Raw genomic sequence first — 56,576 nt, 5'->3', positions numbered from 1 at the left:
GACCGTCCACGTGAGGCGGTGCGTCGAGGACACCAGGGCGTTCGAGAAGGGCATGAACAACGAGACCGACGCCGCCGGGATGGGCGCCGTCATGGAAGCCGTCGTCCGGACGCCGAAGCTCTCGGCGGCCGCGAAGGCGAAGGCCTGGGAGATCCTGATCGGCCAGACGTTCAACGAGGAGATCCCGGCCGGCCTGCACCCGCAGTCGGGCGCCGTCGTCGCGCATAAGACGGGCTCGATCTCGTCCGTGCAGCACGACGCCGCCGTCGTCCGCTTGCCGGACGGGAGGGAGTACGTCCTCGTCCTCCTCGCGAACGACTTCGGCGCGAACGAGGCGGGCCGCGAGCGCGTGACTGCCGCCGCGAAGAAGATGTCGCGCGCCGTCTGGGAGGCGATGATCGCCCCGTGAAACGCGGCGTCGTCCCCGCGCTTCTCGTCATCTACGTCGTCTGGGGCTCGACGTACCTCGCGATCCGCTGGGGGCTCGAGACGATCCCGCCGTTCACGATGGCGGCGGCGAGGTACCTCGTGGCCGGCAGCCTTCTCCTGGCGTGGGTCAAATACCGGGGCGCGCCGCGCGTCGCCCTCCGCGACCTCGGCCCGGCCTTTCTCACCGGCGGGCTCATGCTTCTCTGCGGCAACGGCGGCGTCGTCTGGGCCGAGTTGCGGATCGCGTCCGGGCTCGCGGCGCTTCTCGTGGCCGTCGAGCCGCTCTTCATCGTCCTCCTGCAGGCGACGCTTCCCCAGGAGCGCCGCCGCCCCTCGCCCCAGGCCCTCGTCGGCGTCGCGCTCGGGATCGCGGGCGTCGTCCTCCTCGTGGGGCCGGTCGGCCTCGGGGGCGCGCGCGTGGACCTCGCGGGCGCCGCGGCCGTCCTGTTCGCGGCTTTCGCGTGGGCGCTGGGCTCATTGCTCTCGCGCCACTTCAAGCCGCCCGCGTCGCCGCTCCAGACGACCGCCCTCCAGATGCTCGCGGGAGGCGTGCTCCTCGGCGGCGCCTCGGGGTTGGCGGGCGAATGGGCCCGCTTCTCGCCGGGCCTCGTCTCGGGCAAGTCCGTCGCGGCGGTCGCCTACCTCGTCGTCTTCGGCTCGCTCGTCGCGTTCACGGCCTACGTCTGGCTGCTGCGCGCCGCGTCGCCGGCGCTCGTCTCGACGTACGCGTTCGTGAACCCGGTCGTGGCCGTCTTTCTCGGCTGGCTTCTCGCCTCCGAGCCCGTCTCGGCGCGCACTCTGGCCGCGGCCGCGGTGATCGTCGCGGCCGTCGTCCTGATCACGCTCGGCGAATCGCGCCGCTGACCGACTGAGATAAGCTCCGCACCAAACGGAGGGAAAAGAGGAGAATTCCATGAAGAAGACCTTCGTGGCGTGTGTCCTCGTGTGTGTCGCTTTCACGGCCGGTGCCGCCCTCGCGGCGGACGCGGCGCCCAAGCACGGGCTGATGACCGTGGACAGCGCGTGGGCGAAGGCCATGCTCGCCAACGACGCGGCCGCGTGCGCCGCGCTCTACGCCGACGACGCGGTCCTCGTGCTTCCGGGCATGGGTGCGATCAAGGGCAAGAAGGCGATCGCGGACGCCTACGCCGGCTGGCTCAAAGAGGTCAAGGTGACCGAAGCCGCCGTGATGGACACCCACTACCGGTCGTCCGGCCACGTCTCGGCGGGCTGGGGCGCCTTCAAGGTCGTGACCGTGCCGAAGGCCGGCGGCGCGCCGACGACGGAGACCGGGACGTGGTGCGCCGTCGCCGCCCAGCAGAAGGACGGCTCCTGGAAGTACGTCGCCGACCACGCGTCGGACGACCCGGCGCCGGCCAAGAAGTAACGGCCCGGAACGAACGGCTACTCGATCGACTCGCCGCTCCGCGCCTTCGCGAGGTGCGGGGCGGCGCCGTCGGGCCAGCTGAGCGAGCCGCGCGCCTGAGACGCGAGCTTGCCGTCGGCCGCGAAGAACATCGTCTCGTTCGGGCGCTTCGAGTTGAGCTTCGTCGTCGTGTCGCCCGAGGGATCGAGGACGAGCGTCCCGGGGAACGGCGGCACGAGGTTTTTCTCCTCCAGCCACGCATCCAGTTCGGAAAAGTTCTGGGCGTGCGCGATGAGGACGAACTCGACGTCCTTGTCGTTCTTCAGCGCTTCCTGCTGGAGGAAGATTCCCGCGAGCTCGTCGGAGGCGCCGGGCGCCGCCGTCGAGAAGAAGTGCAGGACGAGCGCATGGCCGGGCTTGCCGACGAGGTTGCGGCTCTTCCCGTCGCGCATCTCGACGACGAGGCGTCCGCCGGCGTCGAGGTTCAGGATCCCGTGGTCGTGGTCGGGGTGCGTGGCCGGCGTGAGCGACCACCAGTAGGCGTAGCCCATGGCGACGGCGACGAACGCGCCGGCGGCGAGGAGAACGGTGCGGCGGCGGGAAGGGGTCATGGTTTGCTCCCGGCGTCCGCCTCCGGGCGGACGTCCGTTTCGGTTTCGACGTTGAAACGTCTCAGGTTCGTGAACGTCGCCCGGAACGACGTGTCGAGACGGAAGAAGAGCGCGGTCTTCCCGGTCACGCGGAAGTCCACGGCGCACGGGAACCAGAGGCCGCCCCCGGCGGGCTGGCCCGTGTAGAAAATGTCCGCGTCCTTCACGTTCGCGGCGAGGCCTCCCGCGACCTTCACGGAGCGGGTCAGGCGCGCCTCGACGGACCGGACCTGGAACGTGGACGCGTCGATCACGGCGCGGCCCTCGAGGGCGTTCAGCGCGCGGTCGCCAAGCCCCTTCGGAGCCGGGGCGGTGGGGCTCGGAGAGAAGTCGAGAACGTAGGCGGGCCGCCCTTCGATGACCTCTTCGCCCACGAGCCGGATCGTATATCGGCCGATGAGCTCCGAAAGGCGGCGCGAGCCGACGAGCGGGTCGTCCTCGTCGCCGGCGACGCGCGGCGGGGCCTTCGCCGCCGCCTCGGCCTTCTCCTCGACGCGGCGCCTCCTGCCCTTTTCGTCACGCTCGGCCGCCTTTCTCTTTTCGTCTTCCGTCGCCGGGCGGTCGTCGACTTCGACGAGCTCCCGCGAGCTTTCCGCGCCGTTCTCGCCGGCAAAGACGTAGAAGAGGCGCGATTCGACCTTTTCGGGGCGGCCCTTCGCGCCCCACGTGATCTGGACCTCGCGCTGGTCGAATGTCGAGCCCTCGAAGGCGGCCTCGACCCGCCGCTGGCTCTTCACGACCCGCCGGATCAGCTCGACCGGATCCACGTCGGACGCGCCCGCGGGCCCTCTGGCCAGCGCAAGGGCGAATCCGGCGGCGGCGGCGTGGCGGACGACTCTCATCCCCGGAAGGATACGGCGCTCGCGGCCCGTCCGATTTCGGTACGATCGGGGGACAAGGAGAGCGGATGCGCGTCATCGTCACCGGCGGAACCGGCTTCATCGGGCCGAAGCTGTGCGAGCGGCTCGTCGCGAGGGGTCACGACGTGATCGCCCTCACACGCGACGCGTCGCGATCGCGCGACCACGTGCACCCGAAGGTGCGCGTCGTCTCGTGGGCCGAGGGCGCCGCGTGGGAAGGGTTCGTGGACGGCGCCGGCGCCGTCGTGAACCTCGCCGGCGAGACCATCGCCCAGCGCTGGACGGCCTCCGCGAAGGAGCGCATCGCGCAGAGCCGCCTGAACGCCGCCGCGCGCCTGAAGGCGGCCGCCGAAAAGGCCGCGCAGAAGCCCGGCGTCCTCGTGAACGCGTCGGCGGTCGGCTTCTACGGCCCGCGCGGCGACGAGATTCTCGACGAGAGCGCGCCCCCCGGCGAGGACTTCCTCGCGCGGCTGTGCGTCGAGTGGGAGGCGGCCGCGCGCGCTTTCGAGCCGCTCGGCACGAGGGTCGCGATGCTGCGGACAGGCGTCGTCCTCGGCGCGGACGGCGGCGCCCTCGCGAAGATGCTTCCTCCGTTCAAGGCGTTCGCGGGCGGCCCGCTCGGCAGCGGCAAGCAGTGGATGTCGTGGATCCACGAGGCCGATCTCGTCGAGATGTACGTCTGGGCCGCCGAGAATCCCGCCGTCGCCGGGCCCGTCAACGCGACGGCGCCGAACCCCGCCACGATGCGCGACTTCGCGACCGCGCTCGGCCGCGCGCTCCACCGCCCCAGCTTCGCAAAGGCCCCGGCCGCCGTGATCCGGCTCGCGCTCGGCGAGATGGCCACGGTCGTCCTCGACGGCCAGCGCGTCGTGCCGAAGAAGGCTCTCGACCTCGGGTTCACGTTCCGCTTCCCGGACGTCCTCCCCGCGCTGAAGGACGTCGTCGGAGACTGATGGCGCTCGTCGGCCGCAGCGTCCCCCGCCCGGACGGACCCGCGAAGGTCACGGGGCGGGCGCGCTACGTCGACGACGTCACGCGCCCCGGCACGCTCGTGGGCGCCACCCTGCGCTCGACGGTCGCGCGCGGCCGCCTGCGCGGCATCGTGAGGGATCCCTCCTTCGACTGGACCGGGCTCACGGTCGTCACGGCCGAGAACGTCCCGGCGAACGTCGTCGCGCTCATCGAAGAGGACCAGCCCGTCCTCGCATCGGACGACGTCCGCCACGCGGGCGAGCCGCTGGCCCTCGTCGCGGGCGAGGACGCGCTGAGGGTCCAGCGCGCGCTTCAGCACCTCCGGGCCGACATCGAGCCGCTTCCTCCGGTCCTCACCGTGGCGGACGCCCTCTCGCGCACCGCGCAGATCTACGGCTCCGACAACGTCTTTCGGACCGTCCACATCGCGAAGGGCGACGCGGCCGCCGCGATCGCGGCCTGCCCCGTCCAGCTCTCGGGGACGTACACCACGCCCTGGCAGGAGCACATCTACCTCGAGCCGCAGGGCGTCCTCGCGTTCTGGGACGAGGGCGGCGGCGCTCACGTCCTGTCCTCGTGCCAGTGCCCGTATTACATCCACAAGGGGATCAAGCGCACGTTCGGGCTCACGGACGAGCGCGTCGACGTGACGCAGGCCGTCACGGGCGGCGGCTTCGGCGGCAAGGAGGAGTACCCGACGATCCTCGCGCTCCACGCCCTTCTCCTCGCGAAGGCGAGCGGCCGGCCCGTGAAGATGATCTACGACCGCAAGGAGGACATCGAGGCGACGACGAAGCGCCACCCGTCCTCCGTCTCGATCACGTCGGGCTGCGACCGCGACGGGACGCTGCGCGCCGTCTCGATCCGCATCGTCTTCGACGGCGGCGCGTACGTGACGCTCTCGCCCGTCGTCCTCTCGCGAGGCGCGCTCCACGCCGCGGGCGCGTACCGGTGGGAGCACGTCGCGATCGAAGCGCAGGCGGTCGCCACGAACACGCCGCCGAACGGCGCCTTCCGGGGGTTCGGCGCGCCCCAGACGATCTGGGCCATGGAGCGGCACATGGACCGGATCGCGCGCACGCTGCGCCTCGACCCGCTTCTCCTGCGCGAGAGGAACCTCCTGCGCGTCGGGGACACGACGCCGACCGGCCAGTTCCTGAAGGAATCCGTCGGCGTCGCCCGCTGCGTCGAGGAAGCGAAGAAGGCGAGCCGATGGGAAGAAAGGCGCGCGTCCCCGGCGCCGGCGGCCTCCGGCATGTTCCGCCTTCCGCCGCCGGGCGCCGTGGCGGCGCGCAAGGCCCGCGGCATCGGCGCGAGCGTCTACCTGCACGGCGCAGGCTTCACCGGCTCGGGCGAGCTCGCACACCGCGCGCGCATCGCGGTCGACCTCCTCGCGGACCCGAAGACGGGCCGGGCTCGCTTCCGCGTCCGCGGCGGCTCGACGGACATCGGACAGGGCACGGAGACGGTCTTCCGGCAGATCGCGGCCGAGGCCCTGTGGGTCTCGATGGACCGCGTCGAGTTCGCGACGCCCTCGACGGCGGCCGTGCCCGACTCCGGCCCGACGGTCGCGTCGCGCACCGTGATGGTCGTGGGCGGCGTCCTCGAGGCGGCCGCCCGGTCGCTCTTCGCCCAGATCGAGGGAGAACGCCAGCAGAAGGGCGGCTCGTTCGAGGACGCGGCCCGACGCCTCCTCGCGGCCCACGGGACGGTCACCGTCGAGCGGGAGTACGAGCCGCCGCCCGGCCTCGCGTGGGACGACGCCACGTATCGCGGCGACGCGTATCCCGTGTACGGCTGGGGCTGCGCGATCGCGGAGGTCGAGGTGGACCTCGACACGTTCGAGACGAGCGTGCTCGGCCTCTGGAGCGCGCACGACGTCGGCAAGGCGATCCACCCGACCAACTGCAAGGGCCAGATCGAGGGTGGCCTCCTGCAGGCGATCGGCTGGGCGCTCCAGGAGAACCTCGTGATGCGCGAGGGCCGCGTCGTGAACGCCCGCCTGACGGACTACGTGATCCCGACGATCCTCGACGCTCCGCGTTTCACGACGCTCCTCGTCGAGGATCCGTTCTCGAGAGGTCCCGGCGGGGGCGCGAAGGGCCTCGGCGAGATCCCGATGGACGGCGGCGCGCCCGCGGTCGCCGCGGCCGTCGAGCACGCGACGGGAATCGTCTGCGACGACCTCCCGCTCCTGCCCGAAAGGCTCTTCGCACTCTCGAAGGAGACCCGCCGGTGAACGTGCGCTTCGTGCTCAACGGGAAACCCGCGGCGGTCGACGCGCCGCCCGCCGCGCGGCTCCTCGACGTCCTGCGCGGAGCGCTCGGCCTGACGGGCACGAAGGAGGGCTGCGGCGAGGGCGAGTGCGGATCCTGCACCGTCCTCCTCGACGGCGCCCCCGTGAACGCGTGTCTCGTCCTCTTCGGGCAGGTCGAGGGCCGCGCCGTCACGACCGTCGAGGGCCTCGGCGACCCCGCGCAACTCTCGCCCCTCCAGGAAGCGTTCGTGAAGGAGGGCGGCGCTCAGTGCGGAATCTGCACGCCCGGCTTCCTCGTCTCGGCCGAGGCGCTCCTCGCGGCCATCCCCCAGCCCGGCGAGACGGACATCCGCGAGGCGCTCGCGGGCAACCTCTGCCGCTGCACCGGCTACCAGCGCATCGTCGAGGCCGTGCGAGCCGCCGCGAAGGAGAGGACGTCGCGTGAGCCTGGCTGAGCTGCCCCTCCACGGCTTCGAGCGGCCCGCGTCCCTCGCCGACGCCTGCGCGACGCTCTCGCGCCGCGCCGGAAAGGGGGAGGAGACGGTCCTCGTCGCGGGCGGCACGGACTGGGTCGTGTCCCAGCGGCTCGCGCCGCTCTCGCTCGGCGGCGAGCTGCCGCTCGTCCTCGACATCTCGCGCATCCCCGAGCTCCTCGGCGTGAAGATCGCGGGCGAGCGCGCCGCGATCGGCGCCGCGGCGACCTACTTCGAGATCCGCCACCATTCGGCCCTTTCGCGCCGCGTTCCGATGCTCACGGCGATGGCGCGCGACGTGGGCGCCCTGCAGATCCAGGCGCGCGGGACGCTCGGCGGCAACCTCGCAACTGCCTCGCCAGCCGCCGACGGGAGCGCGGCTCTCATGGCGCTCGACGCGGACGTCGTCGTCGCGAGCGTCCACGGCGAAAGGCGGATTCCGATCGCGCAGTGGTTCACGGGTTACCGGCGCACGGCGCGCGCCGCCGACGAGATCATCGCGAGGATCGAGTTCACCCTGCCGAGGACGGGCGCGCACCAGGTGTGGCGCAAGGTCGGCACGCGCGCGGCACAGTCGATCTCGAAGGTCGCCCTCGCGGCCGTCGGCGAGTACGAGCGCGGCCGCTGCGTCCGCGTCGGGCTCGGGATGGGCTCCGTGGCGCCCGTGACGGCCGCCCTCCCCACGGTGCGCGCCCTCGCCGTCTCGCCGGGCCCTCTCGCCGTGCCCGACGACCAGCTCGACGCCGCCGTGCGGCGCGACATCGCGCCGATCGACGACGTGCGGTCGACCGCGGCCTACCGGGCGCACGTCGCGTCCGCGCTCGTCCGCGGCTTCTTCCGGACGCTGCGCCCCGTCTCGAACGCCGGCTGAACGTCCGCCCTAGAGGTAGGTCGTCCAGACCGCCCGCGAGCGGGCCTTGAACGCGCCGTAGCGGACGCACGGGACGTAGAGCGCGAGGACGACGGCGATCCAGAGCGCGTACACGCCGGGCAGGGAGAGCCCGTAGCCGGGCGGGGGCGGCACGACGAACGACGGCGACTGGAACGCGGCCCAGCGCACGAACGGTCCCGAGACGCCGCCCGCCTGCACGGCCGCGACGGCGACGGCAAGGACGTGAATGAGGGGCAGGTGCGCGACGTAGAAGAACATCGGGACCTTGCCGTACGCGGAGAGAAACCGCCCGACCGCGCCGGGCGGGCGGTCGACGAGCGCGAACGTGATCAGGAGCGGCCCGAGCGTCATGAGAAGAAAGCACAGGGAAGGCGGGTACTTCTCGCAGTTCAGGAACGCCGCGAACGTCATCACGGCGGTTTTCTGCGGGGCCCAGGCTCGCGGATCGCCGTAGGCGTTCGCGAGGCGGAGGACCACGAACGCCGTCGTCGCGGCGAAGCCGAGGGCGAACGTGAGGCGCCGGCGCTCCGCCCGTGGCCGCGCGAGGAGCGCGCCGAACCCGTACCCGAGCGCCATGACGCCCGGCCACGGAATCGCCGGGTAGCCGATCTCGAGAGTGAAAAGGCCCGGCAGCGGGAAGCCGGGCGGCGGCGTCCCGAAGGGAATCATCCCGCCCGCGTGGACGACCTTCCACGCGGCGCCGGCGAGGCCCGTGAGCGGGAGCTTGTCGACGAAGTCGAACGCGTTGTGGCCGGCGACGAGGACCGCGCCGATTCCCGCGATCGCCCACGGGCCAAGGCGCAGTTTCACGAGCAGCGCGAGAACGAGCATCGCAACGCCCAGCGACCAGAGCGTCGCGAGAACGCCGAGCGGCCAGAGATTGAACAGCCAGACGAACCTCAGGACGAAGAACTCGAGCGCGATGAGGAAGAGGCCGCGCGACGCGAGGAACCGCGCGAGGCTCTCCGGCGTCTTGCCGCGCGAAAGCGACAGGAACGCGGCGGTTCCCGCGAAGAAGCTGAAGCCGGGCGCGCAGAAGTGCGTGAACCAGCGCGTGAAGAAGAGAGCGGGATACGTCTTCGACATGTCGACCGGGTCGAACGGGATGCTCGACACGTAGTCCCGCACGTGGTCGAGCGCCATCACGACGATGATCGCGCCGCGCAGGACGTCGAGCGCGTCGACGCGCGATATCGGCGAACGAGACTCTGTGTCGGCCACTTCAGGAAGATTCTAGGCGAGGGGGCGCCCCGCGCCCCCGTTCAACCCCCGATCTTGCGGTACTTGATCCGGTGCGGGCGGTCGGCCTCGGCGCCGAGGCGCTTGTGGCGGTCGGCCTCGTAGTCCTGGTAGTTGCCCTCGTACCAGACCGTCTTGCTGTCGCTCTCGAACGCGAGCATGTGCGTCGCGACGCGGTCGAGGAACCAGCGGTCGTGGCTGATCACGACGGCGCACCCGCCGAAGGACAGGAGCGCTTCCTCGAGCGCGCGCAGCGTGTCGACGTCGAGGTCGTTCGTGGGCTCGTCGAGGAGGAGGAGGTTGCCGCCCCTCTTGAGCGTCCGCGCGAGGTGCAGGCGGTTCATCTCGCCGCCCGAGAGGTTCGCGACGAGCTTCTGCTGGTCGGCGCCCTTGAAGTTGTACATCGCGCAGAAGGCGCGGCTCGGCATCTCGCGCTTGCCGAGCATCACGAGGTCGTTGCCCTCCGAGAGCTCGTCGTGGACGGTCTTTTTCGCGTCGGGCTTCTCGCGATTCTGGTCCACGTAGCTCGCGACGACGGTCTCGCCGACCTGCAGCTTCCCGCCGTCCGGCTTCTCGAGGCCCATGATCATCTTGAAGAGCGTCGTCTTGCCGGCGCCGTTCGGCCCGATGATCCCCACGATGCCGCCCTTCGGCAGGTCGAAGCTCAGGTCGTCGAAGAGGAGCTTGTCGCCGAAGGACTTCTTCACGCCCTCGGCCCGCACGACGACGTCGCCGAGGCGCGGGCCCGGGGGAATGTAGATCTCGTTCGTCTCGCCGCGCGCCTCGATGCCGCTCTCGGAGACGAGCTGCTCGTACGCCTGCAGGCGCGCCTTGCTCTTGGCCTGCCGCGCGCGCGGGGCCATGCGCACCCACTCGAGCTCGCGCTTGAGCGACCGCTGGCGGGCGCTCTCGGTCTTCTCCTCGATCTCGAGCCGGGCTTCCTTCTGCTCGAGCCACGAGGAGTAGTTGCCCTTCCACGGGATGCCGGCGCCGCGGTCCAGCTCGAGGATCCAGCCCGCGACGTTGTCGAGGAAGTAGCGGTCGTGCGTGACGGCGACGACGGTGCCCGGAAACTCCTTGAGGAACTGCTCGAGCCACGCGACGGACTCGGCGTCGAGATGGTTCGTGGGCTCGTCGAGAAGGAGCATGTCGTTCTTCTGAAGGAGGAGACGGCAGAGCGCGACTCGCCGCCGCTCGCCGCCCGAGATCTTCGTGACGTCCGCGTCGGGGGGCGGGCAGCGAAGCGCGTCCATCGCGGCCTCGAGCGTGCGGTCCAGGTCCCAGCCGTTCGCGGCCTCGATTGCGTCCTGCACCTTCCCGTACTCGGCCATGACCTTTTCCATCTCGGCGTCGGGCAGGCTCTCGCCCATCTTCTCGCCCAGCTCGTCGAACCGCGCGAGCAGCTTTTTGACCGTCGCGACGCCTTCCTCGACGTTCTCGAGAACGGTCTTCTTCGGGTCGAGCTGCGGGTCCTGCGACAGGAAGCCGATCCGCGTCCCCTCGGCCGGGAACGCCTCGCCCGTGAACTCCGTGTCGATGCCCGCCATGATGCGCAGGACGGTCGACTTGCCGGCGCCGTTCAGCCCGAGGATGCCGATCTTGGCGCCCGGGAAGAACGAGAGGTAAATGCCGCGGAGGATCTCGCGCTGGGGCGGAACCACCTTCCGCAGGTTCTGCATCGTGAAGATGTACTGTTCGGCCATTGGGTTCCTGTCTGCCCTGTCGGGGGCGGGAATGTAGCATCCAGCGACTTGACATTCTTTAGACTTAGTCTAAATTAGAGATCGGAGGACACCCCCTTGGCCAAGAAAGACAAGAAAAACAAGAAGAAGGGCCACCCCGCCGCCGTCGTCACGACGCTTCAGCGCCAGCAGGCGAACGCCCTCGTCGCGTACCTCAACTACAAGAAGTATCACTGGCTCAGCTACGGGCCGCTGTTCCGCGACATCCACCTGCTTCTCGACGAGCAGGCGACCCAGACGTACGCCTCGATCGACGAGCTCGCCGAGCGCGCGATCATGATCGGCGGCGCGCCGATCGGCGATCCGGCCGACTACCTGCCCGCGGCGACCGTGAAGGGCTCGAAGGGCCTGCTCTCGATGGAGAAGATGCTGGCCGAGGCCCGCGCGACGCTCGACGTCGTCATCGAGGAGATGCACGCGGACGCCGAGACCGCGACCGACGCCGGAGACATCGGCACGGCCGACCTCTACACGCGCCTCGTCCAGGTGCACCAGAAGAACCGCTGGTTCCTCGACGAGATCCTCAAGAAGCGCGACGGCCTGACGAGCTGAGGCGGGCCGGACGGGGCGCGGACCGATAGACTCGGCGCATGCCGAAACGGTCCGCTCCTCTTGCCCTTGCCCTCCTCTTTCTCCTCTCCCCCCTCGCCCGCGCAGCCGACACCGGTCGCGCGTTCACGCTCGAGGACCTCTACCGGACGAAGGGCGTAGGCGAGCCCGCGATCTCGCCGGACGGGAAGACGATCGTCTACTCCGTCGCGACGAACGACTGGGCCGCGAAGAAGAAGACCGTCGCGCTCTGGCGCGTCGGCGCGGACGGCTCGAATGCCCGTCCGATCACCGCCGGCGACGCGCGCGACGAGCATCCCTTCTTCTCCCCCGACGGGAAGACGCTCGCATTCGTCTCGACGCGCACGGGCGAGCCGCAGGTCTTCTTCCTGCCGCTCGCGGGCGGCGAGGCCGAGCAGAAGACGCGGTTCCCCGGCGGAGTCGACGGACCCGCCTTCTCGAGGGACGGCCGCTTTCTCATCTTCGCGGCCGACGTGACGCCTTCCTGCGGCGCCGACGCGGCCTGCAACAAGAAAGCTTCGGACGCGCGCGACGCGAACAAGATCAAGGCCCATCTCGCCGACTCCCTCCTCTACCGCCACTGGACGGACTGGAAGGACGGCAAGCGCACTCACGTCTTCCTTCTCGACCTCGCCGAGGCGGACGCTGGCAAGGCCGTCCGCGACCTCACACCCGGCGACTTCGACTCTCCGGTCTTCTCGGTCGGCGGCGGGCGGGACTTCGACCTCTCGCCGGACGGGAAGGAACTGGCCTTCTCGTCCAACCGCGACGCGGACGCGGCGTACTCGACGAACGCGGACGTCTGGACCGTGCCCGCCGCCGGAGACGCGGCGGCACTCTCCGCACCGAAAAACCTCACCGCGGCGAACAAGGGCTTCGACGGCTCGCCCCGCTACTCGCCGGACGGAAGGTTCCTCGCGTTCAAGCGACAGCTCACCCCGCGCTACGAGGCCGACCGGTTCCGGATCGTCCTCCGCGACCGCGCGACCGGCGCCGAGCGCGATCTCACCGCGACGTTCGACGACAACGTTCGCGACTTCGACTTCTCGCGAGACGGCAGCCGGATCTTCTTCACGGCCGAGGTGAAGGGGCGGACGCCCCTCTACGAGATCGTTCTCGCAACCGGCGCGCTCCGCGCGGTGTCGTCCGTGGGCGCGATCGACGCGTGGACGCTCGCGCCCGACGCCTCGTTCGCCGTGGCAGCGCGCCGCAGGATCGGGAGCCCGCTCGAGCTGTGGCGCCTCGCCGTGCAGGGCGGAGGGGACGGGACCGGCGCGCGACTCACGACGCACAACGCGGCCTTCGAGAACGAGGTCGACGTCCGCCCCGCCGAGGAGATCACCGTGCCCGGGGCCGGCGGCAAGCCCGTCCACGTCTGGATCGTGAAGCCTCACGGCTTCGACGCCGGGAAGAAGTATCCGCTCATCCTGAACGTCCACGGCGGGCCGCAGCAGCAGTGGGCGGACGCGTACCGCGGCGACTGGCAGGTCTACCCCGGCGCGGGCTACGTCGTCGCGTTCCCGAACCCGCACGGCTCGACCGGGTTTGGCCAGGCGTACACGTCCGCGATCTCGGGCGACTGGAACGGCAAGGTCATGACGGACATCGAGAAGGTGGCGGACGCTCTCGAAAAGCTGCCGTACGTCGACAAGGACCGCATGGGCGCGATGGGCTGGTCGTGGGGCGGCTACGCGATGATGTGGCTCGAGGGCCACACGACGCGCTTCAAGGCGCTCGCCTCGATGATGGGCGTCTACGACCTGCGCGCGATGTACTCCTCGACCGAGGAGGTCTGGTTCCCCCACTGGGACCTCAAGGGCGCCCCGTGGGAGAACGCGGCCCTCTACCGCTCGCAGAGCCCGTCGGAGTATGTGACGGCGTTCAAGACGCCGTGCCTCGTCGTCACGGGCGAGAAGGACTACCGCGTCCCCTACACGCAGTCGCTCGAGTTCTTCACGGACCTGCAGGCCCGCGGCGTCCCGTCGCGGCTGATCGTCTTCGAGAAGGCGGGGCACTGGCCGAGCGCGTTCGAGATGGCGCTCTACTACGCGGCCCACCTCGACTGGTTCCACCGGTGGCTCGGCGGCCCGCCATCGCCGTGGAAGCCGGAAGACCTCGTCGCGGGACGCTGAAGGCCTGCGTGTTCTCGAAGCGGCTGCCGCCCGTCCACGAGGAGAACCGCGTCACGCGGGCCCTCGCGGCGCGCACGAGGCCGCACCTCGACCTGACGGTCTCGAACCCCACGGCAGTGGCCCTTCGCTCCGGCGGCGTCGACCTCTTTCTCGACGTCGAGGGCGACGCCGGCCTCCTCGCGCCGCTCGCGGACCCGCGCGGCCTCGTCTATGAACCGGACCCCCGGGGATTGCGGCGCGCGCGCCTCGCTGTGAGCAACTGGTACGCGGCCGTTCACGGCGTCCTCGCTCCGCCCGAGCGGCTCGTCCTGACGGCCTCGACGAGCGAGGCCTACGGCTGGCTCTTCAAGGTTCTCGCGGACCCGGGTGAGGCCGTCCTCGTGCCCGCTCCGTCGTATCCGCTCCTCGATGCGCTCGCGGACCTCGAGAGCGTGACGCTCGCGCGTTACCCGCTCGCCGCCGAGGACGGCTTCCGCGTGCACGCCTCGGCCGTCGCGCACGAGGTCGAGCGCCTTGCGGCAGCGGGTGTGCGCACGGCGGCCGTCGTCGTCGTGAACCCGAACAACCCGACGGGCAGCTCGATCGGAGCCGCCGAGCTCGACGCTCTCCTTGCGCTGGCGGCGGAGAAGGGCTTCGCCGTGATCTCCGACGAGGTGTTCGTCGACTACCGCTACTCCGACCGCCCCGACGACGTGCCGGTCGCGGCCGCGCGCGGCGCGGCGCTCGTGTTCTCCCTCGGCGGCCTCTCGAAGTCCGCGGCGCTCCCGCAGCTCAAGCTCGGCTGGATCCTCGCGAACGGCCCTCCCACGCAGGTCGAGGACGCGCTCACGCGCCTCGAATGGGTCGCGGACGCGTACCTCTCCGTCGGGACGCCCGTGCAGCTCGCCCTCCCGCGCCTCTTCGAGAGCAGCCGCCGCGCCGTGGAGGCGATCTGGGCGCGCGTCCTCAAGAACGAGCGGGCGCTTCGGACCGCGTTCCCGGAGGGCGGGGCCGTCACGCCCGCGCCGGTGGCCGCCGGATGGGCCGCGTGCCTGCGGGTCCCGGCCGTGAGGCCCGAGGAAGAGATCGTCCTCGACCTCCTCGAGTCGCACGACGTCCTCGTTCACCCCGGCTACTTCTACGACTTCCCGTCCGAGGCGTGGCTCGTCGTGAGCCTCCTCCCGCCGCCCGACGTCTTCGCCGAGGGCGCGGAGCGCCTCGCGCGGGCCCTGCGCTGACGCCGGCGCTTACGGCCGCGACCGGACGAGCAGCTCGTTCAGGTACGTCTTCCAGAGGTCCGCGAGCGTATGCGTCTGGTGGCCGCGCGTCTTCTCGGACAGCGGGAAGACGACGGCCTGGCCGCCCTTCACGCGCGCGACGCCCTTTTCGAGGATTCCGAGTTCCGGCGGGTTGATCGCGTCGTCCGCGAAGTTGATCGCCAAGAGCGGTGCCCTGATCCGCTCCAGGTACAGGGATGCATCGTAGTCGCGCGACGCGTCGAGCGCCCACAGGAGGTCGTTCGCGTCCGTCTTCGCGAGCCGCTCCGTCATGTACGTGTCCACCGCCGCGTCTGCCGCGGCGCGGTCGGGCGCGAGCTGCATCCACCCGAGCGGGCTGCCGGACAGCACGAGGAGCAGCGAGTACGCGCCCCGGAGGCCGCGCGGCTGCGCCGTGTAGTCGCCGCCCTTCCACTCGGGGTCGCCGCGGATCAGGTCCATCGCCATCTTCCGCCACATCCGGTTGCGCCCCGCGATGGGTGCCGGCAGGCTCGCGAGCGGCAGGAGCGCGTCCATGAAGTCGGGGTGGGTTTCGCCCCACACCCACGTGTGCATCCCGCCCATCGACGTGCCGATCACGAGGCGCAGGTGCGTCACGCCGAGGCTCTCGGTCAGGAGCCGGTACTGCGCACGGACCATGTCGTCGTACGTGTAGCGCGGGAACTTCGCTTTCAGCCCGTCGCTCGGCTTCGAGGAGCCGCCGTGCCCGATCCCGTCGGGGATCACGATGTAGTAGCGCGTGGCGTCGAGCGGCTGGCCCGGGCCGAACAGCACGCCGGCGAACGTCGGCCCCAGGAACTGCGTCGACGAGCCGCCCGTCCCGTGCAGGACGAGGACCGCGTTCGCGGTCTTTCCGCGGCCGTCGTCGAGGCGCCGGCCGTACGTGACGTACCGGACCTTCAGCTCGGGCAGCGTCTCGCCGGAGGAGAACCGGAAGTCCTTGAGAACGGCCTGATCCGCGACGGGCTCGGCCGGCAGGATCTGAGCGCGTGCCGCGGGGGCCGCCGCGCAGAGCCCCGCGAGCACCACGGAAGCGACGAACGCGGAAACCAGCCTTCTCATCGCCATGATTAGACCTCTATTCGCGCGAAGTGACTTAATCTCAGCGGAAATCCGATGACGACGCCGGTCTGGGTTCCGCTCTGGGCGTTCATCCTGCTCGCGTTCCTCGCGGGCTGGGCAGTCCTCGACCGGCTGCTCCGCCCGGCCGCCCGCGCCGTGATGCGTCGGCGCGCGAACCGCGTCATCGACGAGCTGAACGCGCGCCTCCCGTGCGCCTTCCGCCGTTCAAGATGACGAAGCGCGAGGTCCTCGTGGACCAGCTCCGCTTCGACCTGAAGGTCCTCGAGGCCGCCGAGGCGTTCGCGAAGGAGTCGGGCCTCTCCCGCGACGAAGTGCAGAAACGCGTCGACCGGGACGCACGGGAGATCGTCCCCGCCTTCAACGCGTGGATCTACTTCCGCGCGGGATACGCGATCGCCCGCGCGGTCGCGCGCTCCCTCTACCGCGTGCGCCTCGGCACGGCGGACGACGCCGGCCTCCGCGCGATCCCCGACGGCTCGACGGTGGTCTTCGTGATGAACCACCGGAGCAACATGGACTACTTTCTCCTGTCGTACCTCGCGGCCGAGAAGACGGCCCTGAGCTACGCCGTCGGCGAGTGGGCGCGGATCTGGCCGATCCAGGGGTTCCTGCGGGCGACCGGCGCGTACTTCGTGCGGCGCGACTCGAAGGACCCTCTCTACCGGCGCGTCCTCGAGCGCTGGGTCGCGATGGCGACCGCGAACGGCGTCCCGCAGGCCGTCTACCCCGAGGGCGGCCTCTCGAAGGACGGCGCGCTGCGCCCTCCGAAACTCGGCCTCCTCGACTACATGCTCCGCGGCTTCGACCCGAAGGGTCCGCGCGACCTCGTCTTCGTCCCGGTCGGCGTCAACTACGACCGCGTTCTCGAGGACCGCACGCTCCTCCTCGACCGCTCCCCGGCGCAGGGCAAGGCCTCGCCCGCCGACACCCTCTCCGAGACGCTGCGCTTCGTGTGGCGCAACGCGCGCCTCGTGATCGCGAACGAGTGGCACCGCTTCGGCTACGCCTGCGTGAGCTTCGGGTCTCCGCTCTCGACGCGGGAGTGGCTCGCACGGAAGGGCCTCGACCTCGCGAACGCTCCGCGCGAGGCGCGCTTCGCAGCCGTCGAGGACCTCGCGCACGACCTCATGGCGCGGATCGCGCGCGTGATTCCGGTCCTGCCCGTCTCGCTCGTCGCGAGCGTCCTCGTCGACGCCCCGGAGCGGGCGTGGAGCGAGCTCGAGCTCAAGTCCGAGGTCCTCGCGCGCTGGCGTGCGCTCGAAGCGGGAGGCGCCTACGTCCACGTCCCACGCGGGGACCAGGACTACGCCGTTTCCGTCGGCCTCCGGATGCTCATGCTCCGGCACGTCGTCCTCGCGGACGGCGGTCTCTTCCGGCCCGTCCCCGCGGAGCTGCCGCTCCTCACGTACTACGCGAACGCGATCGCGGGCGCCCCGAGGGCGTGATTCAGGGCCGACGCAGGCGCGCGCGCACGCCGCGCGGGATCGGAACGCCCGACGAGCCGACGAGACCCGCGTCGAAGAGCCGGAGGTCGATCCAGCCGATCCGCCGCGCCGGCGGCCCCGGGACCAGCGCCGTCGCGCGGCGCGTCGCGATGTGCGTGCTCACGTCCCAGAGGTCCTCCGCGGCCGTCTCCCACCCGCGCGCGTCGAAGCGCGAAAGGTCGACGGGCCGCCGGACGGCCCGGAGGCCCTTGTCGCCGTAAAGGTTGTAGTAGCAGTCGAAGTAGCTCATCGCGAGCTCGCGAAGCGAGCGATAGACCGGCGACCGGAAGCGCAGCCCCGAGTAGTTCGACTTCGCGACCGAACCCCAGAGGCCACCCACGCGGTAGAGCGCGAGGACGTGGTCGTCGTCGCGCACGGCGTGGAGCTGGGCGACGAGCGGCGGGTGGCCGATGCGCCGCAGGGCCGCCGCGGCGAAGAGCGCGCCCTCGAAGCAGTGCGCTTCCCTCGTCTCGAGGACGCGGCGCGGCGACCGCGCGGTCTCGCCGCCCTTCTCCTTGTTGTAGTGGAGATCGTCCAGAAAGCGCTGGATGGCGGCGGGCGTGCGCAGCCCGCGCGGGAGGCGAAGTGTCGTTGTGCTCAAGACGGGGAGGATTCTAGGAGGGGAAAAGAGAAGAAGAGGATTTTCTTGGAAAGAGAAAGAGAGAAAGACTTCTTAGAATGGGCATGTGGAAGGGCAATCGGTTCGGCGCGCGACCGCGGGCGGCGCGGTTTCGCGGCTGTCGTTGCCCGGTGCTGCGGGGTTCGCGGCCGGGTTCACGCGCGGCGCGCTGACGGCGCGTTCCCTCGATCCCGATCTCGCCGGCCGCGCGCTCGCGGAGGGCCTCGGGGCGCCGGATGCCGAAGTGATTCGCACCTCGCAGGTCCACGGCCGCGTCACACTCACTTTCGAAGAACCGCCGCGTGAGCGGCGGAATCTTCTCCTCGGGGACGGCGACGCCCTCATAGCGTGTCGGCCAAACGTCCTCCTCGCCGTCGCCTCCGCGGACTGCGTGCCGGTCGTCCTTGCTGATCCCGTCACGGGCTGGATGGCCGCGATCCACGCGGGGTGGCGGGGCACCGCCGCACGCGTCGTCGACGCGGCGGTCGACGCGCTCGAGGCCCGCGGTGTTTCCCTGCGGAACCTTTCCGCCGCCTTCGGGCCGTCGATCGCGCGCGACCGTTACGAGGTCGGGCCCGAAGTCGTCGCGGCGCTCCTCGACGCGTACGGTGCGGCTCCAGGGGGCGCGGTCCGGCCTGGAGCGGGCGGGAAGGCCTTTGTCGACGTCGCCGCGTTCGACGAGGCCGCTCTCCGCGCCCGCGGCGTCGATCCGGCGCGCATTTACAGGCCCGGCCTCTGCAACGCCGCGGCGCAGGACCTGCCGTCGTGGCGGCGCGACGGGCCGGGGGCCGGGCGCATCCTCACGGGCGTCGTGCGGCTTTCGGCCTGATACCCTTCGCCACACTCTTCCGTCAGGAGGCTCCATGCGCCGTGCCGCCGCCGCCCTCGTCGTCGCTTGCTCCGGGTTGGCGCTCGCCGAAGCTCCGCCCGCCGCGGACCTGTTCGCCCTGAAGACGGTCGCGGACGCGCAGATTGCGCCCGACGGGAAGTCCGTCGCGTACGTCGTCGGCGGCTGGGACTTCAAGGAGAACCTCCTCGACACGGACGTCTGGCTCGTGGACGTCGCGACGGGCGCCTCGCGCAGGCTGACGGCTTCGCCGAAGCGCGACGAGCGGCCGCGCTTCTCCCCCGACGGCAGGACGATCGCGTTCGTCTCGGAGCGCCGCGGCGACGAGAAGGACGGCAAGGACACCCGCCAGATCTGGCTCATTGCCCCGAATGGCGGCGAAGCTTCGCGCCTGACGAGCCACGGCTCCCCCGTCGCCTCGTTCGCGTGGAGCCCCGACGGGAAGCGGATCGTCTTCACGGCCGCAGTCCCGCCCGCCGCCGACGAGAAGAAGAGGCGCGAAGAGAAGGACGACGCGAACGTCGTCGACCGGGACGACGTGAAGCCGGCCGCGCTCTGGATCGTGGACGTCACGACGAGGGCCGTCGTCCGCGTCTCCGGCGGGAAGGAGCACGTGTCGTCCGCCGAGTGGTCGCCGGACGGGACGCGGCTGGTCGGCACGGTCGCGCCGACGCCGAAAGTGCCGGACGGGTTCAACTCGGATCTCGTCGTCTGGGAGGCGAAGGAGAACGGCAAGGCGACCGACCTCGTGCGGCGGCCCGGGCCCGACGCGAACCCCGCGTTCTCACCGGACGGAAAGTGGGTCGCGTTCTTCAGCGGCGACGGGCGCGTGAACGACTGGCCCGGCCACCGGACCGAGATCTGCGTCGTCCCCGCGGCGGGCGGTCCGGTGCGCAACCTCACGCGCGCCGCCGACCTCGAGGCCGAGAACTTCACGTGGTCGGCCGATTCGTCGGCAATCGTCTTCGCGGCCGCGCAGAGGCTCGCGACGCAGCTTTTCTCCGTGCCCGCCGCGGGCGGCGCCCCGAAGGCGCTCACCGCGGGCGCCCACGTCCTCGGTTCGTTCTCGGCGGCCGCGGACGGGAAGACGCTCGCGTTCGTCCTCCAGAGCGCGGCGGAGCCGCCCGAGGTGAACGTCCTCGCGCCGGCGGACGAGAAGCCGGCGCCGCGGCGCCTCACGGCGACGAATCCGTCCGTTGCGGGCGCGCTCCGTCCGAAGGTCGAGGTCGTCTCGTGGAAGGGGCCCGACGGTCTCCCGATCGAAGGCCTCCTTCACCTGCCGCCCGGCCGCCCCTCCGAGAAGCTTCCGTTCATTCTCCACATCCACGGCGGACCCGCCGGCCGCTTCGCGCTCAGCCACTCGGCGTTTTCACGGATCTACCCGATCGACGCGTTCGTCGCGCGCGGCATCGCGGTCCTGCAGGTCAACCCGCGCGGCAGCTCCGGCTACGGCGAAAGGTTCAAGAAGGCGAACGTCCGCGACTGGGGCGGAAAGGACTACCTCGACCTCATGGCGGGCGTCGACATGCTCGTCGCGAAGGGAATCGTGGACCCCGCGCGCATGGGCGTCATGGGCTGGAGCTACGGCGGCTTCATGACCTCGTGGATCCTCACGCACACGGACCGCTTCAAGTTCGCGTCACCCGGCGCGCCGGTCACGGACCTCTGGAGCTTCTACTACACGGCCGACATCCCCGAGTTCATCGAGAGCTATTTCGCCTCGCTGCCGTGGGACGACTTCGACGTCCTGAAGGCCCACAGCCCGATGTGGTTCGTGAAGAACGCGAAGACGCCGACGCTCATCCTCCACGGCGAAGCGGACGCGCGCGTTCCCCTCGCGCAGGGGCGCGAGCTCTACCTCGCGCTGAAGAAGCAGGGCGTGCCGGTCGAGATGGTCACCTACGCGCGCGAGCCGCACGGCCCGGCCGAGCCGAAGCACGTGCGGGACATCCGGACGCGCCTCCTCGAGTGGACGGACCGCTACCTTGGGACGACGGCGCCGGCGGCCGCTCCGCCGGTCAAGGCGCCGGCGGCGCCGGGCGGCGGGGCGTCTCACGCCCCTTGAGCTGACCGCACGCCGCGTCCGCCTGCAGTCCCTTCGACCAGCGCACCGTGACGGGCACGCCGCCCGCCGCGACGGCGCGCGCGAACGCGTCCACGGCTGCGTCGGACGGCCGCTTCAGGCCCGGCAGCCACTCCTCCGACTCGTTCAGCGGAATGATGTTCACCTTCGACGGGAGTGGCCTGACGAGGGCGACGAGTTTCGACGCGTCCTCCGGGCGGTCGTTCACGCCCGCGATGAGGACCCACTCGAACGTGATCTTCCGTCCCCGCTCGAGCGGCCAGCGCTTGAGCGCCGCGAAGAGCTCCGCGATCGGGTGCGTCCGGTTGATCGGCATGAGCTTCGACCGCGTCTCGTCGTCCGCTCCCGAAAGGGAGACCGCGAGGTTCGGCCGGCGCGTGCGCGTCGCGAGAGACTCGATGCCGGGCACGATGCCGGCCGTCGAGACGGTCGTCCGCCGGGGCGAGACTTCCTCCTCGAGGAGGTCGAGCGTCCGCTTGACGTTTCCGACGTTCAGGAGAGGCTCTCCCATCCCCATGAAGACGACGTTCGCCTCGTGCGGCCCGAAACCCTTCTCCTTCGCGATCACGAGGTACTGCCCGACGATCTCCCCTGCCGTCAGGTTCCGGCCCGCGCCCATGCGTCCCGTGACGCAGAAGACGCAGTCCACGGCGCAGCCCGCCTGCGACGAGAGACAGATCGTGATGCGGGCGGCCTCGGGCGTGTCGGGATCCGTCCACGACGGCTTCTTCTTCGACTCGACGATGTAGACGGCCTCGACCCGCGCGCCGTCGACGAGCTCGAACAGGTACTTCTCCGTGCCGTCGGGCGCCGGCGTCTTCGCGACGACCTTCGGGAGGCCGATCGTGAAGTCCTGCGCGAGGGCCTCGCGCATCGCCTTCGGGAGGTTCGACATCTCCGTGAAGGAGGCCGCCCGGCGCTCGTAGATCCACTTCGCGATCTGGGCGGCGCGGTACGGCTCCGGCGCGACGTCGCGCACGGCGCGCGCGAGGTCGAGAGCGGTGAGGCCGAGGAGATCCTGCGGGGGCAACGTCAGCCGCGTTTCGCGACCGTCGACCGGATCGTGACGGCGGCCTGCGGGCTGCGGCGTGCGCGGACCGGGCGCGTCGGGTCGATTCCGACGGAGCGCAGGAACCCGAGGTCCTTCACGTTGATCTGGAAGACGGCCGTGTCCATGCCGCTCGCTTCCCGCTCTTCCTTCGACGCGTTGAGGCCGCCGCGGCGGATCGACGGGAGCGCGGCCGACGAGCGGCGCCCGCGCTTGTCGAGCGCGACCGTCGCGTCGAGACAGAGATACGCGCCGTAGCCTTCGCTCTTCACCTTCGCGAGGATCTCGTGCACCTTGTCGGACGAGGACACGGCCTCGTTCAGCGCGGCACCGAGCTCGCGGAGGTACGCGCGGAGTTTCTCGTCGAGCGCCATTCCGGTCGGCAATCTAGGCCGAGCACCGGGGCGAGTCAATCCGGGAAACGGGACGTTCGGTTTTGCCGAAGGGGGATCTTCCCCTTCACGCGCGCGAGGAGCAGAATCATCGGCCGTGTTCCCAGGCCAGCCGCTCGCACCTCCGATTCCCGCCGGCGCGAAGACCGCGCTCTTCGGCCTCGGCTGCTTCTGGGGCGCCGAACGGAAGTTCTGGCAGACGCCCGGCGTCGTCACGACCGCAGTCGGCTATGCGGCCGGCCACACCCGGAACCCGACGTACCGCGAAGTGTGCACGGGGCTCACGGGGCACGCCGAAGTCGTCCTCGTCACCTTCGACCCGGAGCGGATCTCGTACGAGGACCTCCTCCGGATCTTCTGGGAGAGCCACGACCCGACGCAGGGCATGCGCCAGGGCAACGACGTCGGCACGCAGTACCGCTCCGGGATCTACGCGTTCGACGCCGAGCAGAAGGCCGCCGCCGAGGCGTCGAAGGCCGCATACGCGGCGAAGCTCGCCGAAGCCGGTTACGGCGCGATCACGACCGAGATCCTCGACGCTCCGCCCTTCTATTACGCCGAGGAGTACCACCAGCGGTACCTCGCGAAGAACCCCGACGGCTATTGCGGGATCGGGGGCACCGGCGTGTCTTGCCCGATCGGCCTGAAGACGGCCTGACGCGGCCGCGCGACGCCGCGACGTCGTCTCAGCGATCCGCTAGACTGCCCCGTCCGGAGAGACCCCGTGCGCTACGCATCCGTCCGCCCCCGCTTCGAGCCGTTCCTCCTCGCCGTCGAGCGCCCCGGGCGCTACCTCGGCCTGGAGAGAAACGTCGTGCGCAAGGACCTCGGCAGGATGGACGTCACGGTCTGCCTCGGCTTCCCGGACGCGTACGAGATCGGAATGAGCCACACGGGCACGAAGATCCTCTACGAGATCGTGAACCGCCGCGCGGCCTGGGCCTGCGAGCGGACGTACGCGCCGTGGACCGATTTCGAGGCGGTCCTGCGCCGCGAAAACGTGCCGCTCTTCTCGGTCGAGTCCTTCGCGCCCGTGGCCGACTTCGACGTCTTCGGCCTCTCGCTCCAGAGCGAGATGAACTACACGAACGTCCCGAACATGCTCGACCTCGCGGGGATCCCCGTCCTCGCGGCCGAGCGCGGCGATGCGGACCCGGTCGTGATCGGCGGCGGGCCGTGCACCGCGAACCCCGAGCCTCTCGCGGACTTCTTCGACGTCTTCCTGATCGGCGACGCCGAGGAGGCGTTGCCCGTCTTCCTCGAGGCCGTCGCGCGGACGAAGGGCCTTCCCCGCCGCGAGCGCCTGCTCGCGTTCTCGGCCTGCCCCGGGATCTACGTCCCGTCGCTCTACGACGTGTCGTATGAAGGCGACCGGGTCCTGTCGTACGCCCCGAACGTTGCGGGTGTCCCCGAGGAGGTCAAGCGCGTCTGGGTCGAGAAGCTCTCGGCCGACGTCTACCCCGCAAAGCCGATGGTGCCGTCCGTCGACATCGTCCAGGACCGCCTCGGCCTCGAGATCATGCGCGGCTGCACGCAGGGCTGCCGGTTCTGCCAGGCGGGCTACTGGTACCGCCCCGTGCGCGAGCTGGACCCCGCGGACGTCGCGAAGGCGACGAAAGCGTTCATCGACGAAGCGGGCTGGAGCGAGGTCGGGCTCCTCTCGCTCTCCTCGGCCGACTACTCGCAGATCGAGCCCCTCGTCGCCTGCCTCGCGCCCGAGCTCGCGAAGACGAAGGTGTCGATCTCGCTGCCGTCGCTCCGCGCCGAGGCGTTCTCGGTGGCGCTCGCGGACGCCGTCTCCGAGGTGCGCAAGTCGGGCTTCACGTTCGCGCCCGAGACGGGCTCGGACCGCCTGCGCCGCGTCATCAACAAGACGTTCACGAACGCGGACATGGTCCAGGCCGCCGACGTCGCCTTCGGGCGCGGCTGGGACATGATCAAGGTCTACACGATGATCGGCCTCCCGACGGAGACCGACCCGGACCTCGACGAGCTCGTCACGCTCGTGAGGGACATCCTCGCCCAGGGCCGCAAGCACGGCGTGCGGCCGCAGGTGAACGTCTCGGTCGGCTGCTTCATCCCGAAGAGTTTCACGCCGTTCCAGTGGTTTGGGTTCGACGGCGTCGAGAACCTCACGCGGAAGCTCGCGTACCTGAAGGACCGTTTCCGCTCCGTGAAGGGCGTGAAGTTGACGTGGCACGAGCCGAAGGAAGCCGAGATCGAGGCGATGCTCTCGCTCGGCGACCGGCGGATGGGCCGTGCGGTCCTCGAGGTGTGGAAGCGCGGCGGACGCTTCGACGCATGGAGCGAGCACTTCTCCTGGGAGCGCTGGAACGGGGCGCTCGAGGCCGCCGGGGTCCCGAAGACCCGGCACCTCCGCGACAAGGACCTCAAGGAGACGCTCCCCTGGGACGTCGTCGACGCGTCCATCCGCAAGCCTTTCCTCGTGGTCGAGTGGAAAAAGGCTCTGAAGGAGATGCACACGGACGACTGCAAGTGGGGCCACTGCTACGCCTGCGGCGTCCCGGGCAACGGCGAGGACATCGTGCTCGCAAACCCGCTGCCCGCGGGCTTCGGATTCGGAGAAGAGAAGATTTTCTTAGAAGGTAATAGGGGCTTGGGCGGCGCACCGGCTTTGCCCGGCGCGGCGGCCTTCCCCCTCCCTTCGGCCTACACCGAGAAAGCCAAGGGCGCCGCGTACCGGATGAAGGCTGAGCCGGACCTGCTGCCGTTGCGCGAGCGCCGCTCGCCCGCGAGCGGTGTCGCCGCTGCCGTGCCCCTCACGGCGCGGACGTACCGGCTCTCGTTCGAGAAGCTCGGGGACGCGCGGTACCTCTCGCACCGCAACACGATGGACGTCCTCGAGCGCGCGCTGCGCGCCTCGGGCGCGCCCGTGCGCTACACGGAGGGCTACAACCCGCACCTGCGCCTGTCGATGGGCCCCGCCCTGCCGCTCGGACACGAGTCGAGGCACGAGCTCTTCGACGTGGACGTCCTCGACGCGCTCACGGACGCCCACGTCTCCGCCGTGAACGACCGCCTCCCCCCGGGTCTCGTGATCACGTCCTCCATCGAGCTCCCGAAGGGCGCCAAGTCCCTCGGGCGCGCCGCGACGGAGGCCGTCTATTCGTTCACGCTTCCGAACGGCGAGACGCGCGAGGAGCGCCTCTCGCTCATGGGCGCGACCGCCACGACGCCGAAGAAGTTCCTCGAGAAGGAATACGGCGTCCCGCCCGAGGGCCAGCACGCCGTGCGCGTGACGCGCCTCGAGACCGTCCTCGGCGCCTAGACGCTTCGCATGGAGAGTTCGATTCAGGATCGCCTGTCCGCGCATCGGCTGCTCGCCAGCGCGCCGCCCGACCAGCTCGCCTGGCTCGCCGCCCGCGGCCACCTCGTGAGGCTGGAGACCGGAGGCCTCCTCGCGACGAAGGGCAGCCAGGTGATGGGCCTCTACATCATCCTCTCGGGCCACCTCACGATTCACATCGACCGCGGCGCCGGGCCCCACAAGGCCATGGAGTGGCGCGCCGGCGACGTGAGCGGCGTCCTGCCGTACTCGCGCCTCGTCGGGTCGCCGGGCGACGTGAAGGCCGAGGAACCGACCGAGATCTTCGTGATCCCGCGCCACGAGATCCCCGCGCTGATCCGCGAATGCTACGAGCTCACCGCGATCTTCGTGCACGCCATGCTCGACCGCACGCGCGTTTTCACGTCGAGCGACCTCCACGAAGAAAAGATGTCCTCCCTCGGCAAGCTGGCGGCGGGGCTCGCGCACGAGCTGAACAACCCGGCCTCGGCGGTCGCCCGGAGCGCCAAGGGGCTCCGAAGCGGGCTCGCAGAGCTCGAGTCGGCGTCGCGCGCGCTGGGCGCCGCGGGATTGTCCGAGGCCCGGCAGGCCGCGGTGGAGCGCGCGCGCGGACTCTGCATGCTGGCCGCCGGCACGACGTTCGGGCGCTCCCCCATCGAGCAGGCCGACCGCGAGGACGCCCTCGCCGAGTGGCTCGGCCGCCACGGCGCCGACGTCACCGCCGCCGAAGCGCTGGCGGAATCCGCGGTCACGCTCGAGTCCCTCGACGAGCTCGCCGGCGCGCTCGACCGCGCGGCCCTCCGGGCGACCCTTCCCTGGCTCATCGCCGGCTGCGCGACGTACCGGCTGGCGTCCGAGATCGAGGCGTCCGCGACCAAGATCCACAACCTCGTCGCGGCGGTGAAGGGCTTCACGTACATGGACCAGGCCACGATGCCCAAGCCGGTGGACGTCCGCCAGGGGCTGGCCGACACGCTCGCCGTGCTGAACGCGAAGGCGCGGGGGAAATCCGTGAGCGTGAGCCTCGACGCCCCGGCCGATCTTCCGCGCATCCCGGGATTCGGGGGCGAGCTCAACCAGGTGTGGGCGAACCTCGTCGACAACGCGCTGGACGCGGCCCGCGGCCGCGTCGACGTCTCCGCGGCGCGCCAGGGACCGTCCGTCGTCGTGCGCGTCGTCGACGACGGACCCGGATTGCCTCCGGAGATCCGGGAGCGCATTTTCGACCCGTTCTTCACGACGAAGCCGGTCGGCCAGGGCACCGGCCTCGGCCTCGACATCGCGCGGCGCATCGTCCACAAGCACCAGGGAGAGATCGAGGCCGACTCCCGCCCCGGGCGCACCGAGTTTCGCGTGACGCTGCCTCTCGACGCGGGAAAGGGCTGACGGATGGCCAAACCGGTGATTCTGACGGTCGACGACGACCCCGAGGTGCTCGGCGCCATCGAGCGCGACCTCAAGCAGCACTACCGGAACGACTACCGCGTCCTGAAGGCGGGATCCGGAAGCGAGGCGCTCGACGCGGCACGGCAGCTCAAGGAGCGCGGCACGCCCGTCGCGCTCTTCCTCGTCGACGAGCGGATGCCCGGAATGTCGGGCACGGAGCTGCTGCGCGAGGCGATCAAGCTTCACCCCGAGTCGCGCCGGGTCCTCCTCACGGCGTACGCCGACACCCAGGCGGCCATCTCGGGCATCAACGACGTCGGGCTGGATCATTACCTGTTGAAGCCCTGGGATCCTCCCGCCGAGCGCCTCTACCCGGTCCTCGACGATCTCCTGTCGGACTGGATGTCGCACGTGCGACTCCCGTACGAAGGCATCCGGGTCGCCGGCGCGCGGTCGTCGCCCCGCAGCTTCGCCGTGAAAGAGTTCCTGTCGAGCAATCACGTTCCCTACCAGTGGATCGACGTCGACCAGGACGAGCCGACGCGGGAGCTGATCCGCTCGGCCGGCGACGCGACGCGTCTGCCCGTCGTCTTCTTTCCGGACGGCACCCGCCTCGTGGCCCCGACGAACCAGCAGCTCGCCGAGAAAGTCGGGATGCAGACGCGCGCGCTCCTGCCGTTCTACGACCTCGCGATCGTCGGCGGCGGGCCGGCGGGACTGGCCGCGGCGGTCTACGCCGCCTCGGAGGGGCTCCGCACGGTGCTCGTCGAAGAGAGCGCGCCCGGCGGCCAGGCCGGCACGAGCTCGAGGATCGAGAACTACCTCGGGTTCCCGTCGGGGATCTCCGGGGCCGATCTCGCCCGCCGCGCCGCCACCCAGGCTCGCCGCTTCGGCGCCGAAGTGATCGCGCAGGAGGCGGTCGCCGTGCGCCGCGAGGACCCGTACCGCGTGGTCCGGCTGGCCGACGGGACCGACCTGAGCTGCAAGGCGGTCGTCCTGGCGACGGGCGTGTCCGTGCGAATGCTGGAAGTTCCCGGCGTCGAACCTCTCCTGGGCATCGGTGTCTACTACGGCGCGGCCATGACCGAAGCCGCGACGTACCGCGCCCAGGACGTCTACATCGTGGGCGCGGGGAACTCGGCCGGCCAAGGCGCCCTCTTCTTCTCGCGCTACGCGCGTCGCGTCACGATGCTCGTCCGCGGGACGTCCCTCGCCGACTCGATGTCGCGGTACCTGATCGACCGGATCGTGGCGACGCCTAACATCGAGGTCGTGACGGGCGCCGAGGTCGCCGCGGTCAGCGGCATCGGGCGCCTCGAGAAGGTCGTCGTCCGCCACGCCCCCGGGGGACAGGAGCGCGGGCTCGACGCGGCGGCGATGTTCATCTTCATCGGCGCGAGGCCCCGCACCGAGATGCTCGCCGGCCTCATCGAGCTCGACGAGAAGGGCTACGTGGTGACCGGCCGTGACCTGTCCGCCGCGGGCGGCCGGCCCCGCGCCTGGACGCTCGATCGCGATCCCTTCCCCTTCGAGACCAGCGTCCCGGGAATCTTCGCGGCCGGAGACGTGCGCGCCGGCTCCAGCAAGCGCGTCGCGGCGGCGGTCGGCGAGGGCTCCGGCACGGTCGGCGTGGTGCACACCTACCTCGAGACCGTCTGAGCGCGGCCGTTCCACGCGTCGTAGACTGACGGCCATGCGCTGGACCGTCCGCTGCCACGCGACCTTCGAGGCCGCGCACCACCTCGTGGACTACGCCGGCGGCCCCGAGCCCGTCCACGGCCACTCCTGGAAGATCGAGGTCGCGCTCTCGGTCGACCGCCTCGGCCCGTACGACCTCTCGGTCGACTTCGTGCCGACCGAGGCGTTCGTGAAGGAGCTCGCCTCGCGCCTCCACAACCGCGACCTCAACACCGTGCCGCCGTTCGACCGGAAGAACGCGAGCGCCGAAAACGTCGCGCTCTGGGTCGCGGACGAGATCGGGAAGGCCGCCCTCCTCGGGGACGGCGCGCGGCTCGAAGAGGTCACGGTCTGGGAAGGCCCGCGAAACAGCGTGACCTACCGGCCCGGGTGAGAAGGGCGCGCGAGGCCGCCCCGATCGCCGCGCTTGCGGCCCTTCTCGCGGGCGCGATCCCGTTTGCCGTATCGGTCACGGCCTGGCCGGAGATCGTCACGCCCGCCTGGTTCGTGACCCGCGGCGTCAAGCTGTACGACGGGATCCTCTTCCCGCACACGCCTCTCCTGATCCTCCTGACGGCCGCCGCCGGCGCCCTGTTCGGCTTCACCGCGGACGTCCTGCGCGCGATCCCGGCCCTCTCGCTCGCGGCGTCGGGCGCCCTCGTCGTTCTCGGCACGCGCCCGCACCGGCGCGCGCGATCGGGCTCGTTCACCGCCCTCGCGGTCGGCATCCCCGTCCTCGCGCTCCTCACCGTCTACACGGAGGGCCCCGCGATCTGGCCCGAGCCGTTCCTCGCGCCTCTCCTTCTCGGGGGCGTCCTCCTCCTGGAGCGCCACCGCCGCACCGGAGCGCTCCGCGACGTCGCGGCCGCGGGCCTCGTCTTCGGCGCCGGGATCCTCGTCAAGCAGACCTCCGCGTGGGCGGCGCTCGCCGCGTTCCTGTGGGTCGCTTTCCGCGGCCGAAGGCGCGCCGCACCCCTCTTCGCGGGAACGGCAGCCCTTCCCTACTTCGGGTTCGCGCTCTCGTGGGCCCTCGCGTTCCGCACGACCAGGCACCTCGACTGGACGCTGATCTACCCCGTCTTCTCCGGGATGTCGCGGGAGATCGCCGTCGGGCTCACCGGGGCGGACGTGCACGAGGCGCTGGTGCTCTTCGTGCCGTTCGCCGCGCTCGGCCTCTCTGCCGCCGCGCTGCCGGCGCGCCGCTTGCGCTCGCCGAGCTCGCCGCTCATCGCGGTTGCGCTCGGCGCAGCCGGGATGGCCTGGCCGCGCCCCGGCCTGCTCCACCTCGCCGCCCTGACGGGGCTCGGCGCGCTCGCGGCCGGGCGGACCGCCCTCGTCCTGCCCGTCGTCTTCCGGCGGCTCCGGAGAAGCCGGAGCCGGCCCCCGCGCCTTCTCGCGGCCGCCGGCGGCACCGCCGCCTTCGCCGTCCTCCTCGGCGTCGCCGCGCTCGGCGCGGGGCCGTTGCTCCTCGACCGGATCGGCGGGCCCGTCTTCCACTGGAACGACTCTGCGACCCGGGCCGCCGCGGCGCACGTGCGGGCGCGCGTTCCCGCCGGAGGGACGCTCCTCGTCCACGGGGCGCCGCAGAACCTCTACCCCCTCACCGGCACGAGCGCGCCCGGCGGCTTCTACGTGAACCCGTCCTTCTGGTACTGCCTCCGGCGCGACCGCGGCGACGAACGGCTCGTGGACGCTCTCGCCGCGAGCCCGGGCCTGCCGATTCTCTTCCGGGAGCCGATCGCCGACGCGGAACGCATCCGCGAGACGGCCGTCTACACCTTCGTGAAGGAGAAGACGCGGCCGGCCGGAAGCGCCGGCGACCTCGAGTGGCGGGTCGTGCCCGCGCCCGGCCGCTAAGATGGCCGCCATGCATCTCGTCGCGCTCCACGGTTATCCCCTCGACCACCGCATGTGGGACCCGCTCGCCGAGCGGGCCGCCGCCGGCAAGCTGGGCCCGATCACCTCCGTCTTCGCCCCGGACCTGCGCGGACGCGGGCGTTCGCCCCACCTCGCGGCGCCGCTCCACGCAATGTCGCTCCTCGCGGACGACGTCGCGCGCGACCTCGAAGCCGCGCTCCCGGCCGGCGCGCCCTTCCTCCTGGCCGGCTTCTCGATGGGGGGCTACGTCTGCTTCGAGCTCCTCAAGCGGCACGGCGCGCGCCTGCGCGGCCGCCTCAAGGGCCTCGCCCTCTTCGACACGAAAGCCTCCGCCGACGACGACGCGGGACGCGCGGGCCGGAAGGCGGCCATCGAGGCCATCCGCAAGGACGGCATCGAGGCGGCGCTCACCGCGATGCTCCCGAAGCTCCTCGCCCGCGGCTCGAAGGGGACGCCGGCCGAGGATCTCGTGAAGCGGATGGTCCTCGCGACGCCGCCCGAAACGGCCATGGCCGACCTCGCCGGCCTCGCCGTGCGCGACGAGGGCTTCGAGATCCTCTCCGCCTGGGACCGTCCTCTTCTCGTCGGCGTGGGCGAGGAGGACGCAATTGCCCCGCCCGCCGATTCCGAGGCCATGACGGCCGTCGCGGCGCGCGCGCCGTGGGTGAGGCTCCTGACCGTGCCGGGCGCCGGCCACATGGCTCCTCTCGAGCAGCCGGACGAGGCGGGTGCAGGCCTCGTCTCGCTCGCGGAGGCGGCTCTCCGCGTGCCCTGAGCCGGGTGCTACTTCCCGGAGGCGGCGCCGAAGCTCGGAAGCATCGCGGCAGCCGGAAGCTCGCCCGTGCGCGCGGCGGCGGGCTCGAAGACCGGCAGCGTGGACGGGCGCGCGCCCGGGTTGAACGCCGGCAGCGGGACGCGCTTGCCGTGCGCGTACACGGGGTGGCGGCCCTTGTCCCTGTACCACTCGGAGAGCGTCGCGCTCTGGTGCATCTCCTCGACGATCTTCCTCCAGCCCGCGCCCGTGTTGTAGGCGCAGAAGGAGATCTCGCCGAGCTGCGTTCCGTACGGGATGATGCACATCTCCGTGCGCCGGAAGTCGTAGTTGAAGAGGTCCTGGAACCACATCCCGGCCACGAGGAGGACGCGCCACGGATAGCGGCCCTGCGTCGCGATCCCCATGCCCTTGCCCGTGTGGCCGTCCATGACCTTGAGCGTCTCCCAGATGCCGAGGTTTTCCGGGACGCCGTCGGGGCGGATGTTGCGCGCGAGCGCGAGCGCCGTCTGGAGGACCGTCAGGAACCTCCCGCGCGCGGCGTCCGTGATGACCGTCAGATCCCTGAGGAGGCGATCCGCGTCGAGGATCTGCGTCAACGGGACGGCCTGGCCCGTGTCCGGGCGGACGAGCATCATCGTCGCGATTCCGCAGTTCGGGTGGCAGCCGCACTTGAGCGAGCCCCACTGCGCCTCGAGGCCGCCGAGGAGGTCCTTCAGGTCGGAGAACGGGCCCGAGGCCGACAGCGGGAACCAGTCGCGCATGGGCTCGCCGATGCCGGCCTGGTCCTTCACGTCGTGCGCGAGGTGGGCGAGCGTATAGCGCTGGCTCTTCCGCGTCTCGTCGTCGATCTCCTCGTCGCGGCCCGTGAAGGACACGGGCTGGAAAGAGAGCGCGTTGATCTTGTCGATGTTCTCGATCGCGAACTTCAGGGTCGGGCCGACCTGGTCGTTGTTGAGGCCGTTCACGATCGTCGTGACGAGCGTGACGTCGATCCCCGCCGCGTGGAGGTTGTCGAGCGCCCGCAGCTTCACGTCGTACAGGTTTCCGACGCCGCGGTGCGCGTTCGGCTCGTTCCCGACGCCGTCGAACTGAAGGTAGGCGAGCCGGAGGCCCGCGTCGTACGCGGCCTTCGCGAATTCCGGCTCCTGCGCGAAGCGGATGCCGTTCGTCGCGCACTGGACCGAGAAGTAGCCGATCTCGCGCGCGTAGCGCGTGGCCTCGATGAAGAACGGCGAGATCGTGGGCTCGCCGCCCGAGAACTGCACGGACATCTGGCGCTGCGGCTTGATCGAGACGGCGTTGTCGAGGATCTCCTTGACGTCGTCCCACCCGAGCTCGTGGACGTAGCCGACCTGGTTGGCGTCCATGAAGCACGGGTTGCACATCATGTTGCAGCGGTTCGTGAGGTCCACCGTGAGGACCGCGCCGCGGCCGTAGCGCATGGAGGAGGAGCCGTGATCGTGGAGCTTGTCCTTCGCGATCTTCACGTCGCGGCCGAAGAAGTTCTCCTCGAGGCGCGCGAAGAAGCGCGCGTCGCTCGCCATGAGGTCCTCGAACGTGCCGTGCTTCGGGCACGTCTTGACCATCCAGATCTCGTTGCCGCGCTGGACGATGTCGGCCGGGATCTCGCCGGGGCGCCCGTCGACGAGCTCGGAGAGCTCGCGCGTGCCGCCCACGATCGCGTCGCGGACCTCGCGGGTGCAGGTCGGGCAGAGGGAGTCCGTGCGGCGCGGGAAGCCGAGCGGCGGCTTCGTGCGCTGGTGGCTCTTCGGGAGCGGCTCGGGCGACCAGGAGGGCTGGAAGGAACGCGCGGGCACGCGGCGGTTCACGGCCTGGAACACGTTCCAGGCGGTGTTGGCCGCGCCGCGAATGGACCGGTAGACCACCTTCCGCATCGAGATCCTCCGAAGATACACGGCCCCGCCCCCGGGGAGAATCATTCTCAACGATCGGCCCGTGAAGCGGGAATTTAACACGGGCCGGAACCTGCGTCGCTTACGCGACGCGCCCGGAGACGTCGAGCACGGCGCCCTTCCCCGGAATCTCGGGCGGACCAACCAGCCTCTCGATGCGCGCGAGCGCCGCCCGCCCGACGGCGCGCACGGCCGCGTAGTTGAGGCCCGCGCCCGCAAGGGCGCCGAGCACGGGGACGACGTGGGCGATCTCGCGTCCGGCGAGGCGCACGACGAGGCGCGCGGCGACCTCCTCGGCGGCGCGCGTCGTCAGGCGCCGCCCGACGCTCATCCCGGCCCCCGCCGCGAGCCCGGCGAGCACCTCGAGCGCCCGCTCCTCCGGCGTCATGGGGCCGCCGTACAGAAGGTGGAGCGACACGATGAGCCGGCTCTGGAGGACGAGGACCGCCGAGAGCTCGGGCGCGACGGTCGCGAGCGCGAGCCACCCCGGCGGCAGGCTCGCGACGGCGCCGAGGGCTGCCGCGCGGCGGGCGGCGACCGCGACGAGCCGCTCACCCTTCTCGCGGGTCGTGAGGTCCGCGTGCTTCGCCGAGAACGACTGCACCTCGGCCCGGAGCATCTCGATGTCCAGGTCCTCGGTGACCTTCTCGACGAGGCTGAGAAAGGTCCGGGCCAGCATCGCGGCTATCATCGGGGCTGCCGGTTCCCCCCACAAGGGGGGTGCCGGAGAGCGACAGGAGGACGCACCGCATGACGAGGAAACCGGCGAGCATCCGGACAGTCGTGGCGGCCTTCGCCCTGGGCCTCCTGGCCGCGTCCGCGGCCCCTGCCGCGCCCGCGAAGCCGAAGAAGAAGGCCCCGCCGAAAGCCACGGCGAAGACGCGCGACTACGCGCACACGCTCGGGCTCGTCCACACGTCGCAGGGCGATTTCACGGTCCGTTTCTTCAACGACCGCGCCCCGAACCACGTGAAGAACTTCGTCGACCTCGCCGGGTCCGGCTTCTACGACGGGACCCTTTTCCACCGCGTCATCAAGGACTTCGTGGTGCAGGGCGGCGACCCCCTCACGAAGGACCCGAAGAACGCCTTCATCTGGGGCAACGCGGGCAAGACGGACGCGAAGGGAAACCCCGTGACGCTGAAACCGGAGTTCAACGACACGGTCCACAAGCGCGGCATCGTCTCGATGGCCCGCTCCTCCGCGCCGGACTCCGCGTCGTCGCAGTTCTTCGTCGTCCTCAAGGACTACCCATCGCTCGACCGCCAGTACACCGCGTTCGGCGAGGTCGTGAAGGGAATGGACGTCGTGGACCGCATCGCTTCCGCCTCCGACCCCGATCCGTCGAACACGCCGCTCGGAAAGCCGCGCAACCCTCAGAAGCTCCTGTCGGTCGAGCTCCTCGACGAAGCGCCCGCTCCGGCGCCGACATACCCGGCCCCCGCTCCGAAGCCGTGACGGCGGCCTCCCTGAACGGAGAGGCCGCGCGGCTTTCGCGCGCCCGGGAGCGCTTCGGCCTCGCGGCCGGTCCGCCGAGCGTCCCGCTGGCCGGCGACGTCGGGGCGCGCCGGTACTTCCGCCAGGCGACGCCCGGCGGCGGCAGCGTCCTCGTCGTCCTGTACCCGCAGCCCGAATCGCCCGCGCAGGCAAACTGGGCCGCGATCGGGGCGGCGCTCGCGCGCGCGGGCGTTCGGGTTCCCGAGCTCCTCGACGACGCGCCCGAGCTCGGCGCCGCCCTCATCGAGGACCTCGGAGATCGCGACCTCTCGATGGACCTCGCGGACGCTCCGCGCGAGGACCGGCCCCGCCTCCTCGACGAGGCCGAGGAGCTTCTGACGCCGATCCGCACGATCGCGCGCGCCGCCGCGACACGCAACCCGGCGTTCGACGCGGCTTTCTTCGCCGCCGAGCTCGACCACACGCGCCACTGGGCGCTCGAGAAGGGCGGGCAGGAGCCCCTCGAGGCCGGCCGCGCCGCGGCGTGGGGCTCGCTCGCAGGCGCGCTCGCGGCCGCCGCGGCCGACCCTGCCGCGACCGGGGACGCCGTCCCGACCCACCGGGACTACCACGCGAACAACCTGATGCGCACCGCCGACGGGCGGCTGGCCCCGATCGACTTCCAGGACCTGCGCCTCGGGCCCCCGGACTACGACGCCGTATCGCTCCGCTTCGAGCGCGCCGGCGCGTCCGTCGAGGCCGACGCCGGGGCCGTGTCGGAGGCCGTCCTCCTGCAGAGGGCGTGGAAGGTCCTCGGGACGTTCGAGAAGATGCTCCAGAAGGGCCGCCCTTTCTACCGTCCCCACCGCGAGACGGCGCGCCGCGTCATTCGCCGCCGCACTTCCCCGGGGGGGCCGTTCGAGGGGCTCCTCGCGTTTCTCTGACCGCCGCCCGGAGTAGAATCCGTCCTTTCAGGAGGCACCCGTGCCGAATCTCGGACTCCCCGAACTGCTCGTCATCCTCGTGATCGTGATTCTCGTGTTCGGCGCGGGGAAGATCCCGCAGCTCGGCAAGGGCCTCGGCGAGGGCATCAAGAACTTCAAGGACGCGATGCGCCAGGGCGAGTCCGGCGACGACAAGAAGGACGACGGCGCCTCCAAGCCGAAATAAAGCGGAGCCCCCCTTCGTTTGGTTCCGGGGCGGCGCACCCGCCCGCGCCCGGAGAAACCGATGAACACGCTGAAGATCGTCTTCCTCATGACGTTTCTGACCGTCCTGCTCGTCGCGGTCGGGCAGGCGACGTTCGGCTCGCAGGGCGCGGTCATGGCCCTCGTGATCGCGGCCGTCATGAACCTCTTCGCCTACTTCTTCTCGGACAAGATGGTGCTCGCGTCCTACGGCGCGCGTGTCGTCACCGAGCAGGAGGCGCCCGAGCTCTACGGAGTCGTCCGGTCGCTGGCGGCCAAGGCGAACCTCCCGATGCCGCGCGTGGCCATCATCCCGCAGGAGGCCCCGAACGCCTTCGCGACCGGCCGCGACCCGCAGCACGCCGTCGTCGCGGCCACCGAGGGCATCCTGAAGATCCTGAACCGCGACGAGCTGGAGGCCGTCCTCAGCCACGAGCTCGGGCACGTGACGAACCGCGACATCCTCGTCGGCGCAATCGCGGCGACGCTCGCGGGCGCCCTGACCCACCTCGCGCAGATGGCGATGTGGACCGGCGGCGGCCGGCGCGGCGACCGCGAGGGAGGCGGCGGCCTCGTCGGAATTCTCGCGCTCCTCTTCGCGCCCATCGCGGCGGCGATCGTTCAGGCCATGATCTCCCGTCAGGCCGAGTTCCGGGCGGACGAGACGGGTGCGGCGCTCTCGGGGCGCCCTCTCGAGCTCGCCTCGGCGCTCCGGAAGCTGGAGTCCGCGTCGAGGCGGCTCCCGATGGACGGCTCGCCGGCGACGGCGCACCTGTTCATCGTGAATCCGTTCGCGGGAGGCCTCGCGCGACTCTTCTCGACCCACCCGCCCACAGAGGAGCGCGTCGCGCGCCTCGAAGCCATGGCGCGCGGGGGCCTGCGGCCGTCCTAGGAGTTGTCTCTCCCCCGGAGCGGCGGCTTCACCTTCAGGAGGGAGATCTTCGCCCGCAGGGTGTTGCGATGGATGCCGAGCGACTTGGCGGCGCGCCCCATGTTTCCGGACGCGCGCATGACGGCCGCGGAGACGTACTTCTTCTCGAATTCCCGCTTTGCGGCTTCGAGCGGAATTCCCTTCGACACGAGCTCGTCGATGATGCGCTGCAGCTGGCCGTCGATCGTCACAGACACGTTCCTCCCGCACACTTGCAAGCCATGTGGCCGCTTGGGGGAGTCGGAAATTATCACGGGATTTTCGTCCCGCAAGTCTTTTCTGAGCGAGCCGAAAAGAGGGGCCTTACTTGACTTCGACGGCGTCGCCGACGGCGATGAAGTCGACCATCGACGTGATGATCGCGACCGACGACCGTGTGCGGGTCGTCAGGATCGCCGCCTCGCCCAGCACCGTGCGCACGCCCTGGGCCTGCGTCGACGGGTGGTAGACCGTGAGGAAGTCGCCGGGGTTCAGCCCGTCCTGCTCGCCGAGGTCGAGGAACACGATCGTGTCCGTCCCGACGGGCGTGACGGCGTCCCGCGTGTCCACGACGTGGCCGATCGGCTTGCCGTTCGGCGTGTCGCAGATCGTCGTGGGCCGCGTGCGGCGCACGAGCGGCACCGGGATCGGCTCGAAGGGCGCGACGAAGTCTCCGACCTCGACCTCGTTGCAGGAGTAGATGATCTCGGTGATGGAGGATCTCTCCTGGGCGCAGAGCACGCGCACGCGCCCGGGCGTCATGTAGATGCGGCCCTGGACCTCGCGCTCGGAGCCCCAGCGGTTCACGAGGCGGCTGGGCCGGACGATCGTGAACTCCATGCCGGCCTGGACGCCGTTCTCGGCCCCGATGTCGATGTAGATGACGTCGCCGGCCATGAACATCGACTGGTTTCGTTCCTTCTCGGCGTTCACGATGCGTCCGACGAACGCCTCGTCGCGGTCCCCGAGGTAACCGGAGCAGTAGACGTCCACTTCGGCGCCCACCGGCAGCGGTCCGGTGATCGGAGCGGGAGGCCGGCCGAGCTTCTCGAGGCGCGACTGGGGAACGGCCGGGGCGGCGGCGCCTTCGCGCACCGTCAGGGCGGGCGGCTTTGCCGCGTCGTCGGCGCGGGCGGCGAGCGAGACGGCGATCAGGACGCCGGCCGAGAGCGCTGCGAGACGGTGACGCATGACGACCTCCTGCCCGAAACCCGTGTCCCCTAAACGACAATGGGGGCGCGAAAAGGGGACGGATGGACGACGTATCTTAATTCGCTGGAGCCGCTTGCGTCAACCCGAGGGGTGGGACGAGGGCTCAGCCGCCGGCGGCTTTCGCGGGAGGGGCGGGAGGGGCGGCCGCCGGACGCGGCACCTTCTTCACGAGCGGGCTGGAAGGGAAGTCGCGCGCGAGGCGGTCCCAGAGCTGCCTGGCCTCGTCCTCGTGCCCCATCTTGTTCTCCGCGAGCCCGACGTCGAAGAGCACCTTGTCGAGCTTCGTGTAGTCCGGATAGGACGCGAGAACGGTGTCCATGCGGCCCTTGGCCGCGCGCCACGCCCGGCGTTTCACGTAGAAATGGCCGACGACGTACTCGTGCTCGGCGAGGAGGTTGCGCATCGCGCCGAGGCGCAGGCGGCCCTCCGTGGCGTAGGGCGAATCCGGGTACGCGAGGACGAGCTCGCGGTATGCGAGCGCGGCGTTTCGCGTGTTCGTCTGCTCGCGGTCCGGACTCTCGGCCTGCTTGTCCGAGCACTGGGCGAGCCGGAAGAGCGCGTAGTCCGAGCGCGGGTGCGAAGGGTAGCGGTTCCGGAAGTCCTTGTACCTCACGCCGGCCTCGAGATAGCCGAGCGGCGTCTTCTCGTCGAAGAACGAGTCCGCGAGCCGCAAGGCGGACTGCTTGCCGATCGCGTCGTTCGCGTAGTTCTCGGCGACGAACCTCAGGTACTGCCGCCCGAGCTCGTACTTCTTCTTCTGTACGAGGGACTCGCCCTTCGCGTACGCCTCCTCTTTCGGCATGGAGAGGAGCTCCCGCGTCATCTTGGCCGCCGAGTCGGTGCTCGCGCAGCCCGCAGCGCCTCCGAGGAGGGCGGCGAGGGCGATCAGCGCGGGGAGGCGGCGCGGGAGGACCGGGAAAGGCGTCACGGACGTCGGAGAATGCACGGCGGCGGGGTTTCTTTCAAGCTCCGTGCCCGCGGACGGCCGCCCGCGCGAGCCGCGCGAGGGCCGCGGGCACGTCGCCGCCCCCGAAGACGGCCGCCCCCGCGACGAGATGCGTGGCCCCGGCGGCCGCGAGGGCCCCGGCGTTGGCCTCCCCGACGCCGCCGTCCACGGCGATCGTCGCCGCCGAGCCGGCGCTCCGCATCGACTCGGCGAGCCGGGCGACCCGTTCGAGGGACCCGGGAATGAACGACTGCCCGCCCCATCCGGGGTTCACGGACATCACGAGGACGAAGTCCACGAAGCGCACGGCCTCGTCGAGGGAGTCGAGCGAGGTTCCGGGGTTGATCGCGACCCCCGGCGACACGCCGCGGGTCCGCACGTGCTGCGCGAACCGGTGGAGGTTCGGCTCGGCCTCGACGTGGACCGCGATGCGCCGCGCGCCGGCGTCGAGGTACTGGTCGAGCGTCCGGAACGGCTCCTCGATCATGAGGTGGACGTCGAACGGGACCTTCGTCGCCTTCGCGAGCGCCTTGAGGACGATCGGCCCGACCGTGAGGTTCGGGACGAAGTGTCCGTCCATCACGTCGAAGTGGATCCAGTCGGCGCCTCCCGCCTCGCACGCCGCGACCGCCTCGCCGAGTCGCGCGAAGTCCGCCGAAAGGATCGACGGAGCAAGGGCAACCTTTGGTGCGCTCAAGGCGCCGCCTCCGGCGACGCGATCACGAAGCTCAGCGCGTCGCGCCGCGTGACGGGCGCGCCCGAGAGCGGAAACTGACGAAGGATCGTTCCGGTCGCCGCGCCCTCGTAGGCCTGGCTCCTCACGCCGCCGATCCGGAAGCCGCGCTCCTCGAAGGCGGTCCTGACCCGCTCGAAGTCGCGCCCGATGAGGTCCGGCATCACCCACGCGACGTCGGAAGCCCCGCGGTTCACGAGAACGTCGACCGGAGTGTCCGGGCCCGCGATCGCGCCGGCGGACACGCCCTGCGCGACGACGCCCGCCGGGCCGGGCAGGCGCGCCGAGGCGACGGCAGCCTCCTTGAGGCCGGCCTTCGACAGCGCGAGCGTCGCGGCGCGCGCCGGCAGCCCCGTGAGGTCGGGCATGCGCACGGCGCGCGGCCCGAGGGAGAGGAAGAGGCGGATCGTCTGGCCGCTCTTGACGGCCGTCTCGGCCGCCGGGAGCTGCGCGCGGACGCGGTGCGCGGGCACGGCGTCGTCGAACGCCTCCTGCGCCGCGTCCACCTGCACGGAGAGTCCGAGCTCGGCGGCACGGGCGGCCGCCTCGTCGGGCGTGAGGCTCACGAAGCTCGGGGTCTTGAGGGATTTGCCCGCGACGAAACGCGTGAACGAGACCCAGGTCGCGGTCGCGAGGACGCCAGCCAGCACAAGCGCGTACAGCACTCTTCCGAAGACCCCTCCCATGGCGGCACTCTAGCAGGAGCCTGGCTCCTTGACTCGCCCCGGACGTGCGCGGACACTCGTTGCCCCATGGTCGATTCCACCGCCCCGGATCCGGGCTCCCCCGCGCTCCCCCTCTCCCGGGCGGACCTCCACCTGCACACGAACGCCTCGATCTTCAAGTACTTCCGCGCGGGCAACACGCGCGACTCCTACAACGACCCCGACGAGACCTACCGACTCGCGAAAGCGCGCGGGATGGACTTCGTCACGTTCACGGACCACGACACCGTGGACGGCTGCCTGAAGTTCCGGGACCGCCACCCGGACTACACGGACTTCTTCGTCTCGGCCGAGATCGAGACGTTCTTCCCGAAGACCGGCCACCGCATCCACGTCAACGTCTTCGACCTCACCCTCGCGCAGTGGAAGGTCATCAACGTGAAGCGCCGGAACATCTTCGACCTCGTCGAGTACCTCCGCTCGGAGAGCCTCCTCTACTCGGCGAATCACCTCTTCCAGTCCTACCGCATGCGTCAGGCCCCCGAGGATTTCTTCACGAAAATGCTCGAGCTCTTCGACGTCTTCGAGGTCAAGAACGGCTCGATGGCCTACCAGCACAACGCGCTCGTCGAGGACCTCCTGACGGCCGCCAAGGAGAAGCGCGGCTCTCTCGCGCTCATCGGCGGCTCCGACGCGCACACGTACCCGCCCGTCGCGAGCGTCTTCACGATGGCGCCCGGCGCGACCTGGAAAGAGTTTCTCGGTTACGTCCGCGAGGGCGAGTGCCTCTCGTGGGGGACGGAGATGGGCTTCACGAACGTCCTCGGGGACGTCTACAAGATGCTCGGGAAGTACTACACGAGCGTCATGGACTTCCGGAACCCCGAGTTCACGACGCGCGAGAAGGCGCGGCACTTCCTGATCGCGCTCGCGTCCGTGCCGTTCAACGCGGCCGGCGTCCCGGCGGCGGTCTACTCGCTGAACTACGCCAAGCAGGTCGCGCTCTCGCGGAGGCTCAAGACGCACTTCGACAAGAAGGGGCTGTCGGGGACCTGATCAGGGGCAGCGGCGCAGCGCCACGGTGAAGTAGACCGGGACGGGTCGGCCGTTGAACGTCGACGGGCGGAAACGCCAGCCGCGCACGGATTCCAGGATTACTGTCTTCGCGTCCGCGGGCGCCTTCGACAGGACGCGAGCGCCTTCCACGGCGCCTTCCTTCGTGACGATCAACTGGACCATGATCGGACGCGCGGCACCCTCGAGGAGACGACAGTCGGGCTCGACGCGGACGATCTCGACGGGCTCGGAGACCTCGCCGCCGGGATGGAGGGGCTCGAACATCCCGCCGATCCGCTGACCCTGGGGTTTCTCGGGAAGGAGGTATTCCGGCGTCGGCTTCGGGGTCGCGGTGGGGCGCGGGAACGACGGCTCCCCCGGCTCCTTCCCCACGCAACCCGAAAGGACGGCCACGCCGAGAAGAACGGAGGCGGCAACCGCCCTCTTAACCATTCAAAGAAATCTTCAACGGCGCGGGTACTTCGCCTCGACGTAGTCGTCCACGAGCTTCCGGAACGCGGCGGAGAGCTCGTCGTAATTGCCCTTGAGCGTCGCGAACTTCTGCCCGTCGACGTACACGGGGCAGCTCGGTTCCTCGCCCGTGCCCGGGAGCGAGATCCCGATGTTCGCGGCCTTCGACTCGCCCGGCCCGTTCACGACGCAGCCCATCACGGCGAGCGTCATCGTCTCGACGCCCTCGTGCTCCGCCTTCCAGACCGGCATCTGCTCGCGCACGTAGCCCTGGATCCGCTCGGCGAGCTCCTGGAACGTCGTCGACGTCGTGCGCCCGCACCCGGGGCATGCCGTCACCGAGGGCGCGAAGCTCCGGATTCCGAGCGCCTGCAGGAGCTCGCACGCGGCGTAGACCTCCTCGCGCCGATCGCCGCCGGGGCGCGGCGTGAGCGACACGCGGATCGTGTCGCCGATGCCCTCGGCGAGGAGGATCCCCATCGCCGCCGACGACCACACGAGGCCCTTCGTCCCCATCCCGGCTTCCGTGAGGCCGAGGTGCAGCGGTTGATCGGTCCGCGCCGCGAGGTCGCGGTAGACCGCGACGAGCTCGTTCGGGCGCGAGACCTTGCACGAAATGATGATCTGGTCCTTCTTCAGCCCGCACTCGAGCGCGAGCTCGGTGGACTGGAGCGCGGAAAGGACCATGCACTCGGCGACGATCTCCTCGGACGTCCTCCCGAGGTCCTTGTCCGTGTTCTCCTGCATCTTCTGCATGACGAGCTCCTGGTTCAGGGAGCCGCCGTTCACGCCGATGCGCACGGGCCGCCCGAGGTCCCGCGCGACGCCGCAGATCGTCGCGAACTGCTCGTCGCGGCGCTTCCCGGTCCCGACGTTGCCCGGGTTGATCCGGTACTTGTCGAGGGCCTTCGCCATGTCCGGGTACTTCGTCAGGAGGACGTGGCCGTTGTAGTGGAAGTCCCCGATGAGCGGGACGTCGCAGCCGGCCGCGAGAAGCCGGCGCTTGATCTCCGGGACCGCCCGCGCGGCCTCGTCCACGTTCACCGTGATCCGCACGAGCTCCGAGCCCGCCTCGGCGAGCTCGAGTCCCTGCTTGACCGTGGCATCGACGTCCGCCGTGTCCGTGTTCGACATGGACTGGACGACGACGGGCGCGCCGCCGCCGACCTGGATCCCTCCGACGGGCACGCCGACCGTGCGGTGGCGCGGCATCAGAACGTGACGTTCTTGATGACGTCGAAGTAGAGGACGGTCACCATGATGAGGACGAGGAACGCGAAACCGGCCTGCAGGAGGCGCTCCTTGACCTTGATCGAGAAGTCGCGCCGCGCGGCGGCCTCGAGAAGCGTGACGAAGATCTGGCCGCCGTCGAGGAGCGGGATCGGCAGGAGGTTCAGGAGGCCGAGCTGCAGCGAGAGGACGCCCATGAGCATCACGAGCGGGGCCACGCCCGAGCGCGCCGCCTCGCCGGAGAACTTCGCGATGTCGATCGGGCCCGAGAGCTGCCGCATGGAGCCCGTTCCGCGGAAGAGGCGGCCGACGATCTGGCCGGTCACCTTCACCTGGCGGACGTTTTCGCGCCACGAGGCCGCGAACGCCGCCCCGAGCCCGAGGCGCCGGACCGTCGTCTCCTCCTTCGGAGCGAAGCCGATGCGCCAGTTCTCCCCTTCCTTGACGGGGACGACGTTGAGCGTGATCGTCTCGCTTCCGCGCGTGACGACCATCTCGATGGGCTTCGCGCCGTCCTTGTCGAACCCGGAGGCCGCCTCGCGGATGAAGCGGACGACCTCGAAGTACAGGACGACGGGCTTGCCGTTCACGGAGACGATCCGGTCGCCGACCCTGAGCCCCGCCTTGGCGCCGGGATAGTTCGGGACGACGCGGGCGACGACCGCGAGGATCGCGGGGTTGAGTCCCGTGTATCCGATGTCGTACTTCGTCCGCGGCTCGGGCGTGAGGTCGAGCGTGAGCGGCGCGCCGTCGCGCACGATCCCGACGGCCAGCTTCTCGCGAGGGGCGAGGCCGGTCTCGATCTCGACCTCCTCCCACGTCTTCACGGTCTTGCCCGAGATCGTCTCGATGCGGTCGCCTTCCTTGATGCCCGCCTTCTCGGCCGGGCTCCCGTGGTCCACGACCTTCACGACGGGCGTCTCGGACTTGTAGGCCGCGACCTCGATGCCCACGAGGAATGCGAGCGCCGTGAGCAGGAACGCGAGGACGAGGTTCACGCCCGGTCCGGCGAAGAGGATCAGGAGGCGCTGCAGGCGCGTCCCGGGCTGCGCGGGGGCCGCATGCTCCCCGGCGACGATGTCGCTCTCGTCGGGCCCGAGGCCCACGACCTTCACGTAGCCGCCGAGCGGGATCAGCGAGACGCGGTAGTCCGTCTCCTTCCGCTTCCATCCGAAGAGCCGCTTGCCGAAGCCGAGGGAGAACACCTCGACCGGGAACTTGAAGAACTTCGCCACGGCGAAGTGGCCGCCTTCGTGGAAGACGATCAGGAACGAGAGCACGAAGACGAGGGCGAGGATGTTGGTCGGGATGTTCATGAAACCTCGGGTTGATTACGCCGGAACGGCGCGGTTGGTTGCCGCCGGCCGCTCGAGCGCCGGGAGGAGGGTCTCGGCTTCGCGCCGGGCCCATGCGTCGGCCTCGAGGGCCGCCGCGACGGAGGAAATCGGAAGGACCTTGTGCCGCGCGAGGACCCGCGCGACCGTCTCGACGATCCCGAGGTACGGGATGCGCCCCTTGAGGAACGCCTCCACGGCCACCTCGTTCGCCGCGTTCAGCACGGCGGGGGCCGAGCCGCCCGTCTTGAGCGCGGCGCAGGCGAGCGGGACGGCCGGGTAGCGCGCCTCGTCCAGCGCCTCGAACGTGAGCGTCCCGAGGGCCGCGAGGTCGAGGCGCGGGAGAGGGGTTTCGATGCGCTCGGGGTAGCAGAGCGCATAGAGGATCGGGAAGCGCATGTCGTTCGGAGACATCTGCGCGAGAACCGACCCGTCCACGTACTCGACCATCGAATGGACGATCGACTGCGGGTGGATCACGACGCCGATGCGCTCGACCTCGACGTCGAACAGCCAGCGGGCCTCGATGACCTCGAGGCCCTTGTTCATCATCGTCGCCGAGTCGATCGTGATCTTCGGGCCCATCTTCCACGTCGGATGGCGGAGCGCGTCCTCGATCGTGATCGCGGAGAACGTCTCGAAGGGCCGCGTCCGGAAGGGGCCTCCGGATGCGGTGAGGACGAGGCGCCTCACCTCGGAGGCGGCGCCGGCGCGGAGGGCCTGGTGGAGCGCGCAGTGCTCCGAGTCCACGGGGAGGACGGCGGCGCCGGCCGCGCGCGCCGCGCGCATGAGCGGCTCGCCCGCGACGACAAGCGTCTCCTTGTTCGCGAGCGCGAGCGTCTTGCCGAGCTTGACGGCCTCGTACGCGGGGACGAGACCCGCCGAGCCGACGATTCCCCCGAGCACGACGTCGGCGTCGGGATGCGTCGCGACGTCCACGAGGCCCTGCTCGCCGAAACCGACGGCGACGCCGGGAAACTCCTGCCGCACGCGGGCCGCGTCCTCCTTCGTCTTCACGGAGACGACCTTCGGCTTCGCGGCCGCGATCGCGGGGAGAAACTTCTCGAGGTTCGAGCCCGCCGACATCGTCACGATCTCGAAGCGCTCGGGGAAGTGGGCGACGACCGAGAGCGCCGAGTCGCCGATGGAGCCCGTGGCGCCGAGGAGCGCGATTCGCTTCTTCGCGGTCAACGCGGGCCTCCGGGCAGGAGAGTCAGGGCCATGAGCAGCACGGGCGAAGCGTAGAGCAAGGAGTCCAGCCGGTCGAGGAGGCCGCCGTGGCCGGGCAGGAGGCCGCCGGAGTCCTTCACGGCGACGCTGCGCTTGAACGTCGACTCGACGAGATCGCCGACGACGGCCGTGGCCGACACGACGAGGCCGAAGGCGGCGCCCGCGAGGGCGACGAAGGCGGTGCCCCGCGCGCCCGGGGCGATCAGGAACGCCGCGGCCGCCCCGAAGAGCGTTCCGCCCGCGAGCTGGCCCCAGAGGCCTTCCCACGTCTTCTTCGGGCTCACGACGGGCGCGAGCTTCCGTTTCCCCCCAGCGGCGGCCCACGTAGTACGCCGCCGAGTCGCCGGCCCAGACCACCGCGAAGAGGAAGACCACGGGCTGCCAGCCGTGCGCCCTCAGCCCGATGATCGACGAGGCGCCGAGCGCGACGTAGAGCGTCGCGAAGACGGAGCCCGCCGAAGACGGGAGAAGGACGGCCTCGGCTGGCGAGGCGAACATCACGAGCGTCGGCAGGAGAAGCAGCGTTGCCGCCGTGAGCGCGAGGAGGGCGACGGGCGCGGCAAGGTGCGCGGCCGCGAGGAGCGCCCCGAAGAGGACGAGGCCCGCCGAGCGCGGCACGAACCAGCCCCCGGCCGCGAGGAGCGCGTAGAACTCCAGGAGCGCGACACACGCGGCCGCCGCGACGAGGAGCGAGAACGCCCACGTCGGCGCGAAGACCAGCACCGCGAGGACCGCCGGGATGAGAACGGCGGCCGTGACCTCCCTCTGGAACTTCACCGCGTGGCCGCCGCCGGGCGCGGGCCGTCCTCGCGCAGGGGCTGCTCGTCGTCCAGGACGCCGCCGTAGCGCCGCTCGCGCTTCTGGAATTCGGCGAGAGCCTCGAGGAAGTGGCGGGCCCGAAAGTCGGGCCACAGGACCGGCGTCACGTAGATCTCCGCGTACGCGATCTGCCAGAGGAGGTAGTTCGAGATCCGCATCTCGCCGCTCGTCCGGATCAGGAGGTCCGGGTCGGGCAGGCCGGCCGTGTAGAGGCGCGCCTCGATCGCGGCCTCGTCGATCTCCTCGGGCTGCAGGCGCCCGGCCTTCACCTCGGCGGCGAGCGACCGCATGGCGTCGGCGAGCTCGGTGCGCCCGGAGTAGTTGAGGGCGATGTTGAAGACCATGCCCTTGCAGTGCGCCGTCGCGTCGAGCGCGCTCTGCAGCTCGCGCTGGACGGAGGAGTCGAGTCCGTCCATGCGGCCCACGACGCGGAACTTGATGTCGTTGTCGAGCAGCGTCCTCAGCTCGCGCCGGAGGTACTCCTTGAGGAGCGCCATGAGCGTCGCGACCTCGAGGTGCGGCCGCTTCCAGTTCTCCGTGGAGAACGCGTAGAGCGTCAGCGCGGTCAGCTCCAGGCGCGCGGCCGTCTCTACGGTGGCCCGGACGGAGGCGATCCCCGCGCGGTGGCCCTCCACGCGCGGCAGCCGGCGCTGGCGCGCCCAGCGCCCGTTGCCGTCCATGATGACGGCCACGTGCCGGGGCAGCCGCGCGAGGTCGAGCCCGTCGAGCAGGGCTCGGTCGGGGGAACCGGCGGCGGCGATGGAATCCTTGTCGATCATCGGGCCGGGCGGGATGCGCCCGAACGGCGAATTCTATCGCGCGGGGGGCGGGGGCGGCGCCGACGCCCCGGGCACGTCCGGCGGATACAGCACGCGGGCGAGCGTGAGGCCGCGGGCCTCGGCGGTGGGCCCTGGCCGCGCGAGGGCCTCCTCCGGGCGGATGCGGCCCCCGCCCCGCGTCGCGGAGGGTGCCCACGAGGCGTCGCACCATGCCGCGCAGGAAGCCGTCGCCCTCCGCCGTGATCACGAGGAGGGCGCCGTCCTCCTCGACGTCGAGGCGGCGGAGCGTCCGCACGGTCGTCCCGGGGTCCGAGCCCGTGATCGAGAACGGAGCGAAGTCACGCGTCCCGACGAGCCGCGCCGCCGCAGCGCGCATCGCGCCGACGTCGAGAGGCTCTCCCGCGAGCGCCTCGACGAGGCCTCCGTGCGGGAGGAGCGTGTCGCCGCGGCGCAGCCGGTAGACGTAGACCTTGCCGGTCGCGGAGTAACGGGCATGGAAATCGCCTTTTGCTTCGGATGCAGAGAGGACCCGAGCGTCCCATGGGAGCTTGGAGTTCAGGGCAAGCGGGATTTTCCTGGAAGGTAAGAGGGGCGCGCCCTCGGGCACGTCGAAGTGGGCGACCTGCGCGTCCGCGTGCACGCCGGAATCCGTGCGGCCCGAGCCGTGCACCCGGATCTCCCTCTGAAAAATCTCATTCAAAGAAATCTCCAATACTCCCTGGACCGTGCGCGGCCGGGTGCCGCCATCGCGAGGCGCCTGCACCTGCCAGCCTTCGAAGAAGGTCCCCAGGTACGCAAGCTCGAGCCTCACCCGCACGCGCCGATTATGGCCGCGCTATCGTCCGCGCGATGGTCGCCGCGTCCCCCGCCGCCACGCTCCTCGTCACGGAGATCTTCCGCAGCCTGCAGGGCGAGTCTTCGTTCGCGGGCCTGCCGTGCACGTTCGTGCGGCTGACCGGGTGCGCGCTGCGGTGCGTCTGGTGCGACAGCGCGTACGCGTTCGCGGGCGGGACGGAGAAGAACGTCGACGACGTGGTCGCGGAGGTCGAGCGCCTTGGGGCGCCCCTCGTGGAGATCACGGGCGGGGAGCCGCTCGAGCAGGAGAGCTTCTACCCGCTCGCGTCCGCGCTCTGCGACCGGGGCTACACCGTGCTCGTCGAGACGGGCGGGCACGTGCCCGTGAGCCGCGTGGACCCGCGGGTCGTCAAGATCCTCGACGTGAAGTGCCCCGGGTCGGGCATGGAGAGCCGCAACGACCTCGGCAACCTGAGGCTCCTCGGCCCGAAGGACGAGGTGAAGTTCGTCGTGGCGGACAAAGAAGATTTCCTCTGGGCGGAAGAACTCGTCCGAAAGCACGCCTTGGACGAAAGGCACACGGTTCTGATTTCACCCGTCTTCGAAGGGAAGGAATCCCGGATCGCTTCCGAGGCCGCCGAATGGGTCCGCGACTCGAACAGAAAGCTGCGCCTCAACCTGCAGATCCACAAGACCCTCTGGGGAGACGTCCCGGGAAGATGAGCCGCCCTCTTCACCTTCCAAGAAGATCTTCAGCGCCGATACCCAAGGCACCAGCTGCGGGGCGCAGGAGCTGTGTTCTCCTCCTCTCCGGCGGACTCGACTCGTCAACGTGTCTCGCGCTCGTCTCGCGCTGGGGCTGGACGGTTCACGCGCTTTCCTTCGACTACGGCCAGAGGCACCGTGTCGAGCTTTCCGCGGCGCGCTCGCTGGCCCGTCGTTACGGCGTTGCGTCGCACCGCGTGATCGCGATTCCCTCTTTCGGCGCGCTCGGCGGTTCGGCGTTGACGGACCGGTCCATCCGCGTCCCGAAGAGGGCGCTCGGCAAGGCCCGCATCCCGGTCACGTACGTGCCCGCGCGCAACACGCTCTTTCTCGCCTTCGCGCTCGGCGCGGCCGAAACCAGCGGCGCCACGGAGATCGTGATCGGCGCGAACGCGCTCGACTACTCGGGTTACCCCGACTGCCGGCCCGCGTTTCTCCGCGCGTTCGAGCGCGCCGCGAATCTCGGGACGAAGGCGGGCGACGAGGGACGGCGGTTCGCGATCCGCGCGCCGCTCCTGCGCATGACGAAGGCGGACATCGTCCGTCTCGCGCTCGCGCTCGGGCTCGACCCGGGCCTCACGACGTCCTGCTACGACCCGTCGCCCGCGGGAAAGCCGTGCGGCGCGTGCGACTCGTGCCTGCTGCGTGCGAAAGGCTTCGCCGATGCGGGCGAACGGGACCCGCGCGCGCGCTGATCAGCGCGGGGTGAGGGCAAGAGCGCGCGCCCGCTCGAGGAGCTCGCGCGGAGGCTGCTCGGAGGGCTGAAGGGCGACCGCCCTCTCGAGCTCGGGCACGGCTGCCGCTGGATCGCCCGCGAGGATGAGCGCGCGGCCGAGATGGAACCTCGCCGGGAAGAACGCTGGCGAGATCTCGAGCGCCGCCCGGTACTCGGAAATGGCGCCCGTCCAGCGCCCCAGCGCTTCGCGCGCCTGTCCCAGGAAGAAGTGAGCCGACCGCGAATCGGGATCCATTCGAAGAGACTCTTCGAAAAGGGGTGTGGCGGCGGCGGCGTTTCCTTCGGCGAGGCGCAGACGCCCGAGGAACTCCACGGGAAGCGCGGCCGCAGGGTCGGCTTCCCGCGCACTCTTCAAGGCTCGCTCGGCGTCTCCCGGACGTCCGAGCTCCATCCACGCGTTGCCCTCGAGCGTCCACTCCTCGGCGAAGACGTGGGACGGAGGATGCCTTCGAATGTGGGAAGCAAAGAGCGTCAGCGCGACGACGACCGCCCCCGCCGCGATCGCGCGTGGGTCCCGAGTCCGGACGCGGGCGAGGAGCAGAGCCGCACCCGCGCCCGCGAAGAGCGCGAGCGGCGGCACGAGCGGCATGCGGTAGCGGAGCCCCGCAAGCGCGACGAGGAAGGGCAACGCGGCCGCCGCTGACCACAGGAGCACCAGCGCGGCGTTCTTCGGCGGTCGCGCGAGAACCAACGCTGCGGCGAGCGCGACGAGCAGGCCGAAACCGGGGAGCATTCGAAGAATCCCCGATTGCGCCGCGAAGAAGGCATAGCTGTGGTTGTCGCGCGGCTCTTCAGCCTGCGTGAGCCAGACGAGCTTCGAAAGGACGACGCGGGCGAGGCCGCCGGGATCCGCCGCCGCGCGCTCCGCCGTTCGGCGCGTGAACCAGGCTTCCTCGTCCTTCGGAGCGACGCCCGCGCGCGCCGGCGCGCCGGCCAGCCGGTCCCACGGCCCGTTCGGCCGCGCGTTCTGGACGCCTCCGGACGACGGGTCGTTGCCCAGCCAGAGGTTCACGGCGCCATACGCGCGAACGAAGACGAAGTGTCCGGACGCCTTCGAGGATGCGGCGACCGCCGGCGCGAGGACGAGCATGACGCCCGCCGCGAGGGCGAGGGCCGCGGGAACACGTCGGGCCCATCCCTCGAGGAGAAGCACGGCGGCGAGCGCGGCGAGGACGAAGAGTACGGCCGTCGGTCGCGCCGCGCACGCGACGCCGAGGAGAAGGCCAGCGCCCGCAGCTCCGGCGGGAGTCTTCCGGGCTGCGAGGAGGAAGAGCGCCCCCGAGAGAGCGAGCCCCACGAAGCCTTCCTCCCAGAAGCTCGCGTCCACCAGAGCGGCGGGACCGGAAACCGCGAGCAGGATTCCCGCTGCGAGGCCCGCGCGCCTCTCGAAGAGAATCTCGCCCGTGCGCGCCACGAGGACGCACGTCAGTCCCGCGAGCGCCGCCTGCGCCGCACGCGCCGCGTCGAGCGACCCGGAGAAGAGCTTCAGGAGCGCGGCGAGGTAGAACGGGTACGCGGGGCCGTGCGTGGGAGGCGAAGGCCACTGGAAGTCGCCCGCGGCGAGGGCACGCGCCCACGTGAGGTTCTCGTGCGCGTCGAACTGGGGGTTCTGCCAGAGGCCGAGGGAAGAAAGCGATGAGGAAACCGCGAGACGAAGACCGAAAGCGAGGAGGAAGATTCCTATGAATGGAAGAAGGCCGCGGCCCCGACTATCTTCTTCCGCAGCGCCCCTGCGCCTCATTGAAGCGAAAGCCTAGCACGGGGCATCGGACCCATTAACCATTCATAGAAAATGGCTTATATGAATCTTCGTCATTACTGTAGATTCATACTTGACACGAGAAGACTCAGATACTAGATTCATGGTCTCATGAACCTCGACCGCTACACCCACAAGGCCCAGGAAGTCCTTCAGAAGACTGCCCAGGCGGCACGCGCCGGAGGCCATCCTGAGGTCACGCCCGAACACCTCGCCGACGCTCTCCTTCAGCAGGAAGGCGGCGTCGTTCCCGCGCTCCTCGAGCGCGTGGGCGTCGCGCCCGGCCAGGCCGCGCAGGAGATCGCGAAACTGCTCGCAAGGCTCCCGCACGTCGCGGGCGAGAACGCCGAGCCGCGCTTCTCCCCCGCCCTCGTGAAGCTGCTCGACCTCGCCGAGAAGATCGCCTCGGACTTCAAGGACGACTACGTCGCCTCCGAGCACCTCTTCCTCGCGCTCCTCAAGGACGGCAAGTCCGCTTCCGCGAAAGCGTTCCTGGCGCTCGGCCTGTCGGAGGCGTCCGTCCTCGCGGCCCTCAAGGACGTCCGCGGCGGCAGCCGCGTCGCCGACCAGGGCGCCGAGGACAAGTACCAGGCGCTCAAGAAGTACGCGAAGGACCTCACGGACCTCGCGCGCAAGGGCAAGCTCGACCCGGTCATCGGCCGCGACGAGGAGATCCGGCGCGTCATGCAGGTGCTGACTCGCCGCACGAAGAACAACCCCGTCCTCATCGGCGACCCCGGCGTCGGCAAAACGGCGATCGTCGAAGGTCTCGCGCGGCGCATCGTCTCCGGCGACGTCCCGGAAACGCTGAAGAACAAGCGCGTCGTCTCGCTCGACCTCGGCTCCATGCTCGCGGGCGCGAAATACCGCGGCGAGTTCGAGGAGCGCCTCAAGGCGCTCCTCAAGGAAGTCGAGGAGTCCGACGGCAAAGTCATCCTCTTCATCGACGAGCTGCACACGCTCGTCGGTGCGGGGGCGGCCGAGGGCGCGATGGACGCGGGCAACATGCTGAAGCCCGCGCTCGCGCGCGGTGAGCTGCGCGCTATCGGCGCGACGACGGTCGGCGAGTACCGCAAGCACATCGAGAAGGACCCGGCCCTCGAGCGGCGCTTCCAGCCCGTCCTCGTGGGCGAGCCCTCCGTCGAAGACACCATCGCCATCCTGCGCGGCCTGCAGGAGCGGTACGAGCTGCACCACGGCGTGAAGATCACGGACGCGGCGCTCGTCGCCGCCGCGACGCTTTCCGACCGCTACATCGCGGACCGCTTCCTACCCGACAAGGCGATCGACCTCGTCGACGAGGCTGCCTCGAAGCTCAAGATGGAGATCGACTCGATGCCGACCGCGATCGACGAGGTCGAGCGGCGCATCCTCCAGATCGAGATCGAGCGCAAGGCGCTCCAGAAGGACGACGCGAAGGCGGCGAAGGACCGCCTGAAAGGCCTCGAGAAGACGCTCGCCGAGCTCAAGGAGCGCTCCAACGTCATGAAGACGCGGTGGCGCGCCGAGAAGGACGCGATCACCGTGATCCGCGACCTCAAGAAAAAGCTCGACGAGACGAAGGTCGCCGCCGAGGCCGCCGAGCGGCAGGGGGACCTCAACAAGGCCGCCGAGCTGCGCTACGGGACGCTCCTGAGGGTCCAGAAGGACCTCGACGCGGCCCAGGCGCGCCTCGACGAGATGCAGAAGGGCGGCGCGGTCCTGCGCGAGAAGGTCGACGAGGACGACATCGCCGCGATCGTCTCGAAGTGGACCGGCGTGCCCGTCTCACGGATGGTGGAGGGCGAGACGCAGAAGCTCCTCAAGATGGGCGACCGGCTGCGCCTGCGGGTGATCGGGCAGGACGAGGCCGTCGACGCCGTCGCGGCCGCCGTGCGCCGCGCGCGCGCCGGGATGAAGGACCCGAAGCGGCCGATCGGCTCGTTCCTCTTCCTCGGGCCGACAGGCGTGGGCAAGACCGAGCTCGCCCGCGCGCTCGCCGAATTCCTCTTCGACGACGAGAACGCGATGGTCCGGCTGGACATGTCCGAGTACCAGGAGAAACACACCGTCTCGCGGATGATCGGGGCCCCTCCGGGCTACATCGGGCACGACGAGGGCGGCCAGCTCACGGAAGCCGTGCGCCGGCGCCCGTACTCGGTCGTCCTCTTCGACGAGATCGAGAAGGCGCACCCCGACGTGTGGTCGACGCTCCTGCAGGTGCTCGACGACGGGCGCCTGACGGACGGCAAGGGCCGCGTCGTGGACTTCAAGAACGTCGTCGTCATCATGACGTCGAACGTCGGAAGCCACCTCATCCAGGAGCTGCAGGGTGTCGACGAGAAGGCGCTCAAGGCGCGGATCGAGACGGAGCTCCGGGCGCACTTCCGGCCCGAGTTCCTGAACCGCATCGACGACATCGTGACGTTCCGCCGCCTCGAGCTTTCCGACATCGAGAAGATCGTCGAGATCCAGCTCCGCAAGGTGGCCGAGCTCGTCGCACCGCGCGGGATCAAGCTCTCGTGGGAGGCGCCCGTCGCGACGTGGCTCGCGCGCGAAGCGTACGACCCTGTCTACGGCGCCCGACCCCTCAAGCGAAACATCCAGAAACTGGTCCAGGACCCGCTGGCGTGGAAGCTCCTCGCGGGCGAGGTGCGCGACGGATCCGCGGTCGCGATCGCGCTCGCCCCCCCCCGACCGGCCGGCCCCGCGCTCCGGAAACCAAGTAGGAGGAACGGACCCATGAACATCATCCGGTGGAACGACCCCTTCCGGGACCTCGCGACCCTGCAGGACCGCCTCAACCGCGCCTTCGACTCCACGCTCGCCCGCGGCGGGCGCGAACAGCAGGAGGACCTCTTCACCGGGACGTGGGCGCCGCCCGTGGACATCTTCGAGACGAAGGAGAAGACCGTCCTGAAGGCGGAGCTGCCGGGCTTCGACGAGAACCAGATCGCGCTGCGCTTCGAGGACGGGATCCTGTCGCTCGAAGGCGAGCGCAAGTTCGAGAAGGAGAACGCCGACGAGAACTACCACCGCGTCGAGCGCAGCTACGGCAAGTTCGTCCGCTCGTTCACGATTCCCGCGAACGTCGACAACGAGAAGATCGTGGCGTCGTTCCACAACGGCGTCCTGACCGTGGAGCTGCCCAAGCGCGAGGAGACCAAGCCCAAGGCGATCAAGATCCAGGCCCAGAAGCCGTCGATCAACGTCAAATAGCGACAGCCCCCGCCGGGACTTCGTCTTCCTTGAAGAGGTCCGTGGAGATGTAGCGCTCCGAAGTCGAGGGGACGATGCAAACGATGAGCTTCCCCGCGCTCTCGGAGCGCTTCGCGATCTCGACGGCGGCGTGAACCGCCGCGCCCGACGAGATGCCGCCGAGGATTCCCTCTTCCTTCGCGAGGCGGCGCGCCATCGCGAAGGACTGGTCGTTCGAGACCTGGAACGTCTCGTCCACGAGCGTCGTGTCGAGGTTCTTCGGGATGAAGCCCGCGCCGATGCCCTGGATCTTGTGCGGGCCCGGCGCGCCGCCCGAGATCACGGGCGACGCCGTCGGCTCCACGGCGACGAGCCGGACCGCCGGCTTCTTCGGCTTCCAGTAGCGGCCGACGCCCGTCATCGTGCCGCCCGTCCCGACGCCGGCGACGAAGATATCCATCTTCCCTTCCGTGTCGTTCCAGAGCTCGACGGCCGTCGTGGCCTCGTGGATCGCCGGGTTCGCCGGGTTCTCGAACTGCTGCGGCTGGACGCCGTTCGCGCCGTACTCGGCGAGCAGCTCCTGCGCCTTCGCGATCGCGCCCTTCATCCCGAGCGGGCCGGGCGTCAGGATGACCTCCGCCCCGAGGAGCTTCAGGACCTTGCGCCTCTCGATCGACATCGTCTCGGGCATCGTCAGAATGAGGCGATACCCCTTTGCGGCCGCCACGAACGCGAGTCCGATTCCCGTGTTGCCGGACGTCGGCTCGATGAGGACGGACTTGCCGGGCGCGATCTTTCCCTGCTTCTCGAGCGCCTCGATCATCGCGACGCCGATGCGGTCCTTCACGGAGTGGGCGGGGTTGAAGAACTCGAGCTTCGCGGCGACCGTCGCGCCGGAGGCGATGCCGGCGGTGACGCGGTTCAGGCGGACGAGCGGCGTTCCGCCGACGAGTTTCGTGATGTCCGATGCGATCTTCATGTGCTTTCCTCTGTCGCCGCGCGTCAGCGGCGGGGCGCGCGCCTTGCTAGAGTCGGATCGAGGGCGTCAGATCGAGTAGGTGGGCTCCTCGCGCTCGGCGCGAACCTCGGCGACGAGGCCTCCCACCGTCACGGAGGAAAGATATTGCCGATAACGCTCGGACGCCTTCTGGTCGAGGTTCCGGATGAACCGCGGCGCGGCCGGGTCGTCGGGCGTGGGATCGCGCCCCTCGCGCGAGTAGAGCGACACGACGGAAAGCACGGTCACGCCGGGCGCGACCGGCGTCGCGCGGTACCCGCCGTTGCGTCCGCGGCCCGCCGCCACCCAGCCGTTCCTCACGAGCGGCAGGAGCAGCTGGTGGACCGAGTCGCGCGAGAGGTCCAGCCACGTCGCGAGCTGGCCCGACGGCACGTCCGGGCCCGCGCGATAGACGAGCTCGACGAGCGCCTGGACCGCTTTTTTCTGCCGCGTGTTGAGAATACTTAAAATTCCTTTCCGGTATATCGACTTAATTATGGAACGACTGAAAATGAAGTCAACCCGCCTCGCGTTCACGCTCGCCGCGCTCGCCGCCTCGCTGCCCCTCGCCGCCGCGGGGCGCGAGGAGCGCCGGACCCCGATCGTCGCCGCCATCGAGAAGATCAGCCCTTCGGTCGTGAACATCTCGGCCGAGCGCGTCGTCCAGCAGCGGCGCAGTCCGGTCGACCTCTTCTTCGGAGGCGAGACCCGCCCGCGCACGTCGCGCAGCGAGTCGCTCGGCTCGGGCGTCGTGATCGCGCCCGGCGTCGTCGTGACGAACGACCACGTGATCTCGGGTGCGTCGCGCATCTGGGTCACGACGGCGGACGGGCGCGAGCTGGAGGCGAAGCTCGAGGGCGCCGACGCGGACAACGACCTCGCGGTCCTGAGCGTCGATGCGAAGGGCCTGAAGCCCGCGGCGCTCGGGACGACGTCGGACCTCATGATCGGCGAAACCGTCATCGCGATCGGGAACCCGTTCGGGCTCTCGAACACGGTCACGACGGG

The 56,576-nt window shown here is 70.5% G+C and carries 54 protein-coding genes and 2 pseudogenes (1 of these 56 running past the window's edge); 30 read left to right on the top strand and 26 right to left on the bottom strand.

The window, feature by feature from the left end; all coding sequences use genetic code 11:
- The 3 genes in view from IPL89_05105 to IPL89_05095 are tightly spaced (at most 49 nt apart) and all read left to right on the top strand, a layout consistent with a single transcriptional unit that may run on beyond the window.
- On the top strand, positions 1–409 hold the 3' portion of the coding sequence (locus IPL89_05105; GenBank protein ID MBK9062557.1) for a serine hydrolase. Its footprint begins 1,406 nt before the window's first position; only the last 409 of its 1,815 coding nucleotides appear in the window; the start codon falls outside the window, past its left edge; its stop codon occupies positions 407–409.
- Positions 406–1,293: an EamA family transporter gene (locus IPL89_05100; protein ID MBK9062556.1), complete on the top strand. Its 888-nt coding sequence runs from the start codon at positions 406–408 to the stop codon at positions 1,291–1,293. The genes IPL89_05105 and IPL89_05100 overlap by 4 nt, the downstream gene beginning before the upstream one ends.
- Before the next feature lie 49 nt (positions 1,294–1,342).
- Positions 1,343–1,816: an SgcJ/EcaC family oxidoreductase gene (locus IPL89_05095; protein ID MBK9062555.1), complete on the top strand. Its 474-nt coding sequence runs from the start codon at positions 1,343–1,345 to the stop codon at positions 1,814–1,816.
- 17 nt (positions 1,817–1,833) lie between these two features.
- Here the strand turns inward: IPL89_05095 and IPL89_05090 are convergent, their stop codons facing one another.
- Both IPL89_05090 and IPL89_05085 read right to left on the bottom strand, forming a co-directional pair.
- Complete coding sequence (locus IPL89_05090; protein MBK9062554.1) at positions 1,834–2,406, bottom strand: hypothetical protein; 573 nt, start codon at positions 2,404–2,406, stop codon at positions 1,834–1,836.
- On the bottom strand, positions 2,403–3,287 hold the full coding sequence (locus IPL89_05085; protein MBK9062553.1) for a hypothetical protein: 885 nt from the start codon (positions 3,285–3,287) through the stop codon (positions 2,403–2,405). Before IPL89_05085 ends, IPL89_05090 begins: the two co-directional genes overlap by 4 nt.
- Before the next feature lie 65 nt (positions 3,288–3,352).
- Here IPL89_05085 and IPL89_05080 point away from each other — a divergent pair, with 65 nt between their 5' ends.
- The 4 genes from IPL89_05080 to IPL89_05065 are packed head-to-tail and all read left to right on the top strand — an operon-like array spanning position 3,353 to position 7,878.
- A complete protein-coding gene (locus IPL89_05080; protein MBK9062552.1) occupies positions 3,353–4,258 on the top strand; it encodes a TIGR01777 family protein in 906 nt (301 codons plus the stop codon).
- Positions 4,258–6,516, top strand: a complete 2,259-nt coding sequence (locus IPL89_05075) for a xanthine dehydrogenase family protein (GenBank protein MBK9062551.1) — start codon at positions 4,258–4,260, stop codon at positions 6,514–6,516. Before IPL89_05080 ends, IPL89_05075 begins: the two co-directional genes overlap by 1 nt.
- Complete coding sequence (locus IPL89_05070; protein ID MBK9062550.1) at positions 6,513–6,989, top strand: (2Fe-2S)-binding protein; 477 nt, start codon at positions 6,513–6,515, stop codon at positions 6,987–6,989. The genes IPL89_05075 and IPL89_05070 overlap by 4 nt, the downstream gene beginning before the upstream one ends.
- Positions 6,976–7,878 carry an FAD binding domain-containing protein gene (locus IPL89_05065; GenBank protein MBK9062549.1) on the top strand — a complete coding sequence of 301 codons (903 nt, stop codon included), beginning with the start codon at positions 6,976–6,978 and terminating at the stop codon, positions 7,876–7,878. Before IPL89_05070 ends, IPL89_05065 begins: the two co-directional genes overlap by 14 nt.
- Positions 7,879–7,887: 9 nt before the next feature.
- Here the strand turns inward: IPL89_05065 and IPL89_05060 are convergent, their stop codons facing one another.
- Together IPL89_05060 and ettA are read right to left on the bottom strand one after the other, a co-directional pair.
- Positions 7,888–9,120 carry a DUF1624 domain-containing protein gene (locus IPL89_05060; GenBank protein ID MBK9062548.1) on the bottom strand — a complete coding sequence of 411 codons (1,233 nt, stop codon included), beginning with the start codon at positions 9,118–9,120 and terminating at the stop codon, positions 7,888–7,890.
- A 41-nt stretch (positions 9,121–9,161) separates the two neighbouring features.
- Entirely contained in the window at positions 9,162–10,841 is a 1,680-nt protein-coding gene (gene ettA, locus IPL89_05055; protein ID MBK9062547.1) for an energy-dependent translational throttle protein EttA, read from the bottom strand.
- A gap of 96 nt (positions 10,842–10,937) precedes the next feature.
- Here ettA and IPL89_05050 point away from each other — a divergent pair, with 96 nt between their 5' ends.
- Genes IPL89_05050 through IPL89_05040 form a run of 3 tightly spaced genes read left to right on the top strand, consistent with a single transcriptional unit; the run spans position 10,938 to position 14,799 of the window.
- Positions 10,938–11,432 carry a DNA starvation/stationary phase protection protein gene (locus tag IPL89_05050; protein MBK9062546.1) on the top strand — a complete coding sequence of 165 codons (495 nt, stop codon included), beginning with the start codon at positions 10,938–10,940 and terminating at the stop codon, positions 11,430–11,432.
- A gap of 38 nt (positions 11,433–11,470) precedes the next feature.
- A complete protein-coding gene (locus tag IPL89_05045; protein MBK9062545.1) occupies positions 11,471–13,582 on the top strand; it encodes a S9 family peptidase in 2,112 nt (703 codons plus the stop codon).
- 8 nt (positions 13,583–13,590) lie between these two features.
- Positions 13,591–14,799, top strand: coding sequence for a pyridoxal phosphate-dependent aminotransferase (locus tag IPL89_05040; protein MBK9062544.1), 1,209 nt, complete (start codon positions 13,591–13,593; stop codon positions 14,797–14,799).
- Positions 14,800–14,808: 9 nt separating this feature from the next.
- Here IPL89_05040 and IPL89_05035 read toward each other — a convergent pair whose 3' ends face one another.
- Positions 14,809–15,900 carry an alpha/beta fold hydrolase gene (locus tag IPL89_05035; GenBank protein ID MBK9062543.1) on the bottom strand — a complete coding sequence of 364 codons (1,092 nt, stop codon included), beginning with the start codon at positions 15,898–15,900 and terminating at the stop codon, positions 14,809–14,811.
- 54 nt (positions 15,901–15,954) lie between these two features.
- Here IPL89_05035 and IPL89_05030 point away from each other — a divergent pair, with 54 nt between their 5' ends.
- Together IPL89_05030 and IPL89_05025 are read left to right on the top strand one after the other, a co-directional pair.
- Entirely contained in the window at positions 15,955–16,134 is a 180-nt protein-coding gene (locus tag IPL89_05030) for a hypothetical protein (GenBank protein MBK9062542.1), read from the top strand.
- The gene (locus IPL89_05025) at positions 16,110–17,366 is read left to right on the top strand and encodes a 1-acyl-sn-glycerol-3-phosphate acyltransferase (protein ID MBK9062541.1); all 1,257 of its coding nucleotides are present in this window, start codon (positions 16,110–16,112) and stop codon (positions 17,364–17,366) included. The genes IPL89_05030 and IPL89_05025 overlap by 25 nt, the downstream gene beginning before the upstream one ends.
- Before the next feature lies 1 nt (position 17,367).
- Here IPL89_05025 and IPL89_05020 read toward each other — a convergent pair whose 3' ends face one another.
- A complete protein-coding gene (locus IPL89_05020; GenBank protein MBK9062540.1) occupies positions 17,368–18,018 on the bottom strand; it encodes a hypothetical protein in 651 nt (216 codons plus the stop codon).
- Between the two features lie 73 nt (positions 18,019–18,091).
- Here IPL89_05020 and IPL89_05015 point away from each other — a divergent pair, with 73 nt between their 5' ends.
- Positions 18,092–18,853 carry a polyphenol oxidase family protein gene (locus IPL89_05015; GenBank protein MBK9062539.1) on the top strand — a complete coding sequence of 254 codons (762 nt, stop codon included), beginning with the start codon at positions 18,092–18,094 and terminating at the stop codon, positions 18,851–18,853.
- A 34-nt stretch (positions 18,854–18,887) separates the two neighbouring features.
- Complete coding sequence (locus IPL89_05010; GenBank protein ID MBK9062538.1) at positions 18,888–20,936, top strand: S9 family peptidase; 2,049 nt, start codon at positions 18,888–18,890, stop codon at positions 20,934–20,936.
- On the opposite strand, the gene rlmN is transcribed toward IPL89_05010, so the two are convergent.
- Complete coding sequence (gene rlmN, locus IPL89_05005) at positions 20,890–21,984, bottom strand: 23S rRNA (adenine(2503)-C(2))-methyltransferase RlmN (GenBank protein MBK9062537.1); 1,095 nt, start codon at positions 21,982–21,984, stop codon at positions 20,890–20,892. The genes IPL89_05010 and rlmN overlap by 47 nt on opposite strands.
- Before the next feature lie 2 nt (positions 21,985–21,986).
- Positions 21,987–22,376 carry a hypothetical protein gene (locus IPL89_05000; GenBank protein MBK9062536.1) on the bottom strand — a complete coding sequence of 130 codons (390 nt, stop codon included), beginning with the start codon at positions 22,374–22,376 and terminating at the stop codon, positions 21,987–21,989.
- Positions 22,377–22,491: 115 nt separating this feature from the next.
- Between IPL89_05000 and msrA the strand changes: the two genes are divergently transcribed.
- The 7 genes from msrA (at position 22,492) to IPL89_04965 (ending at position 31,417) form a co-directional block, all read left to right on the top strand.
- Positions 22,492–23,052 (top strand): peptide-methionine (S)-S-oxide reductase MsrA, encoded by a 561-nt coding sequence (gene msrA, locus IPL89_04995; GenBank protein MBK9062535.1) that lies wholly within the window; start codon positions 22,492–22,494, stop codon positions 23,050–23,052.
- A 66-nt stretch (positions 23,053–23,118) separates the two neighbouring features.
- Complete coding sequence (locus IPL89_04990) at positions 23,119–25,683, top strand: TIGR03960 family B12-binding radical SAM protein (GenBank protein ID MBK9062534.1); 2,565 nt, start codon at positions 23,119–23,121, stop codon at positions 25,681–25,683.
- A gap of 9 nt (positions 25,684–25,692) precedes the next feature.
- Positions 25,693–27,087, top strand: a complete 1,395-nt coding sequence (locus tag IPL89_04985) for a hypothetical protein (protein ID MBK9062533.1) — start codon at positions 25,693–25,695, stop codon at positions 27,085–27,087.
- A 3-nt stretch (positions 27,088–27,090) separates the two neighbouring features.
- Positions 27,091–28,746 (top strand): FAD-dependent oxidoreductase, encoded by a 1,656-nt coding sequence (locus IPL89_04980; protein MBK9062532.1) that lies wholly within the window; start codon positions 27,091–27,093, stop codon positions 28,744–28,746.
- 34 nt (positions 28,747–28,780) lie between these two features.
- Positions 28,781–29,158: a 6-carboxytetrahydropterin synthase gene (locus IPL89_04975; GenBank protein ID MBK9062531.1), complete on the top strand. Its 378-nt coding sequence runs from the start codon at positions 28,781–28,783 to the stop codon at positions 29,156–29,158.
- Positions 29,155–30,621: a glycosyltransferase family 39 protein gene (locus tag IPL89_04970; GenBank protein ID MBK9062530.1), complete on the top strand. Its 1,467-nt coding sequence runs from the start codon at positions 29,155–29,157 to the stop codon at positions 30,619–30,621. Before IPL89_04975 ends, IPL89_04970 begins: the two co-directional genes overlap by 4 nt.
- Positions 30,622–30,631: 10 nt before the next feature.
- Positions 30,632–31,417 carry an alpha/beta fold hydrolase gene (locus tag IPL89_04965; protein MBK9062529.1) on the top strand — a complete coding sequence of 262 codons (786 nt, stop codon included), beginning with the start codon at positions 30,632–30,634 and terminating at the stop codon, positions 31,415–31,417.
- Positions 31,418–31,425: 8 nt separating this feature from the next.
- On the opposite strand, the gene IPL89_04960 is transcribed toward IPL89_04965, so the two are convergent.
- Positions 31,426–33,312: a radical SAM protein gene (locus IPL89_04960; protein MBK9062528.1), complete on the bottom strand. Its 1,887-nt coding sequence runs from the start codon at positions 33,310–33,312 to the stop codon at positions 31,426–31,428.
- 100 nt (positions 33,313–33,412) lie between these two features.
- Positions 33,413–34,009, bottom strand: coding sequence for a hypothetical protein (locus tag IPL89_04955; protein ID MBK9062527.1), 597 nt, complete (start codon positions 34,007–34,009; stop codon positions 33,413–33,415).
- Between the two features lie 71 nt (positions 34,010–34,080).
- On the opposite strand from IPL89_04955, the gene IPL89_04950 reads away from it, so the two are divergent.
- The 4 genes from IPL89_04950 to IPL89_04935 are packed head-to-tail and all read left to right on the top strand — an operon-like array spanning position 34,081 to position 36,846.
- On the top strand, positions 34,081–34,788 hold the full coding sequence (locus IPL89_04950) for a peptidylprolyl isomerase (GenBank protein ID MBK9062526.1): 708 nt from the start codon (positions 34,081–34,083) through the stop codon (positions 34,786–34,788).
- Positions 34,785–35,711, top strand: coding sequence for a phosphotransferase (locus IPL89_04945; GenBank protein MBK9062525.1), 927 nt, complete (start codon positions 34,785–34,787; stop codon positions 35,709–35,711). Before IPL89_04950 ends, IPL89_04945 begins: the two co-directional genes overlap by 4 nt.
- A 40-nt stretch (positions 35,712–35,751) precedes the next feature.
- Positions 35,752–35,937: a twin-arginine translocase TatA/TatE family subunit gene (gene tatA / locus IPL89_04940; protein ID MBK9062524.1), complete on the top strand. Its 186-nt coding sequence runs from the start codon at positions 35,752–35,754 to the stop codon at positions 35,935–35,937.
- A gap of 60 nt (positions 35,938–35,997) precedes the next feature.
- Positions 35,998–36,846, top strand: coding sequence for a zinc metalloprotease HtpX (locus tag IPL89_04935; GenBank protein MBK9062523.1), 849 nt, complete (start codon positions 35,998–36,000; stop codon positions 36,844–36,846).
- Here IPL89_04935 and IPL89_04930 read toward each other — a convergent pair.
- The 5 genes from IPL89_04930 to IPL89_04910 all read right to left on the bottom strand — a co-directional run bounded on the left by IPL89_04930 (position 36,843) and on the right by IPL89_04910 (position 40,441).
- Positions 36,843–37,076 carry a helix-turn-helix domain-containing protein gene (locus IPL89_04930; GenBank protein MBK9062522.1) on the bottom strand — a complete coding sequence of 78 codons (234 nt, stop codon included), beginning with the start codon at positions 37,074–37,076 and terminating at the stop codon, positions 36,843–36,845. The two genes, IPL89_04935 and IPL89_04930, sit on opposite strands and share 4 nt — an antisense overlap.
- A gap of 112 nt (positions 37,077–37,188) precedes the next feature.
- Positions 37,189–38,055, bottom strand: coding sequence for a hypothetical protein (locus IPL89_04925; protein MBK9062521.1), 867 nt, complete (start codon positions 38,053–38,055; stop codon positions 37,189–37,191).
- Positions 38,056–38,179: 124 nt separating this feature from the next.
- Complete coding sequence (gene bamD / locus IPL89_04920; GenBank protein ID MBK9062520.1) at positions 38,180–39,004, bottom strand: outer membrane protein assembly factor BamD; 825 nt, start codon at positions 39,002–39,004, stop codon at positions 38,180–38,182.
- Between the two features lie 34 nt (positions 39,005–39,038).
- On the bottom strand, positions 39,039–39,719 hold the full coding sequence (rpe, locus tag IPL89_04915; protein MBK9062519.1) for a ribulose-phosphate 3-epimerase: 681 nt from the start codon (positions 39,717–39,719) through the stop codon (positions 39,039–39,041).
- Positions 39,716–40,441 carry a PASTA domain-containing protein gene (locus IPL89_04910; protein ID MBK9062518.1) on the bottom strand — a complete coding sequence of 242 codons (726 nt, stop codon included), beginning with the start codon at positions 40,439–40,441 and terminating at the stop codon, positions 39,716–39,718. Before IPL89_04910 ends, rpe begins: the two co-directional genes overlap by 4 nt.
- Positions 40,442–40,507: 66 nt before the next feature.
- On the opposite strand from IPL89_04910, the gene IPL89_04905 reads away from it, so the two are divergent.
- Complete coding sequence (locus IPL89_04905; GenBank protein MBK9062517.1) at positions 40,508–41,476, top strand: hypothetical protein; 969 nt, start codon at positions 40,508–40,510, stop codon at positions 41,474–41,476.
- On the opposite strand, the gene IPL89_04900 is transcribed toward IPL89_04905, so the two are convergent.
- The 8 genes and pseudogenes from IPL89_04900 to IPL89_04865 all read right to left on the bottom strand — a co-directional run bounded on the left by IPL89_04900 (position 41,477) and on the right by IPL89_04865 (position 48,156).
- Positions 41,477–41,929 (bottom strand): hypothetical protein, encoded by a 453-nt coding sequence (locus tag IPL89_04900; protein ID MBK9062516.1) that lies wholly within the window; start codon positions 41,927–41,929, stop codon positions 41,477–41,479.
- A 12-nt stretch (positions 41,930–41,941) separates the two neighbouring features.
- Positions 41,942–43,159, bottom strand: coding sequence for a flavodoxin-dependent (E)-4-hydroxy-3-methylbut-2-enyl-diphosphate synthase (ispG, locus tag IPL89_04895; GenBank protein MBK9062515.1), 1,218 nt, complete (start codon positions 43,157–43,159; stop codon positions 41,942–41,944).
- Complete coding sequence (rseP, locus tag IPL89_04890) at positions 43,159–44,493, bottom strand: RIP metalloprotease RseP (GenBank protein MBK9062514.1); 1,335 nt, start codon at positions 44,491–44,493, stop codon at positions 43,159–43,161. The genes ispG and rseP overlap by 1 nt, the downstream gene beginning before the upstream one ends.
- 15 nt (positions 44,494–44,508) lie before the next feature.
- Complete coding sequence (locus tag IPL89_04885) at positions 44,509–45,702, bottom strand: 1-deoxy-D-xylulose-5-phosphate reductoisomerase (protein MBK9062513.1); 1,194 nt, start codon at positions 45,700–45,702, stop codon at positions 44,509–44,511.
- Positions 45,699–46,025 (bottom strand): phosphatidate cytidylyltransferase, encoded by a 327-nt coding sequence (locus IPL89_04880; GenBank protein ID MBK9062512.1) that lies wholly within the window; start codon positions 46,023–46,025, stop codon positions 45,699–45,701. The genes IPL89_04885 and IPL89_04880 overlap by 4 nt, the downstream gene beginning before the upstream one ends.
- Before the next feature lie 489 nt (positions 46,026–46,514).
- The gene (locus IPL89_04875; protein MBK9062511.1) at positions 46,515–47,339 is read right to left on the bottom strand and encodes an isoprenyl transferase; all 825 of its coding nucleotides are present in this window, start codon (positions 47,337–47,339) and stop codon (positions 46,515–46,517) included.
- Between the two features lie 121 nt (positions 47,340–47,460).
- A pseudogene (locus IPL89_04870) lies at positions 47,461–47,715 on the bottom strand (hypothetical protein).
- 105 nt (positions 47,716–47,820) lie between these two features.
- Positions 47,821–48,156: pseudogene (locus IPL89_04865) on the bottom strand (tRNA pseudouridine(38-40) synthase TruA).
- Between the two features lie 32 nt (positions 48,157–48,188).
- Here IPL89_04865 and IPL89_04860 point away from each other — a divergent pair.
- Entirely contained in the window at positions 48,189–48,857 is a 669-nt protein-coding gene (locus IPL89_04860; protein ID MBK9062510.1) for a radical SAM protein, read from the top strand.
- Entirely contained in the window at positions 48,854–49,594 is a 741-nt protein-coding gene (gene queC, locus IPL89_04855; protein ID MBK9062509.1) for a 7-cyano-7-deazaguanine synthase QueC, read from the top strand. The genes IPL89_04860 and queC overlap by 4 nt, the downstream gene beginning before the upstream one ends.
- On the opposite strand, the gene IPL89_04850 is transcribed toward queC, so the two are convergent.
- The gene (locus IPL89_04850) at positions 49,595–51,376 is read right to left on the bottom strand and encodes a glycosyltransferase family 39 protein (GenBank protein ID MBK9062508.1); all 1,782 of its coding nucleotides are present in this window, start codon (positions 51,374–51,376) and stop codon (positions 49,595–49,597) included. It lies immediately after the preceding gene.
- Between the two features lie 129 nt (positions 51,377–51,505).
- Between IPL89_04850 and clpB the strand changes: the two genes are divergently transcribed.
- Positions 51,506–54,592: an ATP-dependent chaperone ClpB gene (clpB, locus tag IPL89_04845; GenBank protein MBK9062507.1), complete on the top strand. Its 3,087-nt coding sequence runs from the start codon at positions 51,506–51,508 to the stop codon at positions 54,590–54,592.
- On the opposite strand, the gene cysK is transcribed toward clpB, so the two are convergent.
- Both cysK and IPL89_04835 read right to left on the bottom strand, forming a co-directional pair.
- Positions 54,585–55,550 carry a cysteine synthase A gene (cysK, locus tag IPL89_04840; GenBank protein ID MBK9062506.1) on the bottom strand — a complete coding sequence of 322 codons (966 nt, stop codon included), beginning with the start codon at positions 55,548–55,550 and terminating at the stop codon, positions 54,585–54,587. The genes clpB and cysK overlap by 8 nt on opposite strands.
- A gap of 66 nt (positions 55,551–55,616) precedes the next feature.
- A complete protein-coding gene (locus IPL89_04835; protein MBK9062505.1) occupies positions 55,617–56,105 on the bottom strand; it encodes an Rrf2 family transcriptional regulator in 489 nt (162 codons plus the stop codon).
- On the opposite strand from IPL89_04835, the gene IPL89_04830 reads away from it, so the two are divergent.
- The coding region (locus IPL89_04830) for a trypsin-like peptidase domain-containing protein (protein ID MBK9062504.1) at positions 56,080–56,576 on the top strand (497 nt) is incomplete at its 3' end. The genes IPL89_04835 and IPL89_04830 overlap by 26 nt on opposite strands.

The sequence above is a fragment of the Acidobacteriota bacterium genome (genome assembly GCA_016716715.1).
GTDB lineage: Bacteria > Acidobacteriota > Thermoanaerobaculia > UBA5066 > UBA5066 > Fen-183.
The sequence above is the reverse complement of the archived record's forward strand: the minus strand, read 5'-3'. Positions and strand labels throughout refer to the sequence as shown.

Bases quoted from the DNA above. Each gene is read 5' to 3' on its own strand.
- IPL89_04925 (MBK9062521.1), bottom strand. From the start codon at position 38,055: ATGCGTCACCGTCTCGCAGCGCTCTCGGCCGGCGTCCTGATCGCCGTC.
- IPL89_05095 (MBK9062555.1), top strand. From the start codon at position 1,343: ATGAAGAAGACCTTCGTGGCGTGTGTCCTCGTGTGTGTCGCTTTCACG.
- IPL89_04910 (MBK9062518.1), bottom strand. From the start codon at position 40,441: ATGGGAGGGGTCTTCGGAAGAGTGCTGTACGCGCTTGTGCTGGCTGGC.
- IPL89_04900 (MBK9062516.1), bottom strand. From the start codon at position 41,929: ATGGTTAAGAGGGCGGTTGCCGCCTCCGTTCTTCTCGGCGTGGCCGTC.
- IPL89_05090 (MBK9062554.1), bottom strand. From the start codon at position 2,406: ATGACCCCTTCCCGCCGCCGCACCGTTCTCCTCGCCGCCGGCGCGTTC.
- IPL89_04980 (MBK9062532.1), top strand. From the start codon at position 27,091: ATGGCCAAACCGGTGATTCTGACGGTCGACGACGACCCCGAGGTGCTC.
- ispG (MBK9062515.1), bottom strand. From the start codon at position 43,159: ATGCCGCGCCACCGCACGGTCGGCGTGCCCGTCGGAGGGATCCAGGTC.
- IPL89_05010 (MBK9062538.1), top strand. From the start codon at position 18,888: ATGCGCCGTGCCGCCGCCGCCCTCGTCGTCGCTTGCTCCGGGTTGGCG.
- IPL89_04860 (MBK9062510.1), top strand. From the start codon at position 48,189: ATGGTCGCCGCGTCCCCCGCCGCCACGCTCCTCGTCACGGAGATCTTC.
- IPL89_05030 (MBK9062542.1), top strand. From the start codon at position 15,955: ATGACGACGCCGGTCTGGGTTCCGCTCTGGGCGTTCATCCTGCTCGCG.
- IPL89_05080 (MBK9062552.1), top strand. From the start codon at position 3,353: ATGCGCGTCATCGTCACCGGCGGAACCGGCTTCATCGGGCCGAAGCTG.
- IPL89_04875 (MBK9062511.1), bottom strand. From the start codon at position 47,339: ATGATCGACAAGGATTCCATCGCCGCCGCCGGTTCCCCCGACCGAGCC.
- IPL89_04850 (MBK9062508.1), bottom strand. From the start codon at position 51,376: ATGAGGCGCAGGGGCGCTGCGGAAGAAGATAGTCGGGGCCGCGGCCTT.
- rseP (MBK9062514.1), bottom strand. From the start codon at position 44,493: ATGAACATCCCGACCAACATCCTCGCCCTCGTCTTCGTGCTCTCGTTC.
- IPL89_04965 (MBK9062529.1), top strand. From the start codon at position 30,632: ATGCATCTCGTCGCGCTCCACGGTTATCCCCTCGACCACCGCATGTGG.
- IPL89_05045 (MBK9062545.1), top strand. From the start codon at position 11,471: ATGCCGAAACGGTCCGCTCCTCTTGCCCTTGCCCTCCTCTTTCTCCTC.
- IPL89_04950 (MBK9062526.1), top strand. From the start codon at position 34,081: ATGACGAGGAAACCGGCGAGCATCCGGACAGTCGTGGCGGCCTTCGCC.
- IPL89_04935 (MBK9062523.1), top strand. From the start codon at position 35,998: ATGAACACGCTGAAGATCGTCTTCCTCATGACGTTTCTGACCGTCCTG.
- clpB (MBK9062507.1), top strand. From the start codon at position 51,506: ATGAACCTCGACCGCTACACCCACAAGGCCCAGGAAGTCCTTCAGAAG.
- ettA (MBK9062547.1), bottom strand. From the start codon at position 10,841: ATGGCCGAACAGTACATCTTCACGATGCAGAACCTGCGGAAGGTGGTT.
- IPL89_04905 (MBK9062517.1), top strand. From the start codon at position 40,508: ATGGTCGATTCCACCGCCCCGGATCCGGGCTCCCCCGCGCTCCCCCTC.
- IPL89_05035 (MBK9062543.1), bottom strand. From the start codon at position 15,900: ATGAGAAGGCTGGTTTCCGCGTTCGTCGCTTCCGTGGTGCTCGCGGGG.
- IPL89_04960 (MBK9062528.1), bottom strand. From the start codon at position 33,312: ATGCGGAAGGTGGTCTACCGGTCCATTCGCGGCGCGGCCAACACCGCC.
- IPL89_04985 (MBK9062533.1), top strand. From the start codon at position 25,693: ATGGAGAGTTCGATTCAGGATCGCCTGTCCGCGCATCGGCTGCTCGCC.
- IPL89_04955 (MBK9062527.1), bottom strand. From the start codon at position 34,009: ATGCTGGCCCGGACCTTTCTCAGCCTCGTCGAGAAGGTCACCGAGGAC.
- IPL89_05075 (MBK9062551.1), top strand. From the start codon at position 4,258: ATGGCGCTCGTCGGCCGCAGCGTCCCCCGCCCGGACGGACCCGCGAAG.
- cysK (MBK9062506.1), bottom strand. From the start codon at position 55,550: ATGAAGATCGCATCGGACATCACGAAACTCGTCGGCGGAACGCCGCTC.
- IPL89_04975 (MBK9062531.1), top strand. From the start codon at position 28,781: ATGCGCTGGACCGTCCGCTGCCACGCGACCTTCGAGGCCGCGCACCAC.
- IPL89_05085 (MBK9062553.1), bottom strand. From the start codon at position 3,287: ATGAGAGTCGTCCGCCACGCCGCCGCCGCCGGATTCGCCCTTGCGCTG.
- IPL89_05000 (MBK9062536.1), bottom strand. From the start codon at position 22,376: ATGGCGCTCGACGAGAAACTCCGCGCGTACCTCCGCGAGCTCGGTGCC.
- queC (MBK9062509.1), top strand. From the start codon at position 48,854: ATGAGCCGCCCTCTTCACCTTCCAAGAAGATCTTCAGCGCCGATACCC.